This window comes from Paraburkholderia oxyphila NBRC 105797, from assembly GCF_000685075.1.
GTDB classification, from domain to species: Bacteria; Pseudomonadota; Gammaproteobacteria; order Burkholderiales; family Burkholderiaceae; genus Paraburkholderia; species Paraburkholderia oxyphila.
Genome location: NZ_BAYD01000043.1, coordinates 1 through 56972 on the forward strand (window position 1 = coordinate 1; position 56972 = coordinate 56972).

49 protein-coding genes and 3 pseudogenes (1 of these 52 running past the window's edge) are annotated in these 56972 nt (G+C 65.2%); 25 read left to right on the forward strand and 27 right to left on the reverse strand.

Translation table 11 applies throughout. The features are described 5' to 3' along the window. Positions 1-87: 87 nt before the first annotated feature. Entirely contained in the window at positions 88-1008 is a 921-nt protein-coding gene (gene gcvA / locus BO1_RS24695) for a transcriptional regulator GcvA (RefSeq protein ID WP_028219832.1), read from the reverse strand. A gap of 133 nt (positions 1009-1141) precedes the next feature. Here gcvA and BO1_RS24700 point away from each other — a divergent pair, with 133 nt between their 5' ends. After that, positions 1142-1918 carry a hypothetical protein gene (locus BO1_RS24700; RefSeq protein ID WP_028219833.1) on the forward strand — a complete coding sequence of 259 codons (777 nt, stop codon included), beginning with the start codon at positions 1142-1144 and terminating at the stop codon, positions 1916-1918. Between the two features lie 74 nt (positions 1919-1992). Here the strand turns inward: BO1_RS24700 and BO1_RS52640 are convergent, their stop codons facing one another. From BO1_RS52640 to BO1_RS24720, 4 genes are all read right to left on the reverse strand, one after another. After that, the gene (locus BO1_RS52640; RefSeq protein WP_156992389.1) at positions 1993-4062 is read right to left on the reverse strand and encodes a heavy metal translocating P-type ATPase; all 2070 of its coding nucleotides are present in this window, start codon (positions 4060-4062) and stop codon (positions 1993-1995) included. Then, a complete protein-coding gene (gene hflK / locus BO1_RS24710; RefSeq protein WP_028219834.1) occupies positions 4059-5093 on the reverse strand; it encodes a protease modulator HflK in 1035 nt (344 codons plus the stop codon). The genes BO1_RS52640 and hflK overlap by 4 nt, the downstream gene beginning before the upstream one ends. Beyond that, entirely contained in the window at positions 5090-6157 is a 1068-nt protein-coding gene (gene hflC / locus BO1_RS24715) for a protease modulator HflC (RefSeq protein ID WP_063744713.1), read from the reverse strand. The genes hflK and hflC overlap by 4 nt, the downstream gene beginning before the upstream one ends. A 97-nt stretch (positions 6158-6254) precedes the next feature. Then, the gene (locus tag BO1_RS24720; RefSeq protein ID WP_084688172.1) at positions 6255-8231 is read right to left on the reverse strand and encodes a protease modulator HflK; all 1977 of its coding nucleotides are present in this window, start codon (positions 8229-8231) and stop codon (positions 6255-6257) included. Between the two features lie 336 nt (positions 8232-8567). Here BO1_RS24720 and BO1_RS24725 point away from each other — a divergent pair, with 336 nt between their 5' ends. Then, a complete protein-coding gene (locus BO1_RS24725) occupies positions 8568-9998 on the forward strand; it encodes a sensor domain-containing diguanylate cyclase (protein WP_028219837.1) in 1431 nt (476 codons plus the stop codon). A 254-nt stretch (positions 9999-10252) separates the two neighbouring features. Here the strand turns inward: BO1_RS24725 and BO1_RS52645 are convergent, their stop codons facing one another. Next, the gene (locus BO1_RS52645; RefSeq protein WP_167338388.1) at positions 10253-10903 is read right to left on the reverse strand and encodes a peptidoglycan DD-metalloendopeptidase family protein; all 651 of its coding nucleotides are present in this window, start codon (positions 10901-10903) and stop codon (positions 10253-10255) included. 199 nt (positions 10904-11102) lie between these two features. Then, the gene (locus BO1_RS24735; protein ID WP_028219838.1) at positions 11103-11594 is read right to left on the reverse strand and encodes an NAD(P)H-dependent oxidoreductase; all 492 of its coding nucleotides are present in this window, start codon (positions 11592-11594) and stop codon (positions 11103-11105) included. 176 nt (positions 11595-11770) lie between these two features. On the opposite strand from BO1_RS24735, the gene BO1_RS24740 reads away from it, so the two are divergent. Together BO1_RS24740 and BO1_RS24745 are read left to right on the forward strand one after the other, a co-directional pair. After that, on the forward strand, positions 11771-12289 hold the full coding sequence (locus tag BO1_RS24740) for a DUF1697 domain-containing protein (RefSeq protein ID WP_028219839.1): 519 nt from the start codon (positions 11771-11773) through the stop codon (positions 12287-12289). A 121-nt stretch (positions 12290-12410) separates the two neighbouring features. Further along, positions 12411-13076, forward strand: a complete 666-nt coding sequence (locus BO1_RS24745) for a DUF2278 family protein (RefSeq protein ID WP_028219840.1) — start codon at positions 12411-12413, stop codon at positions 13074-13076. Between the two features lie 20 nt (positions 13077-13096). Here BO1_RS24745 and BO1_RS24750 read toward each other — a convergent pair whose 3' ends face one another. After that, positions 13097-13831, reverse strand: coding sequence for a copper homeostasis protein CutC (locus BO1_RS24750; RefSeq protein ID WP_028219841.1), 735 nt, complete (start codon positions 13829-13831; stop codon positions 13097-13099). 34 nt (positions 13832-13865) lie between these two features. After that, positions 13866-15017: pseudogene (locus BO1_RS52650) on the reverse strand (cysteine desulfurase family protein); the annotation flags it as partial. A gap of 623 nt (positions 15018-15640) precedes the next feature. Here BO1_RS52650 and BO1_RS52655 point away from each other — a divergent pair. Continuing rightward, complete coding sequence (locus tag BO1_RS52655; protein ID WP_084688174.1) at positions 15641-16696, forward strand: glycosyltransferase family 2 protein; 1056 nt, start codon at positions 15641-15643, stop codon at positions 16694-16696. Between the two features lie 101 nt (positions 16697-16797). Here the strand turns inward: BO1_RS52655 and BO1_RS61890 are convergent. Then, positions 16798-16890 (reverse strand): annotated as a pseudogene (locus tag BO1_RS61890) (putative quinol monooxygenase); the annotation flags it as partial. Between the two features lie 141 nt (positions 16891-17031). Between BO1_RS61890 and BO1_RS24765 the strand changes: the two are divergent. Next, a complete protein-coding gene (locus BO1_RS24765; RefSeq protein WP_028219842.1) occupies positions 17032-17469 on the forward strand; it encodes a PRC-barrel domain-containing protein in 438 nt (145 codons plus the stop codon). 78 nt (positions 17470-17547) lie between these two features. Here the strand turns inward: BO1_RS24765 and BO1_RS24770 are convergent, their stop codons facing one another. After that, positions 17548-18492 carry a LysR substrate-binding domain-containing protein gene (locus BO1_RS24770; RefSeq protein WP_028219843.1) on the reverse strand — a complete coding sequence of 315 codons (945 nt, stop codon included), beginning with the start codon at positions 18490-18492 and terminating at the stop codon, positions 17548-17550. Between the two features lie 154 nt (positions 18493-18646). On the opposite strand from BO1_RS24770, the gene BO1_RS24775 reads away from it, so the two are divergent. Genes BO1_RS24775 through BO1_RS24785 form a run of 3 tightly spaced genes read left to right on the forward strand, consistent with a single transcriptional unit; the run spans position 18647 to position 21891 of the window. Continuing rightward, on the forward strand, positions 18647-19492 hold the full coding sequence (locus BO1_RS24775) for an acyl-CoA dehydrogenase (RefSeq protein ID WP_043286347.1): 846 nt from the start codon (positions 18647-18649) through the stop codon (positions 19490-19492). Between the two features lie 40 nt (positions 19493-19532). Then, positions 19533-20693: an acyl-CoA dehydrogenase family protein gene (locus tag BO1_RS24780; RefSeq protein WP_028219845.1), complete on the forward strand. Its 1161-nt coding sequence runs from the start codon at positions 19533-19535 to the stop codon at positions 20691-20693. 19 nt (positions 20694-20712) lie between these two features. Next, complete coding sequence (locus BO1_RS24785; RefSeq protein ID WP_028219846.1) at positions 20713-21891, forward strand: CaiB/BaiF CoA transferase family protein; 1179 nt, start codon at positions 20713-20715, stop codon at positions 21889-21891. 297 nt (positions 21892-22188) lie between these two features. Here BO1_RS24785 and BO1_RS24790 read toward each other — a convergent pair whose 3' ends face one another. Both BO1_RS24790 and BO1_RS24795 read right to left on the reverse strand, forming a co-directional pair. Beyond that, entirely contained in the window at positions 22189-22830 is a 642-nt protein-coding gene (locus tag BO1_RS24790; RefSeq protein ID WP_028219847.1) for a DUF1109 domain-containing protein, read from the reverse strand. After that, on the reverse strand, positions 22827-23372 hold the full coding sequence (locus BO1_RS24795) for a sigma-70 family RNA polymerase sigma factor (protein ID WP_028219848.1): 546 nt from the start codon (positions 23370-23372) through the stop codon (positions 22827-22829). The genes BO1_RS24790 and BO1_RS24795 overlap by 4 nt, the downstream gene beginning before the upstream one ends. Before the next feature lie 489 nt (positions 23373-23861). Between BO1_RS24795 and BO1_RS24800 the strand changes: the two genes are divergently transcribed. The 5 genes and pseudogenes from BO1_RS24800 to BO1_RS24820 all read left to right on the forward strand — a co-directional run bounded on the left by BO1_RS24800 (position 23862) and on the right by BO1_RS24820 (position 27237). After that, positions 23862-24500 carry a cytochrome b/b6 domain-containing protein gene (locus BO1_RS24800; RefSeq protein WP_028219849.1) on the forward strand — a complete coding sequence of 213 codons (639 nt, stop codon included), beginning with the start codon at positions 23862-23864 and terminating at the stop codon, positions 24498-24500. A gap of 31 nt (positions 24501-24531) precedes the next feature. Next, complete coding sequence (locus BO1_RS24805; RefSeq protein ID WP_028219850.1) at positions 24532-25317, forward strand: molybdopterin-dependent oxidoreductase; 786 nt, start codon at positions 24532-24534, stop codon at positions 25315-25317. Positions 25318-25365: 48 nt separating this feature from the next. Then, complete coding sequence (locus BO1_RS24810) at positions 25366-25626, forward strand: pentapeptide MXKDX repeat protein (RefSeq protein ID WP_028219851.1); 261 nt, start codon at positions 25366-25368, stop codon at positions 25624-25626. Positions 25627-25850: 224 nt separating this feature from the next. After that, positions 25851-26564 (forward strand): annotated as a pseudogene (locus tag BO1_RS52660) (GNAT family N-acetyltransferase); the annotation flags it as partial. A 361-nt stretch (positions 26565-26925) separates the two neighbouring features. Then, entirely contained in the window at positions 26926-27237 is a 312-nt protein-coding gene (locus tag BO1_RS24820) for a high-potential iron-sulfur protein (RefSeq protein WP_028219852.1), read from the forward strand. A gap of 38 nt (positions 27238-27275) precedes the next feature. Here BO1_RS24820 and BO1_RS24825 read toward each other — a convergent pair whose 3' ends face one another. From BO1_RS24825 to BO1_RS61320, 4 genes are all read right to left on the reverse strand, one after another. Further along, complete coding sequence (locus BO1_RS24825) at positions 27276-27764, reverse strand: lytic transglycosylase domain-containing protein (protein WP_028219853.1); 489 nt, start codon at positions 27762-27764, stop codon at positions 27276-27278. A 23-nt stretch (positions 27765-27787) separates the two neighbouring features. Further along, entirely contained in the window at positions 27788-28117 is a 330-nt protein-coding gene (locus BO1_RS24830) for a hypothetical protein (protein WP_028219854.1), read from the reverse strand. A 4-nt stretch (positions 28118-28121) separates the two neighbouring features. Continuing rightward, entirely contained in the window at positions 28122-28469 is a 348-nt protein-coding gene (locus BO1_RS24835; protein ID WP_174490608.1) for a hypothetical protein, read from the reverse strand. 380 nt (positions 28470-28849) lie between these two features. Further along, positions 28850-29104: a hypothetical protein gene (locus BO1_RS61320; RefSeq protein ID WP_084688175.1), complete on the reverse strand. Its 255-nt coding sequence runs from the start codon at positions 29102-29104 to the stop codon at positions 28850-28852. 207 nt (positions 29105-29311) lie between these two features. Here BO1_RS61320 and BO1_RS24840 point away from each other — a divergent pair, with 207 nt between their 5' ends. After that, complete coding sequence (locus tag BO1_RS24840) at positions 29312-30166, forward strand: alpha/beta fold hydrolase (protein WP_028219856.1); 855 nt, start codon at positions 29312-29314, stop codon at positions 30164-30166. Between the two features lie 51 nt (positions 30167-30217). Here the strand turns inward: BO1_RS24840 and BO1_RS24845 are convergent, their stop codons facing one another. Then, entirely contained in the window at positions 30218-30643 is a 426-nt protein-coding gene (locus BO1_RS24845; protein ID WP_028219857.1) for a VOC family protein, read from the reverse strand. Positions 30644-30772: 129 nt separating this feature from the next. Here BO1_RS24845 and BO1_RS24850 point away from each other — a divergent pair, with 129 nt between their 5' ends. Beyond that, positions 30773-31648 (forward strand): LysR family transcriptional regulator, encoded by an 876-nt coding sequence (locus BO1_RS24850; protein WP_028219858.1) that lies wholly within the window; start codon positions 30773-30775, stop codon positions 31646-31648. An 18-nt stretch (positions 31649-31666) separates the two neighbouring features. Here BO1_RS24850 and BO1_RS24855 read toward each other — a convergent pair whose 3' ends face one another. Next, positions 31667-32098: a GFA family protein gene (locus tag BO1_RS24855; protein ID WP_028219859.1), complete on the reverse strand. Its 432-nt coding sequence runs from the start codon at positions 32096-32098 to the stop codon at positions 31667-31669. 285 nt (positions 32099-32383) lie between these two features. Continuing rightward, positions 32384-34495, reverse strand: coding sequence for a phosphocholine-specific phospholipase C (locus tag BO1_RS24860; RefSeq protein WP_028219860.1), 2112 nt, complete (start codon positions 34493-34495; stop codon positions 32384-32386). A gap of 451 nt (positions 34496-34946) precedes the next feature. On the opposite strand from BO1_RS24860, the gene BO1_RS59415 reads away from it, so the two are divergent. Beyond that, entirely contained in the window at positions 34947-35180 is a 234-nt protein-coding gene (locus BO1_RS59415) for a hypothetical protein (RefSeq protein WP_156992391.1), read from the forward strand. A 42-nt stretch (positions 35181-35222) separates the two neighbouring features. Here the strand turns inward: BO1_RS59415 and BO1_RS24870 are convergent, their stop codons facing one another. From BO1_RS24870 to BO1_RS24885, 4 genes are all read right to left on the reverse strand, one after another. Then, positions 35223-35558 (reverse strand): hypothetical protein, encoded by a 336-nt coding sequence (locus tag BO1_RS24870; RefSeq protein WP_043286354.1) that lies wholly within the window; start codon positions 35556-35558, stop codon positions 35223-35225. Between the two features lie 177 nt (positions 35559-35735). Then, positions 35736-39368, reverse strand: coding sequence for a hydantoinase B/oxoprolinase family protein (locus tag BO1_RS24875; protein ID WP_028219863.1), 3633 nt, complete (start codon positions 39366-39368; stop codon positions 35736-35738). 86 nt (positions 39369-39454) lie between these two features. Then, complete coding sequence (locus BO1_RS24880) at positions 39455-40789, reverse strand: MFS transporter (RefSeq protein ID WP_028219864.1); 1335 nt, start codon at positions 40787-40789, stop codon at positions 39455-39457. Positions 40790-40838: 49 nt separating this feature from the next. Next, the gene (locus tag BO1_RS24885; protein ID WP_028219865.1) at positions 40839-41612 is read right to left on the reverse strand and encodes a putative hydro-lyase; all 774 of its coding nucleotides are present in this window, start codon (positions 41610-41612) and stop codon (positions 40839-40841) included. Positions 41613-41851: 239 nt separating this feature from the next. Between BO1_RS24885 and BO1_RS24890 the strand changes: the two genes are divergently transcribed. From BO1_RS24890 to BO1_RS24900, 3 genes are all read left to right on the forward strand, one after another. Beyond that, positions 41852-42784, forward strand: coding sequence for a LysR family transcriptional regulator (locus BO1_RS24890; protein WP_028219866.1), 933 nt, complete (start codon positions 41852-41854; stop codon positions 42782-42784). A 191-nt stretch (positions 42785-42975) separates the two neighbouring features. After that, complete coding sequence (gene zapE / locus BO1_RS52665) at positions 42976-44064, forward strand: cell division protein ZapE (protein ID WP_043286357.1); 1089 nt, start codon at positions 42976-42978, stop codon at positions 44062-44064. A 99-nt stretch (positions 44065-44163) separates the two neighbouring features. After that, entirely contained in the window at positions 44164-44754 is a 591-nt protein-coding gene (locus tag BO1_RS24900; RefSeq protein ID WP_028219867.1) for a flavin reductase family protein, read from the forward strand. A gap of 3718 nt (positions 44755-48472) precedes the next feature. On the opposite strand, the gene BO1_RS24905 is transcribed toward BO1_RS24900, so the two are convergent. After that, positions 48473-49474: a ParB/RepB/Spo0J family partition protein gene (locus tag BO1_RS24905; RefSeq protein ID WP_028219868.1), complete on the reverse strand. Its 1002-nt coding sequence runs from the start codon at positions 49472-49474 to the stop codon at positions 48473-48475. Next, positions 49471-50679, reverse strand: a complete 1209-nt coding sequence (locus BO1_RS24910) for an AAA family ATPase (protein ID WP_028219869.1) — start codon at positions 50677-50679, stop codon at positions 49471-49473. The genes BO1_RS24905 and BO1_RS24910 overlap by 4 nt, the downstream gene beginning before the upstream one ends. Positions 50680-52025: 1346 nt before the next feature. Here BO1_RS24910 and BO1_RS24915 point away from each other — a divergent pair. Further along, positions 52026-53405 carry a replication initiation protein gene (locus BO1_RS24915; protein WP_028219870.1) on the forward strand — a complete coding sequence of 460 codons (1380 nt, stop codon included), beginning with the start codon at positions 52026-52028 and terminating at the stop codon, positions 53403-53405. 219 nt (positions 53406-53624) lie between these two features. On the opposite strand, the gene BO1_RS24920 is transcribed toward BO1_RS24915, so the two are convergent. Beyond that, the gene (locus tag BO1_RS24920) at positions 53625-54089 is read right to left on the reverse strand and encodes an SET domain-containing protein (protein ID WP_028219871.1); all 465 of its coding nucleotides are present in this window, start codon (positions 54087-54089) and stop codon (positions 53625-53627) included. 268 nt (positions 54090-54357) lie between these two features. On the opposite strand from BO1_RS24920, the gene BO1_RS24925 reads away from it, so the two are divergent. The 4 genes from BO1_RS24925 to BO1_RS24945 form a co-directional block, all read left to right on the forward strand. Beyond that, complete coding sequence (locus tag BO1_RS24925) at positions 54358-54543, forward strand: hypothetical protein (protein ID WP_028219872.1); 186 nt, start codon at positions 54358-54360, stop codon at positions 54541-54543. A 43-nt stretch (positions 54544-54586) separates the two neighbouring features. Beyond that, entirely contained in the window at positions 54587-55108 is a 522-nt protein-coding gene (locus tag BO1_RS24930; RefSeq protein WP_052409595.1) for a pyridoxamine 5'-phosphate oxidase family protein, read from the forward strand. 546 nt (positions 55109-55654) lie between these two features. Beyond that, a complete protein-coding gene (locus BO1_RS24940; RefSeq protein WP_028219874.1) occupies positions 55655-56443 on the forward strand; it encodes an acetoacetate decarboxylase in 789 nt (262 codons plus the stop codon). 28 nt (positions 56444-56471) lie between these two features. After that, a protein-coding gene (locus BO1_RS24945; RefSeq protein ID WP_028219875.1) for a 3-hydroxybutyrate dehydrogenase crosses the window boundary here: on the forward strand, positions 56472-56972 show its 5' portion. Its footprint extends 282 nt past the window's final position; the window shows 501 of its 783 coding nt (coding positions 1-501); it begins with the start codon at positions 56472-56474; its stop codon lies off the right edge, out of view.

Genomic DNA, 56972 nt, shown 5'->3' on the forward strand with positions numbered 1-56972 from the left:
ACAAAAAAAAATCAATTCTCAACGACGTTCAAATCACAAAAGCGCGAGCGAATCGCACACCGCTATGCCCGAAGGCGTCCTCCGCCTTCACGCCCCCTGCCCCAAAAAAATCCGAATTTCATCAGCAAGCCAATCGCGCAAGGCGCAAACCTTAGGATCATCGCGACTACCGATGCGATACACGAGATCATGCCCGCGCTCCGACTTCAAACAAATATCCGGAAAAGGCGCCACCAAACGCCCGGCCGCAATATCGTCGGCCACAATCACGCTACGCCCGAGCGCGACACCCTCACCTCGAATCGCGGCTTCGATAGCCATACTTCCATGACTGTAGGCGGAACCACGATCGCTGCGTATGCCCTTGATTCCCGCCAGCGCAAGCCATTGCTCCCAATTGGCCAGCATGCCATCTTCATGCAGCAAGGTACAACGCTTGAGACTCTCGACCGAAGGCCGGCCCGCCCTGCCCTCCCCCTTGGCCTCCCAATAGGCAGGAGTACAAACCGGCGTCACGGTCTCCTCCAGAATCCGCTCGGCAAGCACACGCGGATAACGCCCGCTCCCATACCGGATGGCCACATCGGCCTCCCCGTCATTCAAATCGACATACTTGTCGGTCACTTCGAGGTGAACATCGAGCTCCGGGTGGCGAGCCTTCAGCCGATGCAGCCGCGGCGCAAGCCATTTGTTCGCGAAGGACACGCTGGAATTGATCTTCAGCCGCGTAACGCTATCGTGAGCCCGCAGACGCTCCGCTTCCTTCGTCAACTCCCCCAGCACGCGGGTCACGGCCAGCAAAAACTCGGCCCCCGCCTCGGTCAGCACGATGCGCCGGGTCAAGCGCTGGAACAGCGCAACGCCAAGGTGGTTCTCGAGTGTCTTGATATGCCGGCTCACCGCGCCATGCGTGACATGCAACTCTTCGGCCGCCAGCGTCATGCTCAACAGCCGCCCGGTGGCCTCGAAGGCGCGCAGGGTTTGCAATGGTGGGAGCCGGTCGAACATATCTAAGCCATGCGTGAGTTTTACTCACGCATTATATGACGACAAATGGTTTGTCAGACGGGAGCGCCACCTTCAATATCGACAGCATCGTTCAAGGCTCTCTCTGCCGACTCTCTGTTTCGTTGCGCTCATCATGGATCTACTCGTTTTCAAGCTCGTCGTCACGCCGCTGTTGCTGTTGGCCGCCAGTCTTGCCGTTCGCCGCTGGGGCGAAGCGATCGGCGGTTTCATGGTCGGGCTGCCGCTCACTTCGGGGCCGATCTCGGTGTTCCTCTCGCTCGAGCATGGGCCCGCCTTCGCGGCCCAGGCCACGGCGGGCTCGCTCGTCGCGACGGTGGCGCAAGTGGCCTTTTGCCTGGTCTATTGCAGGCTCGCGAGCCTCGGATGGCGCATGGCGCTCTCGGGCGCCAGCGCGACGTTTGCGGTCGTGGCCGTGCTGCTGCAATGGAGCGATCTGCAGCAAACGGGCTTATTTCTCCTCGCCATCGCGGCCATCGCGTTCGCGCTCAACCTCATGCCCAACACGGCAGCCAGGAGCGCAAGAGTCGATCCGCCGTGGTGGGACTTGCCCGCGCGCATGGCGCTCATTGCCGGGCTCGTGGTCGGGGTGACGTTGATCGCGCCTTATGTCGGGCCTGAGGCAAGCGGCGTGCTCGCGTCGTTCCCATTCATGGCGATCATTATCGCGGTGTTCGCGCATCGCATCGCCGGCCGTGAAGCGCCGCAGCAGGTGATGCGCGGCATGACGGCAAGTCTGCTGGGGTTTGCCACGTTCTTCTTCGTGCTGAGTCTCGTGTTGACGCGCACGAACCTGGTGGCCGCGTACGGCAGCGCAATTTTCTGCACTCTCGCGATTCAGGCCGTGTCGCTGTACCGGATGCGCATGCCTGCCGCGCTGCCTGCGGAATGAGTCGAGCGCTATAGCGAAGTCGGAGGGAGCGCATGCGCTCCCTTAACTCTAACCACGCGCGTTCGTACCCGGGATCAGCCCTGCGCGCTTCCCGCGCCAGCCGCACTCGTTGACGAAGCCGCTGCATCCGCATCGCGCCGCAACAGCCGCCCGGCATTCGCGATGACCACGAGCGCGCCCACGTTGTGCAAGATCGCGCTCGCCACGGCGCCAATCACGCCAAGCGCCGCGAGCGCGATCACGGCTACAGTCCATCCGAGGCCGATTGCCGCGTTCGCGGTGGCAATGTTCCGGCAATGTCTGCCGAGGCGAATACAGTCGGGCAGGCGGCGCAGGTCGTCGGCGAGCAGCACGACGTCCGCCGAGGCCACCGCGATGTCGATGCCGCGCTCGCCCATCGCCACGCTCGTCGAGCCCGCCTTGATGGCGAGCACGTCGTTGAGGCCATCGCCAACCACGAGCGGATGATGGCCCGCATCGATCTCGCGCAGCACGTAGTCGAGCTTGTCGTGCGGCAGCGCCTGTGCGATCACCGTCTCGATGCCCACCTCGCCCGCGAGCCGTTGCGCCACGCTCTCGCGGTCACCCGTCACCAGCGCCTCGCGGGCAATGCCGAGCGCACGCAGATCGTCGAGCGCCTCGCGCGCTTCGGGGCGCAATGTGTCTGCGAAGGCGAACCACGCGAGCAGGCGGCCGTTCAGCGCGAGTCCCGCGCAAGTGCCGTCGAAGTCCGCCGGTGCAGGCGGCAAGTCATGCACGTGTTGCACGAGCAGATCGTGGCGGCCAAGCACGGCAACACCCGCGTCCGTCTGCGCACGCACGCCGAGTCCGCGCAATTCGCGCGCATCGGCAAATGGCACGGACGCAACCGCCCCCTGCTCCCCCTCACTCACCAGCGCGCGGCACACCGGATGCGCGCTGCTCAACGCCAGCCGCACCGCCAGCGCTCGCGCCTGCCCCTCGTCCACGCCCGGCTGCCACGCCACGCGCGTGACGCGCAGCTCGCCGTGCGTGAGCGTGCCGGTCTTGTCGATCACGAGCGTATCGATCTCCGCGATCTTGTCGAGAAACGCCGCATTCCTGAACAAGATGCCGCGCCGCGCGCCCGCCGCAATGCCCGCGATGGCCGTCGAGGGTGCCGCGAGCACGAGCGCGCAAGGGCACGACGCGACGATCACGGCAAGCATCGCCGAGGCGTTGGCGCTCACGAACCAGACAATGGCCGCGATCAGCAGCACGAGCGCGAGGTAGGCGTCCATGTAGCGTTCGAGCGCCTGGGTAATGGGCGGCTTGGCGGCTTCCGCGCGCTGCATCAGTTCGATGACCTTGCCGAGCGTCGAGTCCTCGCCCACCTGCGTGATCTCCACGCGCAACGGCCCGTCGAGGTTGATCGAGCCGCCGTACACGCTCGCGCCCTCGCCCGCGTCCTGCGGCAGCGATTCGCCCGTGATCGGCCCGTTGTCGATGCTCGAGCGGCCGTGACGCACGACCCCGTCGGCGGGAATGCGCGCGCCCGGCAACACGTCGACGAGGTCGCCCGGGCACAGCGCGTCGTACGGCACCTCTTCGATCGCCCCCTCACCGTTCACGCGCCGCACGTTGCCGGAGGTCAGGCGCCCGAGCGCGCGTATGGCCTCTTGCGAGCCGAGCACGCTGCGCTCCTCGAGCGCGTGGCCGAAGGTCATCACGATGGGCAGCAGCGCGGCCGTCGTCATGTCGCCCACGGCCCAGGCGCCCAGCATCGCGAGCGCGATCAGGCGATCGGTCACGCCGTGCAGGCTCGGCGACTTGAGGCTGTGCCATGCGCCCGCGAACACCGGCGGCGCGACCACCAGCGAGGCCGCCGCCGCGAGCAGTTGCGCAAGCGTCGCGCCACCGCGTGCGCTAGTGGGCCAGAGCCACGACCAGGCAAGCGACAGCAGGAGCAGGCCACCCGCGACGAGCGCGAGCAAGGTATGGCGCGTGATGGCGCGACGCTCGGCGGCGGACATCGCGAGCGCGTGGACTTCATGGCCGCCGTGCCCGTTGTGCCAATCGTGGCTATCGTGCCCGTGCTGGCCCTCGTGGCCTCGCTGCCCATCGTGCGCCGCATGCGCCGCGCGAGCGCTGGCCTGCGGCCCCGCCGGTTCATACGGTGTCGTCATGGCGCGTGCCCCGGCAAGACGAGGCTCGATGCATCGTTCGGGTCGATCGTCGTCACGTGTCTGGCCTTCGCGAGCACGGCCTGAACGCGGTCGCGATACGCGCGCGCAACGAGCCCCGGATCGTGGTCGAGCGCGAGCGCCGCTTCGAGCTGCGCGATCGTGGAGGTCTCCGACTGTGCCGTGGCGACGCGCTCGGCGGCGTTTGCGTGGGCGTCCTGCACGATGCGGTCGGCGTTCTGCTGCGCGCCCTGGCGCGTCTTCTCGGCGATGGTGCGCGCCTGGGCGATGTCGCGCTCTGCGTTCTGCATCGAGCTCAGCACGGCGTTGAACGCGTCAATGGCCGAAGCAGGAAACGATGCCTGCACGTCCATGCGCGCGACCTCGATGCCGAGGCCCGCATGCGCCGCGGTGAGCGCGTCGAGATCGCGCTGGACCGCGCGCGCAAGGTCGCCGCGCAGCGCTTCGCGGCGCGCGGCCATTTGCTGGTCGGCGGCCACCATCTCCGGGCGCGCCACGAGGATCGCGTCGAGGTCGCGCTGCGCGAGCGTCTGCGCGACCGCAGCCGAGACGATGCGTTCGAGCGCCGCGTCGAGATAGTCGAGCTGCAACGCGTAGGCATAGGGATTGGCCACACGGTAGAACAGCGTCGCGCTCACCTGCACGACGCCGTTGTCGCCGGTGAGCACGTAGCCGGACCCGGCGAGCGCGTCGGAATCCATACTCAGCTGCGTGCCCGCGCGCGGATCGCGCATCAGCGAAACAATGCGGCGCTCGAGCACGCGCTCGCGGCCGGGCACGAGGCGCACCGCTTCGAACGGACGCGGCCAGGCCACCAGCAAGCCCGCGCCCTGAGTCCTCACGTAAGCGCCAAAGCGCGTCACCACGGCGCTGCTGTCGGCTGGAATGCGGCGCACGTTCGAGGTGGCCCACACGAGCGCGGCCAGCACCGCCAGCGCCGCGACGAAGCGGAACGACAGGCGGACGGCCTGTGCGCCGGGACCGAGCGCGGGAAAGTTTTCGCGCGTGTTCATCGGCCTTGCCCGTGGGTGCGTGCGGGCGGCGCGGCCGCGCCGGCACCCGCACTGCCGTTCATCCCCGGCGGCCCCTGCACGAGCGCGCGGAACGGCGCCGCGTCGGTGCGCAGGATCAGGTTCGTGTTCTGGTTGACGACCGAGCCCAGCGTGTCGAGCGAGCGCAGCATCGTGTAGAGCTGCGGATCGGCCGCGTAGCTCTTGCCGTAGATCGCAGCCGCATCCTTGCGCGACTGCGCCTCGATCTCGGCCGCTTTCACGTTGGCGTCGGCGATCAGCACGCGTGCGTCGCGGTCGGCGTCCGAGCGGATCTGCGCCGCTTCGCGCAGGCCCTCGGCCGTGCGCTGCGCGGCCACGGTCTCGCGCTCGGCACGCATGCGGTCGACCGTCGCCGAGAGTGTCACGGCGGGCAGCGTGAGCCGCTCGAGCCCCACCTGCACGACGTGCACGCCATACGCGGCGTACGCCTGGGCGTCGACCTGGCGGCGCAACGCCTCTTCGAATTCGCCGATGCGCACCTGCGATGGATCGGTATTCACGAGCGACGCGAGATCGAAGCCCGCCGAGGTGGTCTGCAGCGCGGAGCCCACGAGCGAGCGGATCTGCCGCGCGGCTTCGTCGGGTTCGTTGCGCACCGCGCGCACGAAGCGGCCGACGTCGCCGGCATTGGCCGGCACGCGCCACGCCACATAGGCCTGCACGATGATGCGCAGGCCATCGCGCGTACCCACGTCCTGCAGCCCGCTCGAGGTCGTGTGCAGGCGCAGGTCCACCGGCAGCGCCGCTTCGATGGGCGCAGGCAAGCGCCACGCGAGGCCCGGCGCGAGCACCACGCGCACCGGGTCGCCGAAGCGCGTGATCACGTCCGCCTCGCCCTCGCGCACCTGCACGAAGCTCGCGACCACGAGCGCGACGATCACGCACGCGAGCGCAAGCGCCGCGCGCAGCGCGAAGCGCGGCCGGTTCGCGGGGGCGCCTGTGCCTTGCTCGCCGCCGTGGCCGTGTCCATGTCCATGTCCGTGATGATGAGAGTGCGCATCGCCGTGCGCGTGAAAGAGGCCCACGTTCAAATCACCCTGTTCAATGTCGATGCCAGATCCGATGCCAATGTCAATGCCAGCGCGTGCGCACTGATTGCGTCCACACGGCCCTGCGCGCGCGTCACCATGCCTGCCTCACGCCTGCCGCCGTGGCAGGGGTCAGCGTGCGCAGGTCGAGGGTCGCGCGGCTGCCGCTCGCGAGACGGTCGTCGATCACGGTCACGTTCGCGCTTTGCAATCCTTTTTGCAGGCTGTGCAGGTAGTACTCGAAGGCGAACGCGGGGCCGCCCAGGCCTTGCGCGATCACGTCGGCGTCGAAGCCGGCCTGCTGAACGCGCGCGGCGGCCAGCGTGTCGGCCGCGTTCGCGCTGCCCTGCGCAACGGTTTCGATCGCCTGCTGCTGCGCGCCGCCGATCGTCTGCGCGGCGAAGCCGCGTGCCTGCACCACGCTCGCCTGCGCGCGGATCTGCGCCGCCTGCACGCCGTGATACGCAGCCGCCGCGCCCGCCGGCGGATGCACGCTCTCGATCACGACCGCCACGACCTCGATGCCGCTCACGAGCGGGTCGAGCTGACGCTGCACGGCGGCGCGCAGCGTCGCGGCCATGGCGGTCTGCGGCGTATCGAGCAGCGACTGCAGCGTGCGCGACGCGAGATAGCGCACGACCTCGCGGTTCGCGATCGAGCGCACCGTCGCGTCCAGATCGACGGTGCGATAGAGGGCGGCGCGCGCCGCCGCGTCTGAGAGGCCGATGCGGTAATCGAGGCGCACATCGGCGCTCACGATCTGGAAGGCCTGCTGGTCGCCGCTTGTGCCCGCGATCACCTGCGTCGTCTCCCACGGATGCGTGACGTCCCAGAGCCGGTTGAGCTGGCCGGGCGGGGCGGCGTCGGCGGCAACGGGCGGCGCGGCCTGGCTCGTGTCGTTCGCGCTGCCCGAGACGATCAGCTGATGGACGGCGCCGTTGTCGATCGGGCGCGCGCGGCCGAAAGGCCAGGGCAGCCCCACATGCAGACCCGGCTGCCACACGGCGACCGGCGCGCCGAAGCGCTCATAGACGGCGCGCTGATCGGGACCGAGGATCGTCACGCCGCCCAGCAGCCAGCCCGCGAGCATCATGGCCGCGAGCGTGCCCGGCAAGAGGCGCACGAAACTCTGCAGCGCCCAGTTCTGCCGCAAGTCGATGCCGTAGCGCGCGCGCAATCGCTCATCGAGGGCGGCGAGCGGATGCGCTTGCGGGCGCAACGCGGCAGCGACGACGCTACGCAGGAACCACGCATCGTCCGCTCCCGCGGAACCCGACACGGGTGCCGCCAGCCATGCCCATGCCGAACGCATCGCCAGTTCGATCGCAACGGCGCCGCTCAGCACGGCTATCGTGCGTGGCAGCCACTCCGGCGCCGGCTCCCCATGCAAGGACCACACGCCCGCTGCCGCCGCACCCAATGCCGCGACGATCAGCACGCGCAACAGCCCCACGAGCGCAGCGGATGCGCGCGAAGCGGCGCTACGTTGTGCGTGAAAGCGTTCCGCGACGAGCGCGCCGAACGCGAGCACGAACGTGAGCGCAACGAACACGAGCAACGCGGCCTGCGTGCCGGCTGGCGCCGGTTCGGGCCGTGCCCACGCGAGCGCGGCGAGCCCGAGCGAAACGAGCGCGATAAACGGCACGGCCCAGGGCTGCCAGGGCAAGGCGCGCAACAGGGCGCGCAGGTCGGGCTGGTCGTGGCTTGGCGTCTCGCCGGTCTGGCTGGCCTCGTTGGTGTCGCCATCCTGCGCGGCACGCGCAGCGTCATCACGCCTGAACGCCAGCCGCGCGAGGCCCAGCAGCGTCTTCCACAAGGGCGCGCGAGCGGACGGTGCAGCCGCCTCGCGCGCAGCGATGAGCCGCGTGCCGGTCACGGCGATGCCAATATTGAGGCACGCGCTCGCCATGGCCGCGCAAGCGCGCGCATCGAGCGGCAGCCCCGGCACGCATGCGAGCAAGCCGAGCGCAACACCGAGCCCCAGCGCAAACGCGCCAAGCCGGCTCTCGCCCGCACGGCCGGCGAACCACCCATAGGCTTCGTGGTTGTCGCGAGCTGCGCGATGCACCATCAGGTATCCTTACATAACAATTACGAAAAGCGGGCAAGCGTCGCAACGCTTGTCTGGCGGGCCGAAACGCGCGCGCCCAATGTAGCGCGCTCGATAAGGAAACTCAACCGCAACGCTCGTGCGCGCCATGCATCAGATGCCCTTCTTGCCGGTCATTCGCTCCCCCATCGGCAAGCGAATCGGCGCAAAATAGCCTTGCAAACGGACGCTCAAACGCTTCTCCCTTCATTATCAAACGCTCGGCCTGCACGCGCACTGCCCAGGGCCCTGGGGCAAGCCATGCGCGGCCGGCATCCACAATCAATAAACGCACAACGACCAACGCAACGGGACCCCATGTACGGCTTGCTGATAGGACCGGCTACACGCAGGCAGGCGATCTTCGCCGGCCTCTGCGCGCTCGCAATCCTGCTGACGCTTGCGCTCGCCGCGCCGCGCGCACGCGATGCCCTGCCCGCCATCGGGCCATTCATGCCGATGTGCGCGCTCACCGTGTTCACCACGTCGTGCATCGCCGCATTCATGCTAGGCGCGCGCTTCGCGGCCACGCGCCTGCCCATGCTCGGCGCGCTCGGGGGCGCCTACGCGTTCACCGCCATCGCCGTCGCGCTGCAGTTACTGATGTTTCCTGGCGTGTTCACGCGCGCGGGCATGCTGGGCGCAGGCCCGCACAGCGCCGCGTGGATGTGGGTCTTCTGGCATGCGGGCTTCCCCGCGCTCGTGATCGTGGCCGAGCTGGTGCGCAGCCGCGCGCCGGACGACGCGCCCGCGGATCCGGGCCTTGCGGGCCTCAGTGCACGCGCCTGGCTCCTGCTCGCGGGCCCCGCCCTGCTCGCCGCGGCACTGGGTGTGTTCGTCGTTCATGTCGATCTCGTCGCGCCGTGGCACGCGAGCGGGACGGCCGCTGCACCCATGCCACCGGCCGGCATGACCGCCAACGCAACGGGACTCGTCGTCTGCGCGCTCAACGCCGTGGCGATCGCCGTCGTCGTGCTCAAGGGGCGGCTGCGGCTCGTGCTCGACTGGTGGATCGCGGTGGCGCTGCTCGCCTCGCTCGTCGATGCCGCGCTCAATACGCTGAGCGTCGAGCGCTTCACGCTGGGCTGGTACGTCGCGCGCCTGTTCAGCATGTTCGCGCCCGGCGTGCTGGTGTGCGTGCTGGTCTGGGAGGTCACGGCGCTCTACCGGCAGTTGTCGGAAGCGCATGCTTCGCTGATCCAGACATCGGCGCACGATGCGCTCACGCGCGTCTACAACCGCAGCTATTTCGACGAGCAGTTCCACCGGGCATTCGAGCGCGCCGCGCGCGGTGCGCAGCCGCTTTCGCTCGTGATGATCGACGTCGATCACTTCAAGCTCTACAACGACGCCTACGGCCATCTGCACGGCGATGCGTGCCTCGCCGCGGTGGCCGAGGCGCTCGCGCTCACGCTGCGGCCCGGCGACTTCGTCGCGCGCTATGGCGGCGAAGAGTTCGCGCTGGTCCTGCCCGGCACCCACGCCGACGAAGCCTGCGCCGTGGCGGAGCGCGCCCGCGCGGCGGTCGCGCAGCTCGCCATTCCCGCGCCCGTGGCGGCGGGCCGGGTCACCGTGAGCGCCGGCTGCGCCACGAGCGGCCCGGGCGGTCAAGGCACGCCAGGCGTTGCAGGCGGCCCGGCTGCGAGCGCCGCGCCCCATGCGCTGATTGCCGCCGCCGACGCGGCGCTCTACGCGGCCAAGCGCGCCGGCCGCAACCGCGTCGCGCGCGCCGGCGAGAGCGTGGCGTAAGGTCGGGGCCGCCCGCGCATCGGGCGGTGCTCGGCACGCGATCGATAAAGCGTTCGCTAACCTCCCGGACCTGCGATCAGGTTCGCTCCGGCCTGCTCCACACGGTGCCAGTCTAGCCGCCGAACTCGCGCAACACGGCGTCAGCGGCGGATCGCACTTTGATATTGCTCTGTTATTACGGATTCCCAGGCAATCTGCCCACGCCGAAGCCATGCTTCGACGTGACATCCGTATCCCCGCAGCCCTGCCTCGGCTTACTCAATGACCGGTCCGGAGTCCGCCGGCAGATGTGCCAATGGATCCACCGCCTGATTGCCTTCGCGCATCTCGAACTGAAGCAGCGCCTCGCCGTTGCTTTGCGTGCCCATTTCGGCGATGGGGGCACCGCGCTGCACGGCATCGCCCTCACGAACGAGCAGCCGCCGGTTGTTGCCGTAAGCCGTCACGAAACCGTCTTCGTGCTTGATGATGACCATGAGGCCATAGGTCTTGATGCTGTCGCCCGCGTAGACGACGCGGCCCGCGGCGGCGGCCTTGATGGGCATGCCCGCGCGCCCGGCGATCTCGATGCCGCGCGCGCCGTCCTCGCCGAACTCGCGGATGACCACGCCGCTGACCGGCCACACGAATTGCGCCGACGCAGCGGCGCGCATGGCGCTTACCGTGCCGGCAGCGTGGGGAGCAGCCGCATGCGGCTCGTTTGCCTGGTGTGACGGGGCATCGGGCGGCGCCATGCGCAACATCTGGCCCACGAGCAGCAGCGTGCCGGGCGAGACATCGTTCCAGCGCGCGACGTCTTGTGGCTTCTGTCCAAACCCCTGCGCGATGCTATCGAGCGTATCGCCCGGCCGCACGCAGTAATACCCCGCGCTCACTGTCCGGCAGTACGTCGTGAAGGCAGACAAGTCCGGGCCCCCAACGAGCGTGCAACCCGACAAAAGCCCGCCAACGCCCAGCAACACGCCCCCTATCGCGCCATGCCGACGCAATCTCAAGCTCGATCTCATTAAATTCGTCATCCTGCGTTTAATGCGTGAGCCGAGCATTATGAAAGGCAGGCGCGGGACCCCATCTCAGTTTTACGGGCGCAGCGGCATGCGCGCTTCAGAAGACCCCGAGCGCGAGCCCGGCGGCGAGTCCGGCACCCAGTTCCGCGCAGCGTTCGAGATCGTCGGCGCCAATGGTCTTGGGCGCGAGAATGCGCTCGGGCGTCTGCGCATGCGTGCAGACGATCACGCCCTGCGCCACCGCCTTCAGCCGCCAGCCCGTGGCGATACGGTCGATCTGGCGCAAGGCGTTCTGCCCGTCGCTGCCCGCGCAGATCATGACCGCGTAAGGGCGGCCGTTCACGCGGTCGAGCGCCGCGTAGTAGCTGCGGTCGAAGAAGTCTTTCATCAGGCCGGACATGGCCGCGAGATTCTCCGGCGTCGCGAACAGATAGCCGTCGGCGGCCAGCACGTCTTCGGGCTGCGTGGCGTCCGCGCGCTGCAGCTTCACCGCCACGCCGGATTGCTCGCGTGCGGCGGCAGCGGCGGCCTCAGCCATTTGCTGCGTTCCACCGGTCATCGTGTGATAGACGATCAGCAGCGTCTTCATGCGTATTCGCTCGTTGGTCCGCTGGCGCGCCGGGATGGCGCGTCCCATCGCTTCGATGATACCGCCGCGCGTCGCAGCGGCGCTGGATGCGCCCAGCGCTTCGCCCGATGCCCGATGCCCGATGCCCGATGCCCGATGCCCGATGCCCGATGCCCGATGCGCAGTATCATCCCCCCATGCCTACCTACATCGCTCTCCTGCGTGCCGTGAACGTCGGCGGCACTGGCAAACTTCCCATGACCGAACTGCGTGCGATGTGCGAAGCGCTCGGCTTTACCGGCGTGCGCACCTATATCGCGAGCGGTAACGTGGTCTTTCAGAGCCGGCTCGCGGCAGCGAGCGTCAAGACGCGGCTCGAACGCAGCCTTGAAGAATACGCGGGCAAACCGGTCGGCGTGCTGTTGCGCAGCGCGCAAGAGATGGCCGCCGTGCTCGCGGCCAATCCGTTCGCGAGCGCGCCGCCCGAGCGCACGCTCGCGCTCTTTCTGGACACCGCCCCGAGCGCCGACGCGCTCACGACAGTCGGCGGCCAGGGCACGGAGACCATTGCGCTCAGCGCGCGCGAAATCTACGTGTACTACAAGGACGGCATCGGGCGTTCGAAGCTCAAGATTCCCGCGGCGAAGGACGGCACGGCGCGCAACATGAATACCGTGGCCACGCTCGTGGAATGGGCCGCGCAAGGGGCCGCATAACGCCGACTGCGCAGGCCGCGCCCCTGCCCGTGCCAAAAGCCGCGCAGCACAACTGTCACGCAGTCGTCCTATGATGGGCGGCCCCGCTGCAAGCGACAAGCGATTCCAGGAGATGCCCGAGATGACGCTTCCCTACGGCTACGCGAAAGGCAAGATCGTAACGACGCCGCAACTCAAGCCCACGCAACGGCCCCATGAAGTGCAGTATCACCTGCACTTTGGCCTTTCGGTCGCGGGTGCGCAATGGGACATTGCGGTGAACGTCGGCACCACCGACGCCGACGACTTGCTGAAGTACAGGCTGCCGTTCGACTTCAGCCACCCCGTGCTCGCGACGCTCCAGAGCGCGGCGCCGGGCTCCCACGACCTGACCGGGCAAGCGGCGCTGCCCGCGCTCGACTTCCAGCGCAGCGACTTCCTCGCCAATACCGGCGCCTGGCGCGACAGCGACGTCATGGACGGCTCGGACGCCGTCGAGCCGGTCGCCACGCTGCAGCGCCTGCTGGTGCGCGCGAAGCAATCGAACTTCGATGTCTACGTGTTCGGCCGCTTCTATAGCGAAGGCAACGGCATCCACGACGTGCACATGAACCAGGGGTCCACGGGCGAGTTCATTCACCGTCCCGGCGACGACAGCAACGACCACAATGACATCTGGCAGGACGGTGCTTTACTCGTGGATCTGGGTACGCCGCAGTGGGCGCTCTACGTGGCTGCGTTCGATCAGCAACGGCTGCCGACCGACGATCTGGGCAATCCCACGCCAGATTCGAAGCCGATTTCGTAGCGGCGTTCAGTCGTTTGACTTCAGCCCATTGAAGCAAGCGCCTCTTTGAACGCTTGCACGAGGCGCTGCGAAGTGCGGCCCGGATGCGCCGGAAAGAAGCCGAGCTCGACGCCCTTGCCATCGTATTGCGCGAGCGCTTCGCGGCACGATGCGTGCACTTGCGTGGCGCCCGTCGCCTCGACGATGCGGGCGACGTTATCGGCGGCCACGCCACTGCCGGGCATGATGGCGATGCGCCCCGCCGAGCGGCGCGCGAGATCGGCGAGCACAGCCAGTCCATCCACCGCGCGCGCCGCGCCGCCCGAGGTGAGAATGCGCTCGAACTCGAGCGCGACCGCTTCTTCGAGCGCGCGCGCCGGGTCCGGCACGAGGTCGAACACACGATGCAGCGTGGTGCCGAGTCCATGGCCTTCGCGCGCACGCTCGCACAACGTACGCAGCAGCGCGACGTCGAGATTGCCGTCAGGCAGCGCCGCGCCGAGCGCCACGCCTGCGAGGCCCGCCGCGCGCACCGCGTCGATATCGGCGAGCATCGCCGCCGCGTCGGCGCTCGACCATTCGAACGAACGCGCATGCGGCCGGATCATTGCGTAGACCGGAACGGGCGCGCGCGCCGCCGCCGCGATCAGCCCCGGCGTGGGCGTGAGCCCGCCGAGCTCGAGCGCGGAGCACAGTTCGATGCGATCCGCGCCGCCAGCGACGGCGGCTTCGAGCCCATCCACGCTGTCGACGCAGACTTCGAGTGAGACTGGCATACGCGTTATGCGCCGCTCACGCTTCGCGCGCGCAGGCTGCAACGGGTGCGCATTGCGCGACGACCGTGCGTATGCACTCGATCGCGCGATCGACATCTTCCTGCGTCGTATAGCGGCCGATGCTGAAGCGCAGCGTGCGGCTGGCCGCCTCGGCGTCGAGCCCGAGCGCGCTCAGCACGTGCGAAGGCGCACCCGAGGCCGAATTGCACGCCGAGGTGGACGATACGGCCAGATCCGCGGCCAGCATGAACGGGAAGAAGCCGGGCAAGCCGATCGTGAGGCTCAGCGTGTGCACGATCCTGCGCGCCGTGCGCGCATTCTGGGTCACACCTTCGAGGTCGCGCACGCCATCGAGCAGACGCTCGGCGAGACGCGCGATGCGCTGCGTATCGGCCTCCATCCCGGACACGGCCAGTGCGCAGGCCGTGCCCATGCCCACGATCTGGTGCGTGGCGAGCGTGCCAGAGCGCAGCCCCCGCTCATGGCCGCCGCCGTGCATCTGCGGTGCGATGCGCGCGGCCACCTCGCGGCGCACATAGAGCGCGCCAATGCCCTTGGGCCCATAAACCTTGTGCGCCGACATCGACAGCAAGTCGATGCCCATCGCCTTCACGTCGATGGGCGTCTTGCCGAGCGCCTGTGCCGCGTCCACGTGCAGCAGTGCGCCCGCGGCATGCACGAGCGGCGCGATGGCGGCGATGTCCGTGAGCGTGCCGATCTCGTTGTTCACGAGCATGAGCGAGACGAGGCCGGTGTCGCTGCGCAAGGCCGCCTTGACGGCCTCCACGCCGATGCTGCCATCGGCCGACGGACGCACGTAAGTGACCGTCATGCCGCGCGCTTCGAGGCTCGCCATGGTGTCGAGAATCGCCTTGTGCTCGAGGCAGCTCGTGACCAGATGGCGCTTGTCCGTGGCCGCGTCGGCGTAGCCCTTCAGGGCGAGGTTGTTCGATTCGGTGGCGCCCGAGGTCCAGACGATTTCATCGGCCCCGGCGCCGATCAGCGCCGCGACCTGCGCACGCGCCTGCTCCACGAGGCCGCGTGCCTTCGTGCCCGCCGCGTGCGAGCTGGAAGCGGGATTGCCGAATGCGCCCTCGATGCCGAGGCATTCGCACATCGACGCGATCACGCGCGGGTCGGCCGGCGTCGTGGCCGCGTAGTCGAAATAGTGCAGTTTGTCGCCCATTGTCCGTCGTTCTGTTGCTGATTGAATGGGGCACCATGCTACGCGGCGGTCCGTAGAAAGGGGTTCCATAATTGCGGCCGGCACTCGGCGGCCAAAGAATTATTTTCTCTTCGCGCCGATCGACTGAAGCCATCGCCGCGGCACGGCCACTGGCCGGAACCGGCTTCGACAAAATGAGCCTGACGTGAATGGCGTGTATTTCGCCATTTCGGAAAGGGAAAAGCGCAATATATGGCGCCGCCATTCAGAAAATAATCGGGCCGCGCCGGAAAACCACGCGAGCTATCGAGATGCGACCCCTTCTGTGCGGTTTCCAGGCGCCGCGCGCCGCCGCGCCGGGCTACTCGAATTCAGGGCGAGAAGCCCACTGGACACCGCTTTCCGGGCAAGCGCCCCGTCGGCAAGCCGCAAGGTACAGCGCTTGCTGACGCAACCGCGATTTTCTTTTCGAATCTTCGTACGATTCGCGCGTAATTCCCGCCAGATACGCGTTTTCCCGCATTACCCCGGCTTGCGATTTATTTTCCATTTCTTTTGAGTTTTGATCCCTTACCGTCATGCCAGTTGATTGGCGTTCGCAATGCGAACCTCTTCATCGTCCCTCAGGAACAAGGGGTAGGCCCATGACGATAAAAACCAAAGTTTCGATTTGTCTGCCCACGTACAAGCGTCCGGATCTGCTGATCGGCTGCATCGAATCGTGTCTTGCGCAGACGCACACGAACATCGAAATCGTGATTGGCGACGATTCGCCGGACGAGCAGACCGAACGCCTGGTCGCCGCGCGGTACGGCAATGACGAGCGCATCACTTATCGGCGCAATACGCCCGCGCTCGGTCAGGCACGCAATGTCGCGAGCCTCTTTGCGCGCGCAACCGGCGACAAGATCCTGCTGATCCACGACGACGACTACCTCGCCGGGCACTGCATCGAGCGCCTGCTCGCGCAATGGGAGCGCCATCCGGAGATTCAGGCGGCGTTCGGCAATCAATACGAAGTCGACCACGACGGGAGCGTGGATTACGCGTCGAGCCAGCGCATGAACCACGCCTATCACCGCACGCCGGCGGCGGCGGGGCTGCAGGCCCTGCCTGGACGCACCGGCATCGTGCAGATGTTCCCGAACAACGGCTGGCTCGCCGATGCCGCGCTCGTCAAGCAGATCAGCTACGACGAGCAGCATGCCGTGTGCTGCGATTACGTCTTCGGCGTGCGCCTGTGCCTGGCGGCGCGGGGGGTCTGCTACATCGACGAACATGTCTCCTATTACCGGAAAACCGATGTCTCGGTATCCCAGTCGACGCGCAATACGACGAGTGCGTCGTCGCTCGCCGCCTGGAGCTTCCTCCAGGGGCTGAAGCTGCCGCCCGCGCTCGAGCCCGCGCGCAAGCTCGCGATGCGCCGCTTCGTGCCCATCGTGGTGTCGCTCTATGCGCGCAACGACAAGGCGCGCGCCGGCTTGCACCTCGCGCTCGGGAATCTGCACGCGTACCGGTTCGGCTTGAGCCCGCGGCTCTACTATCACCTGCTGATGATCTGGAAGAGCGCGCGGCGCGCGAAAAGGCGGCCGCCAGCGCTCGCATTCGATGCGGACGAAGCGGGCGGGGAGGTGGCCCCTGTCACGCCGGTCCTCGATGTCGCGCCGATGGTCGACGTCACCCGCACGCGCCTTCCCTGAGCGCCACGCCACGGTCTTGCCGCCCTCGCGCGGCGGCGGGCGCTCGGGCGCGCTCAGCGCCTCGAGGGCGGCATGATGAAAACCTGATGGCCATCGCGGCTTCAGGCTTCGCCCTCCTCCACCATATAGCGGCTCACCTCGCGCCGCTCCAGCAGCGGAACGATCGCTCCCACGCCAATGCGCTGGAAATGCGGCCTCCTGTCAGCGCATCAAACCCGCATGCAACTTACGCGCAGCCATTTCTCAATCCCGCTAGTATGGCAATTCGAGTTTTTTCGCGCGGTCCCTGCGGCCGATTGAATTTGAAGTAGAACCTTGAATCAGGAGCACAGTAAATGTCTTTCCGCATGACGATGTTGGCGGCCGCCGTTCTGGCCGCAAGCGTGGCAAGCGCAGGCGCGCAAGCCCAGGTCGCCGGCGCGCAGCCGCTGAGCGTGACGGTCGAGCAATCGCAGGCGCTGCTCGAAGGCTGGAGCGTGAAGAAGAGCGTGCTCGGCAAGGCCGTCTATAACGACGACAACGCCAAGGTGGGCACGGTGCGCGACCTGATCATCGCGCCGGACGGCACCGTCTCGGCCGCCATCGTCTCGGCGGGCGGCTTCCTCGGCGTCGCCGCGCACGACGTGGCCGTGCCGATCGCCTCGCTCGACGTGCGCAACGGCAATCTGTATCTGCCGGGTGCAACCAAGGAAGCGATCAAGGCCACGCCGGCATTCCAGTACGCGAAGGTCGTATCGCCGCCCAAGCCCAAGCAAGCCGATATCAAGCACTAAGATAGTGCGTGAGGCCAGCGCCATCCTGGACTGGCCTCATGGCAGACCCATGCGTGGCGTCTTTCTCGATGCCACGCATCACCCCGCCGCCATCCCCGCCTCCCGCAGTTCAATTCCTGTCCAGACACCGCTCGCGCAAAGCTCCTCGATCAGCTCGCACAGCGTGCGCCGCACGGCAAGCGAAGCGGAACTCACCGGCAATGCATTCGGCCAGCAGATGCTCGCCGGACGCCTGATCACCGGTTCGACGATGCGCCGCATCCTGGGCCGCTCGGCCTGTGCGCGCAACGCTAGCGCCGATGCCGGCAGGATCGTGCACGCCGCGCCCGATTGCGCGACCGAGAGCAGCATGGGCAACGAGTCCACGTCCGCGACGATGTTCAACGGCACCTGCTCGCGCGCGAAGGTTCTTTCGAGCAACAGGCGCAGCCCGTTGGCCACGCCGGGCGCCACCAGCGGCACATCGGCGAGCGCCGCCAGCGGGCAGGTACGCGCGCGCGCCGGCAGCCCCGGCTCGCCGAGCACGCAAAGCTCTTCGTCGAGCACGGGCTGCGCCGAGATGCCGGGCGTGGCCGTGTCGCGAAACAGGATCGCGAGATCGAGACGGCCGTTCGCGAGCAGTTCGTTCAGGTAGCCGCTCATGCTCTCGAAGAATTGCAGGCGGATGCCCGGATAGCGCTCGCGCACGCGCTCGAAGACCGGCATCGCCAGCACCGAGGCCATGGTCGTGGGCAAGCCGATGGCGACCGTGCCCGATTCCGCGCCCACGCCCTCGCGCACCTCCTGGCGCAATTGCTCCATCTGATGCAGCACGAGGCGCGCGTGACGGTATAGCGCCTGGCCCGCGGCGGTGGGCTTCACGCCCTGCGGGCTGCGCACGAGCAGCGGCACACCGAGGTCGTCTTCCAGCTTCGCTATCTGCTGGCTGAGCGACGGCTGCGCCACGTAGAGCTTTTCCGCGGCCTTGCCGAGACTGCCGTAATCGACGATGTTCACGAAGTAACGAAGCTGACGAACGTCCATGCGCGCGGCCCTTGCGATCCTTTCAATGCGAGGGTCATAGGATACCCTTATGACCGGTACATTCAATCCGTATTTCCGCGCTCCGGAACATTCGCATACAGTCGCCTCATTCCCCTATAGCAAAGTGTTGGCGAAACCAGCACTGGAGACGGCGATGAACACCCCCCTGGCTGAACCGCTCATACAGCCGGTCCAGACGGTCACCGACCTCATAGCCCCCGCCCCCGCCGCCGCGCTGGCCGCTACGCTCGACAGCAGCCGCACGCCGGGTCTGGGCGACGCGCTTCCCCCGATCTGGCACTGGCTCTACTTCTGGACCACCGCGCCGCAAGCCGGTCTGGGCGCCGACGGGCATCCGCAAAAGGGCGGCTTCCTTCCCGATCTGGGTCTGCCGCGGCGCATGGCGGCAGGCGGGCGCATGACGTTCAACGCGCCGCTCACGATAGGCGCGCAGGCCGCGCGTGTCTCGCGCGTGCTCTCGGTCGAGCACAAGGAGGGCCGCAGCGGACGTCTCGCGTTCGTCACCGTCGAGCACGATATTCAGGTCGGCGGCGTGACCGCGATCCGCGAAGAGCAGGACATCGTCTATCGCGAGCCCGCGCAGCCCGGTCAGCCGCGGCCCTTGCCCACACCGGCGCCGGCCGATGCCGACTGGCAGCGCGAGATCGCGCCCACCGAGGCGCTGCTGTTCCGCTATTCGGCGCTCACCTTCAACGGCCATCGCATTCATTACGACCGCGACTACGCACGCAACGTCGAAGGCTATCCGGACCTCGTCGTGCACGGGCCGCTGATCGCCACGCTGCTGCTCGACACGGTGGCGCGCTTCGCGCCCGAAGCCGTCGTGCGCGAGTACAGCTTCAAGGCGGTGCGCCCGACCTTTCTCGGCCACCCCTTCACCGTCTGCGGCCGCCGTGCCGCGGACGGCCAGGCCGTCGAACTCTGGGCGAAAGATCACGAAGGCTGGCTGACCATGTCGGCCCGCGCCGTGCTCGCCTGAACCACCGGACCATCTGGACGAATCCACCAGGAAACACGCAATGAACGACGCTACCGATCAATACCAGGACATCCGCGAAGCCGTGCGCGATCTGTGCAGCCAGTTTCCGGGCGAGTATTTCCGCAAGATCGACGAAGAGCGGGGCTACCCCGAAGCCTTCGTCGACGCGCTCACGAAAGCGGGCTGGCTGGCCGCGCTGATTCCCCAGGAATACGGCGGCTCGGGTCTCGGCCTCACCGAGGCCTCGGTCATCATGGAAGAGATCAACCGCAGCGGCGGCAACTCCGGCGCCTGCCACGGCCAGATGTACAACATGGGCACGCTGCTGCGCCACGGCTCGGCCGAGCAGAAGCGCAAATATCTGCCAAAGATCGCGAGCGGCGAGCTGCGCCTGCAGTCGATGGGCGTGACCGAGCCCACCACCGGCACCGACACCACGAAGATCAAGACCACGGCCGTGCGCAAAGGCGACCGCTACGTGATCAACGGCCAGAAGGTCTGGATCTCGCGCGTGCAGCACTCCGACCTCATGATCCTGCTCGCGCGCACCACGCCGCTCTCGGACGTGACGAAGAAGAGCGAAGGCATGTCGATCTTCATGGTCGATCTGCATGAAGCAATCGGCAAGGGTCTGACTGTGCAGCCGATCCTGAACATGGTCAATCACGAGACCAACGAGCTCTTCTTCGACAACCTCGAAATTCCGGCGGAAAATCTGATCGGCGAAGAAGGCAAGGGCTTCAAGTACATCCTCGACGGGCTGAATGCCGAGCGCACGCTGATTGCCGCGGAATGCATCGGCGATGGCTACTGGTTCGTGGACAAGGTCTCGAAATATGTCAAGGAGCGGCAGGTATTTGGCCGCCCGATCGGCCAGAACCAGGGCGTGCAGTTCCCCATCGCGCGCGCGTTCATCAACGTGGAAGCCGCGAACCTGATGCGCTTTGAAGCGGCCCGCCGCTTCGACGCCCACGAGCCCTGCGGCGCGCAGGCGAACATGGCCAAGCTGCTCGCGGCGGACGCCTCGTGGGAGGCTGCGAACGCCTGTCTGCAATTCCACGGCGGCTTTGGATTTGCCTGCGAGTACGATGTGGAGCGCAAGTTCCGCGAGACGCGCCTCTACCAGGTCGCGCCGATCTCGACGAACCTGATTCTCTCGTACGTCGCCGAGCACATTCTCGGCCTGCCGCGTTCATTCTGATTGCACCAGGGAACCTGCCATGCGTCCTCTCGAAGGCATCAAGGTCGTCACGTTCGAACATGCGATCGCGGCGCCCTTCTGCACGCGCCAGCTCGCCGATCTGGGCGCGCGCGTCATCAAGGTCGAACGCCCCGGCGCGGGCGACTTCGCGCGCGGCTATGACGAGCGCGTGCACGGTCTCGCTTCGCATTTCGTCTGGACGAACCGCTCGAAGGAGAGCCTCACGCTCGACGTGAAGCGCGCCGAAGCCCTGGAGATCGTGCACGCGCTGCTCGCCGACGCCGACGTGTTCGTGCAGAATCTCGCGCCCGGCGCCACGCAACGCCTCGGGCTCGACTACGAGACGCTGCGCGAGCGCTACCCGCGCCTGATCGTCTGCGATATCTCCGGCTATGGCAGCGACGGCCCGTATCGCGACAAGAAGGCCTATGACCTGCTGATCCAGAGCGAGTCGGGCTTTCTCAGCATCACGGGCTCGCCCGACGAACCGGCCAAGGCCGGCTGCTCGATCGCCGATATTTCTGCGGGCATGTACGCGTATTCGAGCATCCTCGCGGCGCTCATCGAGCGCGGCAAGACGGGGCGCGGGCGCCGCATCGACGTTTCGATGCTGGAGAGCATGGTCGAGTGGATGAGCTACCCGCTTTACTATGCGATCGACGGCCAGACACCCCCGCAGCGCAATGGCGCGGCGCACGCGACGATCTATCCCTACGGCCCGTTCAAGGCCGGCGACGGCAAGTCCGTCATGCTCGGCCTGCAGAACGAGCGCGAATGGAAGAGCTTCTGCGAAACCGTCATGCGCCAGCCGGCGCTGGCCGAGGACGAGCGCTTCTGCTCGAATAGCCGGCGCGTGGCGCATCGCGCGGAGCTTGGCAAGCTCATCGAAGAAGCGTTTGGTGGCCTCACCGCGGGCGATGTGATCGAGCGCCTCGAGGCCGCGAAGATCGCGAACGCGCGTATCAACGACATGCAGGCGGTGTGGGCACACGAACAGCTCGCCGCACGCGAGCGCTGGACGCGCGTGGGCACGCCCGCTGGCGAGATTCCCGCGCTGCTGCCGCCAGGCGCGACACTCGCCGATAACCCGCGCATGGACCCCGTGCCCGCGCTGGGCGAGCACACCGATGCGATTCTGCATGAGCTTGGCTATGACGAGGCAAGCGTTCGCGCGTTGCGGGAGAGCGGCGCGGTTTGAAGGCGTGTGGAGAATCGCGCCACTTCTGATTCTTCGCAAATAGTCAAAACGATATGTCATGCTGAATAAATACTGCAAGACATAAGCCGCAGAGCGTCATGCTCGCCGTCCTGTGCGCGGCCATTCTCGTGCTGCGCGTGGAGACGAGACTTTCCCGTACGTGCAAAAGCGCCGCTTCAGTCAAGCGGCGCTTTTTCTGTTTCTGATCTCGAATTCGAACGCGTTGGCCGCTTCTTTGCCATTGCAGGGCGCAGCCGCTCGCGCGCGACACGCGCCTGACGCAAACCACCCGCGCAATTACCAGCGCAACAGCCGCGGCCCGAGCCACGCGCCTATCGCGGCCGGCAACAACATGCCGAGCGCATACCAGATGCTCCAGAACGCCGGGCTCATCTCCGGGCAGTGCACGCAGTACGCGATGGTGGCCAGCGAGCTCGCAAAGAGGCCCGCGGCGGCGCCCGCCAGACGCGGGCTAGTGGGCGCGAAGCCCCGCGCGGCCCAGAACACCGCCGCGAACGTGGGCACCGAAAGCAGCAGGATGTTGAACGGGCAAGTGCGCCACGACTCGCCGAGCATGAGCGGCACGCGCTCGGCCGGCGCGGCCGCGCCCAGCGTGAGCCAGCCCGCCAGCCACACGCCCACGAACGGCAGGGCAACCAGCGCCCACGCATAGCCGCCGCGCACGCCCGGGCGCCCGAGCCTACTCACGACCCGCGCGGCGGTGAGCGCCACGGCAACCGGGAAGGCGAGCTTCGCCCAGAAGATCGGCGTCTGCGCGACGCTCATGAGATCGGGCCGCACGCCGAACACCAGCGCGACGATCACGAGCGACCCGGCGAGCCCGAGCGGCAGCGCACGCGCGAAACGGCGCAAGACCGCCTTGCGGTCCACGCGCGTGACGCCGGTGGAAAGCAGGTTGATGAGGTCGTCGGTTTTCATTGCGCCCCCCGAATACGCGCGGCGAGCGCCTTCAGGCCGCGGTGGATGCCCACCTTCACGGCCGACTCCGAAAGCCCCGTGAGTTGCGCGGCCTCCACCACCGAGCGTCCCTCAAGCTTCACATGAACAATGGGCAGGCGCTGCTTGTCCGGCAACTGGTCGAGCAGCTTGCCGATGTCGCGGCGGGCCTGGGCCGGCTCGTCGTCGGGGGTGGCGAACAGGTCGGTGTGATCGTCGAGCGGGTCGTTCAGCGATTCGCGACGGGAGCGCGAGCGAAAGAAGTCCATCAGTTTGTAGCGGGCGATGGCGTGCACCCAGGCGGTCAGCGGTTCTTCGGGGCGCCACGTGTGACGCGCGTTGTGCACCGCGAGCAGGATCTCCTGCACGAGGTCTTCCACGTCGTCGTGCAATTGCGGAATGCGCCTGCGCAGAAAACCGCGCAAATGCCGCGTCAGTTCCTGAAGGAACAGGCGGTACGCGTCGGCGTCGCCTTCCAGGCCGGCGAGGAACAGCGCTTTGAGACGGATTTCCGCGGGATGCAAAGGGCGTCCTGTGTTGTCGCGACGATCGGATGGCGCGCCTGCACCCGTGCCGGTGCCCGCGCCGACTTCCACACCCGCGCCGAAGCTTGCAACAGGCTTGCGCGCGGCATCGCCGGGTTCGGCGACGCCGCCGGCTCCGAATACGGGCGCGATCGCGTGAGCGTAGCCCATGGCGTCCCGCACCGCAATAGCGACCGCGCCGCCGCCGCGCGCGGCGCGCTCGCCCGTATCCATCCAACCCGCCGCTGTGTTCGCCCAGCCCACGCTTTTGCTCCCCATTCCTGAACTTGCCCGCGCTTGCCGTGCGCTGCACGGCGTGGGGCTCCCTGGAAGCTATTCGTCTGCATCGCGCGCGCGGTTACACACCGCATGAAATTTTTCACAGCGCGCGCAATTGAGCGCGCTTCATGCAAATTTTCGCGCTCTGCTGTAACCGCAGTTCGGCCCTCGACGAATTCACCGTTACCAGCACGTCACGAGGAGTCCGCGATGGAAACCACAACCGCCCAGCCGCCTGCGAGCCAGCCGCTCGTGCACGGGGCGCGCCCGATCCATCCGCTATGGCTGCGCGTGACACACTGGCTCAACGCATTCGCAGCGCTCATCATGATGTTCTCGGGCTGGCGCATCTATGACGCCTCGCCGGTCTTCCCCCACATCGTCATCCCGACATCGATCACGCTCGGGGGCTGGCTGGGCGGCGCGCTGCAATGGCATTTCGCGGCCATGTGGCTGCTCGTCTTCAACGGGCTCATCTATCTGGCGCTCAATATCGCGAGCGGGCGCGCCTTCGCGAAGTTCTTTCCGCTAAGCCCGCGCGCCGTGTTCGCCGACCTGCGCGCCGCGCTCACCGGCCACCTGTCACACGCCGACCTGCGCCACTACAACGCCGTGCAAAAGCTCGCCTATCTGGTCGCCATCACCGACCTGATCGTGCTCGTGCTTTCCGGTCTCGCGATCTGGAAATCCGTGCAGTTCCCGCTGCTGCGCGAGCTCATGGGCGGCTATGACAACGCTCGCGTCGTGCACTTCTGCGCGATGTCGCTGCTGGCCGCATTCGTGGTCGTGCACGTCACGATGGTGGCGCTCGTGCCACGCTCGCTCCTCACCATGCTGCGTGGCCATTGAGCTTGCCTTCGATCATCGATAAGGATTCCAGATGAATACGAACGACCGCAAAATCGTCACGCTGGACCGCGCGGCGATCCTCACCGATGCACGGCGCGAACTTGGAAAGCTCGACATGCCCTCGCGTCGCCTGTTCGGCAAGCGCCTGCTCACGCTCGGCGGCCTTTCGATGCTGACCGGCTGCTCGATCACCGACGAGGCCTCCGTCAACACGTTTCTTACCGCTGTCTCGCGGCTGAACGACCGCGTGCAGGCCTGGCTCTTCGATCCTCACCAGCTCGCGCCCACCTACACCGAGGCGCAAATCACGCGGCCGTTTCCGTTCAACGCGTTCTACAGCGTCGACGAAGCGCCTGTCGTGGATGGCGGCAGCTATCGCCTCAAGCTGAGCGGCCTCGTGACCGGCCAGCGCGTGTGGACGCTGCCCGAACTCTACGCGCTGCCGCACGCCGAGCAGATCACGCGGCATATCTGCGTGGAAGGCTGGAGCGCCATCGGGCGCTGGGGCGGCACGCCGTTCGCCGGCTTCCTGCGCCGCGTGGGCGCGGACACCAGCGCGAAGTACGTGGGCTTTCGCTGCGCAGACGACTACTACGAGAGCATCGATATGGCCACCGCACTGCATCCGCAAACGCTGCTCGCATTCGACTACGACGGCGAGCGCCTGCCCGCGAAATACGGCTACCCGATGAAGCTGCGCATGCCGACCAAGCTCGGCTACAAGAATCCGAAGCACATCGTCGAAATTTTCGTCACGAACACGTACCCCGGCGGCTATTGGGTCGACCAGGGCTACAACTGGTTCGGCGGTTCGTGACGACCTGAATTGCCGGACCGCATTTTTCACCCACCAAGGAGCACAGCCATGAAGAAGATCATTTTCGCCGCCATCGTCGTCAGCGCCGCCACGTTGGGCGCAGGCACCGGCACCGCGTTCGCGCAGGCAAGCGGCGCGATGGGCAACGACACCATGCAGAAAGACACCATGGGCAAAGACGCCATGTCTCACGACAAGATGACCAAGGACAGTGCGATGGCGCACGACAAGATGGCCAAGGATTCAACCATGAAGAAGCACGACGCGATGGGCATGGACCATCCCGCTTCAGGTGCCATGTCGCAATGAACCTGATGCTCGCGACGCAGTTCGCCCCGCCGCCCTCCACGCTGCATTCCAGGCCGAATTGCGCCGCGAGCCGTGCAGCCTGCCGCGCCACGCGGCGTGGCTCCAACGACTCGCAGCGCCGTGGACCTTTTCAAGGTGCCACGCGCAAGGTTACTGTAGCTGTCATTCCTGAGTTAACGTGTCAAGCACGCGCGCACGCGCCGTGCGAATGGAGCATGTGAAGAATGGCAGCCAGAACGAACGAATACGAGCAACCCATCGGCGACGCCCTGTCCGGCTGGACGGCGCGCGAGCGGCCCGGCCGCGTGAGCATCGAGGGCACGCGCTGCCGCATCGAGCCCATCGACGTCGAGCGGCATGCCGCCGACCTTTTCGACGCCTACAGCCAGGCCGCCAACGGCAGCGACTGGACCTATCTGACGATAGGCCCGTTCGCGGACCTCGCGGCGTATCGCGCATACCTCACGGGCGCGGCGGCGTCCGCCGACCCGCTGCACTACGCGATCATCGACCAGGCGAGCGGCAAGGCCGTGGGCACGTTCTCGCTGATGCGCATCGATCCGGCCAATGGCGTGATCGAAGTCGGCAACGTCACCTTCTCCCCGCGGCTCAAGCGCACGGCGCTCTCCACCGAGGCACAGTATCTGCTGATGCGCTACGCATTCGACGAGCTGGGCTACCGGCGCTACGAATGGAAATGTGACAGTCTCAATGCGCCCTCGCGAAAGACCGCGCTGCGGCTTGGCTTTCAATTCGAAGGCATCTTCAGGCAGGCCATCGTGTACAAGGGGCGCAGCCGCGACACCGCGTGGTTCGCGATCATCGACAAGGATTGGCCGGGCGTGAAACGCGCGTTCGAAACGTGGCTCGACGCCGGCAACTTCGACGCCGAGGGCAATCAGCGCGAGTCGCTCGCCGGCCTGCGCGACGCGCAGGCGCGCGGCTGATTCACCGCCTGCAGGGTCGTTGCCAGGCGCTGCAAGTCAGGCGCCGCCGTCAACCGCTCCGCCAAAACCGGCACGCACAGCGCCCGCGCGCGGTGTGCGCATTCACATCTCACGCCGTGATATATTGATTCCCGCACCAGTGTTATTGAAGTCGATGCCGACAAAATCGCCCGCGGGCCGATTGCGCGGCCTATCTCGCGCCAGCGATTCCGGCCCGGTGGCTGGTGGGTATGGCGCATGCTGACCGAACTTCCATGGACCGACGGGATGCACACAACGTAAGCGGACCCAGGGCGATGCATGCCATGCGTCTTGCGTTCCGCCGGCTCCCATACACACAGGAGTCCATATCATGCCAGTCTCCCGCCGGCGTTTCATGATCATTGCCGCTTCTGTCGCGTCGACGACGGTGCTGTCCACCGAGTCACGCGCCGACGCCCCCTTGCTCTCCGTGACCGACCCCACAGCACAGGCGCTCGGATACACGGAAGACGCCACGAAAGTCGACAAGTCGAAGTTCGCCCGCTACCAGGCCGGCCAGACCTGCGCCAATTGCCAGTTGTATTCAGGCAAGCCCGGCGCGGCGACAGGACCGTGCGCGACCTACGGTGGCAAGCTGGTGTACGCGAAGGGGTGGTGCAACGCTTACGTCAAGAAGGCTTGACGTCAGGGCTGCGGTCGATCACCGGGAAATCCGGGATGTCATTGCTGGGGCGGCAACAACCCCCAGCTGACGAGGATCGCCCGGATGCTCCGCGCGTACGCATCGCGTTCTCGCGGCGACTCCGAGTGATACGCACCAATGGCGCGCCACGTGTTGCCGTAGCGCACCATCTTCTGTTTGAGCAGCCAGGCAGCCACGAAGATGTTCACGCACGGATCGGTCAACGCGCGATGCGGTATGCCCTCGCGCGCGAGCTCGGAAAAATGCACCGAGTTGATTTGCAGTTGCCCCACGTCGATCGAGCCATTGGCGTTGTGGTTGATCGCTGCCGCGTCACCCTTCGATTCGCGCCATGCCACGGCGCGCAGCACGAGCGGATTGACGCCCTGGTATGCGCCCGCCTTTTCGAAACACTCGTCGCCGTTTGCGGCATGCGCCATCGGGCAACTGAGCGCGGCCGAGGCAAGCCACGCAAACACGATCCCGAATTTCGAACACCGGAGCGCGAGAGACATCTGCTGAACCATCGTTCTGGCCTCCAATGCGGGGGTTAGTGCGCCAACGCAACATCGAGTTGCCGTTCGATGTCCTTGAGGTAGACGCGCGACGCGTCGGACACCACGAGTCTGGGAGTCGGCATGGCGCAATGGCAGTCGTGCTGGCGCGCCTTCTTCTTGCGCGAGGCGGAATGCGAGGCAGGGAGTTCGTCGTCGTCGCCGTTCGATGGCGGCAGCATGGCGAGCGTGGGCAACGGCGGATAGACGCGAGACGCGTCGGTATCCGACACCACGGCGACGGCGCTGGGCTGGCCCGCCCACGCACTGCAGGAGACGAGCAGGACCAGTAACGGCGCGGCCGCGGCGAGAATAGTCGGGCGCATCGCGTCAGTCCCCCGATTGCAGCGGTTCGATCGACACGCTGTATGTCTGGTTCGCGCCGGCCGTGACATTCTCGAGCGCTGGCTTCAGTGACTGCCGTGGTGGCACCCCTTTCCAGATCGCCTCGTTCAGATAGCGCAGATCCTGGCCGAGCGCAGTCACCCGGATCACCGTCGGCTGCTTCTGCGCAGCGGCCAGCGCCCCCGCCTTCGCAAGCACCGTGGCGAGTTGTGGATCGCGTGCGCCGAGCGCGTCGGCCGGAATATCGAACCGCATCACCGCGGTCGGCGCGGCCGGCTTTTCAGCGTTTGCCGTATCGGCCGGGTGCAATTGCGCGCACCCTGCCATCGCCATCACGGCCATCAAGAACACGACGTGCTTCACGTTTGCCCCTTTTCGAAACCTCATGCCTATAGGGACGTTTTCGGCTCGCATCGGACGCAGCTTGATACCCCTGGCGCAAACGTTTTCGAAAAAGGAAAAGTTCGCTCGCGGCACGTGGCTTTGCGCAACGTCGGTGCGAAAGGCGCCAGAATTCATGCAGAGAAATGCTTCGTCGCGAGGCCGGCATAGGGCACTCGCTAGCGTGGGACGTCACCGTGCCCGATGCATGCCGCATTACCAAATGTCTGACGAATAAAGATGATCCGCTCCATGTTGTATGGATTCCTTATTAATTCATGCGCTGTGGCACGGTTTGAAGCACATGCATGCTGCGCGCTTCGAGGCTGGTATCAGTTAGCCGTTCCGCTCGCGCAGTATTGCGCGAAGTTCGCCTCTGATGAAGCAAAGCCTTGCTGCTTCGCGAGCTCCCACGGGCGTTCGCAGCGCTGCGTGTGTTCACACCACGAATAGCCCGCGGAACCGATGCATCCATGTGCGTCGCGATCGGCGCCCACCGTGGACGGGGTCGTGGAATTCGCGGCAGAGCAAGCGCCAAGCAGGCACGTGGCAGCGGCAAGACAGACGCGAAGCAGGTTTCGGCGCATGAATGAACTCCGATGGGATGTGGCTGAATGCCGGCCGGAGTCTACCAGCGTCCCACCGCGGCGGGCTCGGGCTTGGCCGCCGTATCAGCAGCACAAGCTTTCATTCTTATTTCAATCAGAAAACCTGATAGCAACGTTCAATTTATTGCGTTTCCCTTAAGCGTTGCCATGCGGCAAAGTGTCATCTCCGCGACTGGAGTGATCTCCGTGAATCAACGCATCGACCCGTCCCTACTTGCCCCACCCGATCTGTCGTTCGCGACGCTGGATTCGGGCGTCGTTCTGCCGTACCTCGAACGGGGGGCAGGTGAGCCGCTCCTGTTCGTGCACGGCTCGCTGTGCGACTACCGCTACTGGGCGCCGCAGCTGGACGGTCTCGCGGACGATTTCCGTTGTATCGCCCCGAGCCTGAGCCATTACTGGCCGGCCGCCGATGCCTGCATCCAGGGCGAATTCGGCTGGGAAAGCCATCTGCATGAACTGGCCGACTTCATCACTGCGATGGGGCTCGAGTCGGTGCATCTGGTGGGGCATTCGCGCGGCGGCTCGATCGCGTATCACCTTGCGCGCCGCTATCCGCGCCTCGTGCGCACGCTCGTGCTCGCCGATCCTGGCGGCCCGCTGCGCCGCCTCGAAGACGACGAAGACGTGCTGCCCCCCGCCACCAACGCGTTGCGCACGCGCGCGGCCGATCTCATCGAGCGCGGCGAGCTGGAAGCCGGGCTCGAGCTGTTCGTGGATTCGGTGAGCATGCCCGGCGCCTGGCGCAAGAGCCCGCACGCGTTCCGCGAGATGGCCATCGCCAACGCCACGACGCTGCCCAAGCAACTGATCGATCCGCTGCCCGCCTACGTGCGCCGCCCCGCTGCGGACATCAAGTGCCGCACGCTGCTGATCGACGGCCAGCGCAGCCCGCTGATGTTCCGCAACAACGTCGAGGCGCTCGACGAGTGGATCGACTTCGCGCAGCGCATCACGATGAAAGGCGCAACGCACGGCATGAACGCCACGCACGCCGATCTCTTCAATACGCACGTCCGCAACTTCATCACGCAGGCCTGACGCGCGCGGCGCCACGCGCGCCGTCTGCCGTTTTCGGGCCTGCTTGCAGCCTCATTTGGCGAACAGTTGCCCGATGTCCTTGAACGCCTTGAATTCGAGCGCGTTACCGCACGGGTCGAACAGGAACATGGTGGCCTGCTCGCCCACCTGCCCCTGAAAGCGGATATACGGCTCGATCACGAATTGCGTGCCGAACTCGCGCAACCGCTGCGCGAGCGCTTCCCACTGACTCCATTCCAGCACCACGCCGAAATGCGGCACCGGCACGTCGTGGCCGTCCACCGCGTTCGTATGCGCGCTTTCTTGCGAGGCGGTTTTCGGGTGCTCGTGAATCACCAGTTGATGGCCGAAAAAGTCGAAGTCGACCCAATGGTCGCTCGAACGGCCTTCTTCGAGACCGAATACGCGGCCATAGAAGTCGCGCGCGGCCGGCAGATCGTAGACGGGAATGGCCAGGTGAAAGGGGGAAAGGCTCATGGTTCGCTCCATACTCGCTATGCAATGCGGTTTGCCGTTCGTGCCGGCGTTTTGTCGGGCCATGATAGACGGCACGGTTGAAAAATAAAATCAATATATAATTTCGCGATACACAAATGGAATTTGTGAATGATCCGCGAGCTGAAGACGCTGATTGCCGTCGCCCGCGAGGGTACCTTCGCCGCCGCCGGCAAGCGGATCGGCCTCACGCAGGCCGCCGTGAGCGCGCAGATGCAGCGTCTCGAAGCCGAACTCGGCTTCGCGCTGTTCGACCGCGAGGGGCGCACCGCGCGGCTGAACGCGCGTGGCCAGCAGCTTCTCGTGCAAGCGCAAGAGGTGATCCGGCTTTACGGCAACCTGAGCGCCGTCACCGTGGATCCGGCGGTGGCCGTGCGGGTCAATATCGGCGCGATTGCATCGGTGCAGCGCGCATTGCTGCCCGACGCGCTCGCGACGTTGCGCCAACAGCGCCCCGGCGTGAGCACGCGCGTGATTCCGGGGGTATCGATGGAGCTCCTCAACCTCGTCGACGCCGGCGAAATCGAGCTGGCCGCCATCATCCGCCCTCCCTTCGCACTCCAGAGCGATATGCGCTGGACCCCGCTCGCGCAAGAGCCCTATCGGCTGATCGTGCCACGCGGCGTGAAAGGCAGCGACTGGATGGAGCTGATCGCCACACGGCCGTATATCCGTTACGACCGTGCGTCATTCGGCGGCCGGCAGGTCGAGCGCTTTTTGCGGCGCATGCAGCTGCCCGTGCAGGACGTGTGCGAGCTCGACGAGCTGGAGGCCATCGTGAAGCTGGTGGAGAACGGCGTGGGCGTCGCGCTCGTTCCGCAGACCGCGACCTGGCGGCGCTGGCCGGCCAAAGTGCGTGCGATCGACCTCGGCCACCATACGTTTCATCGCGATGTCGGCATCGTGCACCGCGACGCGAGCCAGATGAGCGAGGCGGCAGGCGTGCTGCTTGGTCTGCTGGAAAGGGAGGCGAAGGGGGAAGGCTGAGCAGGTTGCGTGTCCCGCTCAATCGCCCTCTTCGTACACAGGCCCATCCCACCCGTCGAGATACTTGGGCAGCGCATCGCTTACGTCGATCACGCGGTGCCGGTAAAAGAGATGCATCGTGGGCTGTCTATCCGCAGGCAAGGTCCCGCCGTGCGCTCGCGCGAGCAGGCTGTTAGGCACGACGCGCATGTTCAGCCGGTTCGTGCCGAACATCGTCTCGCCGCACGCCGGGCAAAAGGCCCGCGACATCTGCTTATGCGGATGCTGGAAGACTTGCAGCGCGCCGTTGGTCGCGACGCTATCGGCCGGCCATGCCGTTGCCGAAAGCATCGACGTGCCGTAGAAGTCGCGGCACGTCTGACAATGGCAATTCGCCAACGCGGCGGGCTCGCCGATCAGGTCGACCGTCACCGCGCCGCACAGGCAGGCTAGCTTGCGTGATTCGTTCATCGCTTCTCCATGGAATCTGCGTGCATGCGAACACATCGCTCCACGCGGGATCTGATCGTCGCATTAGATCATTTTCAGCCCGCACGCGGCCGAACGCTGCGTATTACCCGCGCTTCGTAATGTCGAATTGCATGGAGACGCCAAAGCGCAGAGCATGCATGGTCGCGCTCTGCGCCTCAGCGGGGAGATCGAAGACTCTTCGCGCAGTCTTTGTGGGGCAACGCGCGACGCTGATCGATCGCGCGTGCCCCCGTAAAGGCGCCCTCTCGGGTGCCCCAATGCACATCAGCCGCCGAGCGCCGGATCGCTATAGCCAGGACGCCCCGTTTCCACGTGCCCCGCAATGCGGCGCACGAAGCTCGCGTCGCTATCGACGGTGATGGTCAGGTCGTACCAGCCATAAGCGTTGCGCAGATCGAGATAAACCTGCTCCGTGTCGCCGCCGCGCACGCTGCGCACGATGGGCGTGCCGGGGTCGTAGGCGTTGACGATCGTGAACTGGCATTTCGCATTGCCCGTGTTTTGCAGGCGCAATTGCAGATTGCCGTTCGCCACGTCGTAGCCTTCGGCCACCTCGGGGCGCGCAGTGTCGCCGCCAAACCAGCTCATCTGCACCTGCTTGCCCGCGAAGCGGCGCAAGAAGCCGTTCGGCCCGTGCACGGTGAAATCGTACGCGCCGCTTGCGCCGAGCGTCAGCTTGTCTTCGAGACGCTTGCCCGCCTCCACCGTATAGCTGCGCGGCGCATCGGCGCTGCCCGCTGTGTAGACGAGGAACACCGCGCCGGCACGCCCTGTATTGATGAAGCGCATGCCCGCCTGGCCCGACGCGCCATTCGCGTCGAAGCGCACGAACAACTCATAGGGCAGCGCCCGTGCGAGGCGCACGCCGCTCTCCTGCTTCGGCACGCTGCCGGTCGCGGGCGGCAGCGGCACATAGCTCGGATGCCGATTGTGATCGAGCGGCGCGTAACCGCTCGTGGACGGCAGAGCGGGCAGCGTGGCATTGGGCGTGGCGAAGTCGAACGCCGAGGTGAGGTCGCCGCACACGGCACGGCGCCACGGCGTGATGTTCGGCTCGCGCAGGTCGTGCTGCTCGCCGAAACGCTTAGCGATGAAGCGGATCACCGAGGTGTGATCGAAAGTCTGCGAGCACACCCAGCCGCCGCGCGACCACGGCGAGACAACCAGCATCGGCACGCGCTGCCCGAGGCCGTACGGGCCCGCCGCGTATTGGCTGCTGCCCGGAAAAATCTCGTTGACGGTGTCCACCGTGGACAGCCCGTTGGCACTCGATGCGGCCGGGAACGGCGGCGCAAGATGATCGAAGAAGCCGTCGTTCTCGTCGTAATTGATCAGCAGTACTGTCTTGCTCCAGATCTCGGGGTTCGACGTGAGGATCTGCAGCACCTGGTCGACGTACCACGCGCCGTAGTTCGCGGGCCAGTTCGGATGCTCGGAATAGGCCTCGGGCGCGACGATCCACGAAACCTGCGGCAGCGCGTTGTTCTGCACGTCCTGCTTGAGCACGTCGAAGTAGCCGCCACCCGCAAGCACGTTCGTGCCCGTGCGTGCGCGGTCGTAAAGCGGGTTGCCCGGCTGCGCGTTCTGGTATTGATGGAAGTACAGCAGCGAGTTGTCGCCGTAGTTGCCGATATACGGGTTGTCGCCGGTCCAGCCCCACGAGCCCTGCGCGTCGAGCCCTTCGCCCACGTCCTGATAGATCTTCCACGAGATGCCCGCGCTTTGCAGCACTTCAGGATAGGTGGACCAGCCATAGCCCGCTTCCGCGTTGTCGATCACCGGACCGCCGCCGCTGCCGTCGTTGCCCACCCAGCCGGTCCACATGTAATAGCGGTTCGGATCGGTCGAGGTCATCGCCGAGCAGTGGTACGCGTCGCAGATCGTGAAGGCGTCGGCGAGCTGGTAGTGGAACGGAATGTCGTCGCGCGTGAGGTAGGCCATCGTGGTCGTGCCCTTGGCGGGCACCCACTGGTCGTAGCGGCCGCCATTCCACGCGGCGTGCGTCGTGGTCCAGTCGTGCGGCAGATCCTGGATGAACTGCAGCCCGAGGTTGGCCGCCGTGGGGTGGAACGGCAGCACCTCGCCCGCGCCGGCCGCGAGCGGCTGGTTCCACACCGGCTGGCCGTTGGGCAGCGTGATCGCGCGCGTGTCGCCAAAGCCGCGCACGCCGCGCAGCGTGCCGAAGTAATGATCGAACGAACGGTTCTCCTGCATGAGGATCACGATGTGCTCGACGTCGCGCAGGCTGCCCGTGCGATTGTTGGCCGGAATCGCGAGCGCGTTGCGGATGCCCAGCGGCAGCATCGTCAGAGCAGTGGCCGAACCGGCGCTCATCGCGGCGGTGCGGAGAAAGTCACGGCGGCTTCTCGAAGTCATGTTGTGGTTTCCGTCTTCAGGTTGAGAAAGCTCGCGCGACGCGGCGCCGCCTGACCAGACGGCGGGCGGCGCAGCTTCGCGCGACCAGGTGCGTCAGTCAGCGGTGTGAATTACGGGAGTGACGAGCGGTGCGTTGTCGGCATCTGTCGCGGCTTGATCGCCCGCGGCAGCGCCGGGCCGCGCGGGCGAGCGCACCGCGTGCGCGGCCAGGGCAGCCGCGCTGTTTGCGCTATCGGCGGAATTCGGTGTGGAAGCGCCGGCCGCAAATGTCGTTGCGAGTGGCGTTGCGGCTTGCGCCGAGTTTGGCTGCGGGTTTGTCGATGCAGCGGGCTGCGTTTGTGCGAGTTCGCGTGCGGCGCTCGTGGTGAGCGCGACGCGTGCGTCGCCGCTACGATCGCCGCATGCTGTAGTTGTGCACGCAACTATTATGCAAGCCAGCAGCGTGGCATACGTGCGCGGCATCGACAGGCCGCCGGGCAAGCTCAAACGTTTGCGCGGCGCGCCGCTCACGAGCGGACGCGCCGGCACGAATTCGACCGTCATCGAAGTCTCCATGCAGATAGAGGCACAACAACGGCTCGAGGAGCGGCCCGAGCATCGCCTTGCCGCGCGCGCGAACGCGGCGGCAAGGCAACGCCGAAGCATAACGAAGCTGCTTTTAAGTTTTGTGACGGCGGCCGAATGACCTGTGAAGGGAATAGGATGCGGCTTGGGTTGCGAGACAGGCTTAGCCGCTCGTGGAAGCGCTCGTGGCCGTGCCGGTTGCCGACTGGCTCGCGGTGGACGCTCCCGGCGCGCAGTCCTTCACGTATTCGGCGTTGAGCTTCGCGCGGGCGTCGGCAATATCGGGCGAGTAGTTATCGATGCTGGGCCGATAACCCACCGACGCCAGCTCGTTGAGCTCGCGCGCCACGTCGTCGCTCGAAAGCGCGCCGTGCGCCGGCTTGAACGGATAGCTGTTGCATTGCTGCGGCGTCAAATGGCCGGCGGCGCACGCCAGCGAACTGGCCGTCATCAGCACCAGTGGAATGAGCGGAACGGCGCGCTTGAGGATCGCGTTCATGATGAGCTGTCTCCATATCATGAGATTCGAAGGAGCCGTGGATCTTCGTCCTGGATTGTCGTTCTGGATCGGCTGCAGCCCAGATTAGGCGCCTTCGTCTCTCATGCCGGCCTCAAGCAGATGAACATTCGTTCATGCGACGCGGCCGGTGCCCCGTGCAGGCGGCACCACAACACACTACGCGTGCCCGAAGCCGCCGCCTCCAGGCGTCTCGACCACGAACACATCGCCCGCGCTCATCTCCACGCTGGCGATATGGCCGAGCGCCACGATCTCGCCGTCCGCGCGCTCGACGCGGTTGCTGCCCGCGCGCCCGGGCCGCCCGCCCGCCGCGCCGAACGGCGCGTGGATGCGGTTGTTCGAGAGGATCGAGGCCGTCATCGGCGCGAGGAAGCGGATGCGCCGGACGGCGCCGTTGCCGCCGTGCCAGCGCCCGGCGCCGCCCGACTCCGCACGAATCAAATGCGATTCGAGCCGCACCGGATAGCGCCATTCGAGCACCTCGGGATCGGTCAGGCGCGAGTTGGTCATGTGGGTCTGCACCGCATCGACGCCGCTGAAGCCCTCGCCCGCGCCACTGCCGCCCGCAATCGTTTCGTAGTACTGGTAACGTGCATCGCCGAAGGTGAAGTTGTTCATCGTGCCCTGGCTCGACGCCACGATGCCCAACGCCCCGTAAAGCGCATTCGTGATCGCCGACGAAGTCTCCACGTTGCCCGACACCACCGCCGCCGGATACGTGGGATTGAGCATCGAGCGCTCGGGCACCGTCACCGTGAGCGGCTTGAGACAGCCCGCGTTGAGCGGGATGTCGTCGCCCACGAGCGTGCGGAATACATAGAGCACGGCCGCCATGCACACGGCCTTAGGTGCGTTGAAGTTGTTCGGCAGTTGCGCTGACGTGCCGGTAAAGTCGATTGCGGCGCAGCGCGTTTGCGCATCCACGCGAATCGCCACTTCGATCACCGCGCCGTTGTCGAGCTCGTAGCGGTACGCGCCGTCCTTGAGCGCGCCGATCACGCGACGCACCGCTTCTTCCGCGTTGTCCTGCACGTGCTGCATGAACGCGAGCACCACCTCGCGGCCGAATTGCGCGACCATGCGGCGCAATTCGTCCACGCCCTTCTGGTTCGCGGCCACCTGTGCGCGCAGATCGGCCATGTTCTGATCGATATTGCGCGCCGGATAGCGGCCCGAGGCGAGCAGGTCGCGCGTCTCGCGCTCGCGCAGCGTGCCGGCCTTGACCAGTTGCCAGTTGTCGATGAGCACGCCCTCCTCTTCGATATGCTGCGAAGCCGCCGGCATCGAACCCGGCGTGATGCCGCCGATGTCCGCGTGATGGCCGCGCGAGCCCACGTAGAAGAGCGGCTCCGCACTGCCTTCGGCGAACACGGGCGTGATGACCGTCACGTCGGGCAGGTGCGTGCCGCCGTGATACGGGTCGTTGAGCATGAACACGTCGCCGTCGCGCATCGTGCCACGATTGCGCTCGATGACGGTCTTGATGCTCTCGCCCATCGAGCCGAGGTGCACCGGCATATGCGGCGCGTTGGCGATGAGGTTGCCCGCCGCGTCGAAGATCGCGCACGAAAAGTCGAGCCGCTCCTTGATATTCACCGAATACGCCGTGTTTTGCAGGCGCAGCCCCATTTGCTCGGCGATCGACATGAAGAGATTGTTGAAGATCTCGAGCCGCACGGGGTCGGCCTCGGTGCCGATCGAGCGGCGCGTGGGCAGCGGCAGGACACGCGTCATCACGACATTGCCCTGCGCGGTCAGCGCCGCCTGCCAGCCCGGCTCGACCACGGTCGTGCCGTTCTTCTCGGCGATGATCGCGGGGCCGTCGAGCACATCGCCGGCCATGAGCGCATCGCGCAGATAAAGCGACGCGTCGTGCCAGCGGCCGCCCGAATAGAGGCGCACGCGTGCCTGAACGGACGGGGCGCCGCCCGCCTCGCGCGGTGCGAGCGTGTCGGTCACGGGCTGCGCGTCGGAGTGACCGATGGCCTCCACCGAGGCGAGCTCCACCACGAGCGGCGTGTCCGGCATCAGGAACGCGTAGCGCTGCCGGTAGGCGGTTTCGAACGCGGCGCGCATCGCGTCCACGCTGCCGGCGTTCACCGCGAGCGCGGAATCGGTGCCCTGATAGCGCAAATGCACGCGGCGCGCCGTGGAAATGCGCGCGGCGTCCACGCCCTGTTCGAGCAGCGCGCCGCTCGCTTGTTGTGCGAGCGCTTCGAGCGCGGCGTCGATGCGCGCGAGCGACGCGTCTTCAAGGACGATTTCGAGCGCGCGCTCACGCATCGCGGTTTGATCGGCGAGCCCCATACCGAACGCCGAGAGCACGCCCGCGAGCGGATGCGCGAACACGCGGCTCATGCCGAGCGCGTCGGCCACGCCGCACGCGTGCTGGCCGCCCGCGCCGCCGAAGGTCGTGAGGACGTATTGGGAGACGTCGTGGCCGCGCTGCACCGAGATCTTCTTGATGGCGTTCGCCATGCTGCCGATCGCAATCTCCAGATAGCCCTCGGCGATGTCCTCGGGCGTGCGACGCTGGCCCGTGGCTGCGAAGATTTCGTCGGCGAGCGCGTTAAAGCGCGCAACCACGGCGTCGCGATCGAGCGCCTCATTGGCGTGCGGACCGAACACGTGCGGGAAGTACTCAGGCTGGATCTTGCCGAGCATGACGTTGCAGTCCGTCACCGTGAGCGGACCGCCGCGCCGGTAGGCGCAAGGCCCGGGATTGGCGCCCGCCGAATCGGGCCCGACGCGCAACCGCGCGCCGTCGAAGCCCAGCACCGAGCCGCCGCCCGCCGCCACGGTGTGGATGCTCATCATCGGCGCGCGCATGCGCACGCCGGCCACCTGGGTCTCGAACACGCGCTCGAACTCGCCGTTGAAATGCGAGACGTCGGTGGAGGTGCCGCCCATGTCGAAGCCGATCACGCGCTCGAAGCCCGCCGCCTGCGCGGCGCGCACCATGCCGACGATGCCGCCCGCCGGGCCCGAAAGAATCGCATCCTTGCCCTGGAAGCGGTCCGCGCGCGTGAGGCCGCCGCTGCTCTGCATGAATTGCAGATTCACGCCCGGCATCTCGCTCGCGACCTGATCGACATAGCGGCGCAGGATCGGCGAGAGATAGGCGTCGACCACGGTGGTGTCGCCGCGCGAGACCATCTTCATGAGCGGCGAGACCTCGTGCGAGGCCGAAACCTGCGTAAAGCCGATGCGCCGCGCCAGATCGGCGAGTTCGCGCTCGTGCGCGGTGTGGCGGTAGCCGTGAATCAGCACGATGGCGAGCGCGCGAATGCCCGTGGCGTAGACCTCACGCAGGGCGACTTCGGCACTGGCCAGATCGAGCGGCGCGACCAGCTCGCCCTGCGCGCTTACGCGTTCGTCGATTTCGACCACGCGCTCGTACAGCGCTTCGGGCAGCGCGATGTCGAGATCGAACAGGCGAGGACGGTTCTGATACGCGATGCGCAGCACGTCGCGAAAGCCGCGCGTGGTCACGAGCGCAACCGGCTCGCCCTTGCGTTCGAGCAGCGCATTCGTGGCGACCGTGGTGCCCATCTTGACCATCTCGACGTCGCGCGGCGTGATCGGCTGATCGGCGCGCAGCCCGAGCAGATGGCGGATGCCTGCCACGGCCGCATCGCGGTATTGCTCCGGATTCTCCGAGAGCAGCTTATGCGTGGTGAGCGTGCCGTCGGGGCGGCGCGCGACGATGTCGGTGAACGTGCCGCCGCGGTCGATCCAGAATTGCCAGCGGGACGGGGTGCAAGCGTCGGAAGCGTGATCGTGAGTCATGGTGCGATGCGTAGTCGATTAGTAGAACGATGTATGGTGAAACGAATGCGGACGTATTCGATGCGAGCCGGCAGTTCAAACCAGACTCAGGCCGATTCCAGCTCGCGGCCACGCGTCTCGGGCAGCGTGAGTGCGGCGACGATCAGCACGCCATAGGCCGCCACGGCGAACATGCCGATGCTCGGGCCAAGGCCGAATTGCTTCGAGAGCGCGCCGATCAGCACCGGGAAAAGCGCCCCGATCGCACGGCCCACGTTGTAGCAGAAGCCCTGGCCGGAGCCGCGCACACGGGTGGGAAAGAGCTCGGTGAGAAACGCGCCCATGCCCGAGAAGATGCCCGAGGCGAAGAAGCCAAGCGGGAAGCCGAGCCACAGCATCGAGCCGTTCGTGAGCGGCAGCGACGTATAGGCGAAGGCAATCGCCATCGAGCCCACCGCGAACAGGATGAAGTTGGGCTTGCGGCCGAGCCGGTCGGTGAGCCACGCGCTCGACAGGTAGCCGGCGTAGGACCCCACGATGATCATCGCGAGATAACCGCCGGTGCCCATCACGGTGAGGTGGCGTTCGGTCTTCAGAAACGTCGGCAGCCAGGTGGTGATCGCGTAGTAGCCGCCTTGTGCGCCTGTGGTCAGCAGCGCGGCGCGCAGCGTCGTGGAGAGCAGTTTCGGCGAGAAAATCTCGGTAAAACGCGGGGTATCCTGGGCGTCCTTCTGCGCGGCCTTTGCATGCTCGAATACTTCGGGTTCCTTGACATATCGACGAATCACCAGCACGAGCAGCGCGGGCACGAGGCCAATGAGAAACAGCGCACGCCACGCAATTTCGGGTGCCATCACCGAGAACAGCACGGCGTAGAGCAGCGCGGCCAGGCCCCAGCCGATGGCCCAGCCCGACTGCACGAGCCCCACGGCCTTGCCGCGGTCGCGCGCGCGAATCACTTCGCCGATCAGCACCGCGCCCGCGGTCCATTCGCCGCCGAAGCCGAAGCCCATCAGCGAGCGCGCGGCGAGCAGCTGGCCGTAGTTCTGCGCGAGCCCGCACAGGCCCGTGAAGACCGCGAACCACAGCACGGTCAGTTGCAGCGTGCGCACGCGCCCGATGCGGTCCGAGAGGATGCCGGCGATCCAGCCGCCAAGCGCCGAAGAAAGCAGCGTCATGGTGCCGATAAAGCCGGCGTCGCCGAGCGAGATGCCCCAGGTGGCAACGAGCGTCGGGATCACGAAGGAAAGCATCTGCGTGTCCATGCCGTCGAGCATGTAGCCCACCTTGCAGCTCCAGAACGCGCGGCGCGCGCGCGGACCGGCTTCGGCATACCAGGAAAGAGGCTGGGTGCCGGCCGGTTCGCCGATGTCTCCAGTGTCGCCGATCACGCCGGTGTGACCGGCCTCGCCGGCGCTCGCCGTGAGTGTCTTGCTGTCCATCTGCTGCTCCTTTGGATAGACGCGTAGGAAAAATGGGGTGCCGCGCGCTTCAGAACACCGCGAGCGATGCATTCGTGATGTCGGTCATCAGCATGTGGCCCGGCGCGTGCGCGATGGCGATCGGCAGCTTTGCGGCCATCAGCGCGGTTTGGGGCGTCACGCCGCAGGCCCAGTAGACGGGCAGCTCGCCGGGACGGATCGTCACCGCGTCGCCGAACTCGGGGCGCGCGAGGTCGGCAATGCCTAGCTCCGCAGCGTCGCCGATATGCACGGGCGCGCCATGCACACCCGGAAAACGGCTCGTGATCTGCACGGCGCGGATCGCGTCGGCGCCGCGCATGGGGCGCATCGAGACGACCAGCTCGCCGCCGAACACGCCCGCGCGGCGGTTCGCGATGTTCGTGCGGTACATCGGCACATTGCGGCCCTCTTCCACGTGGCGCAGCCCGATGCCCTCGAGCGCGAGCATGTGCTCGAACGAGAACGAGCAGCCAATGGCGAACACCACGAAATCGTCCTGCCACAAGGCCTCGATCGATTCGGCGCGCTCGCTCAGTACGCCATCGCGATAGACGTTATAAGCGGGCACGTCGGTGCGGATATCGATGTCGCGGCCGAGCATCGGCACCCGGAAGTCGCCGGGCTCGCCCACGCCGAGCAGCGGACACGGCTTCGGATTCGCCTGGCAAAAGCGCAGGAAATCGTGCGCGCAGGCAGCGGGCAGAATCGCGAGATTGGCTTGGGCGTACTCGCCGCAATGGCCGGCGGTCGGGCCACGAAAATCGCGGTGACGGACGGCCTGGCGGAATTCGAACGGGGTCATGATTTCGGGCGTTTCTAATGTGTGGCGTGAAGGGGCGTCGGGTCGAAAACTGCGTCGGATTCGGGACGCTGCCGGCGTGCGTGGCAAGTCGCACACCGGTAGAACGAAGCATAGAAAAGAAGAAAATTTGACGCCAACTAGTTTTTTTTGGCCCTGATGAATAGAATTTCTTAACGAAACTGCGGGTTTTCCCGGGTCACGTTGTCTTTTTTCAAGCGCCCCTTCACACGCCTCGCGCCATGAACACACGCTTTCTCGAGACCTTCGTCACGCTCGCCAGACTGCGCAGCTTCCGCACGACGGCCACCGCGCTACACGCCACGCCCGCGGCCATTTCGCAGCGCCTGAAGGCGCTCGAAGACGAATTGCAGACAGTGCTGGTCGAGCGCGAAAGCCGCGAGTTCCGGCTCACGCCTAACGGCGAATATCTGCTCGGCTACGCGAAGGCGGTCGTGGAGGCGACGCGCCAGTTGCAGGCTGCCGCGTCCAACGAAGGCACGATGCGCGGCAAGCTGCGCCTGGGCGTGATCGAGACCGTCGTGCACAGTTGGCTCGCCCACTACATGCGGCGGCTCGCGAGCGACTACCCGCAGCTCGAGGTCGAGCTTTGCGTGGACGTGAGCGTCGTGCTGCAGCGGCGCTTGATGGCGGGCGAACTCGACTTGATCGTGCGTGTGGAAGGCAGTGATGAGGAATCCATAGTATGTAACGCACTCGCCAACTATCCGGTGCATTGGATCGCGCGCGCGGGCCTGCTGCCGCTTTCGCGCAGCGGACTGGCCAAGCGCGTGCTGCGCCAGCCGATTCTCACCTTCGGGCGGGGAACCGCGCCGCATCGCGCGATGGAGGACATCGTCAGCAAGCTGGCGCTCGCCAACGGCGTGCCGCTCTCCGAGACGCGCATCACCGGGTCGCCGTCGATTTCGGTCATCGTCCAGCTCGTGCGCGACGGCTTCGGCGTGGCCGCTATCCCGCGCCTTTTCGTCGATGAGCTCGTTGCGCGCGGCGAACTGGTCGAGCTGCCGTTGCAGCCTTCGCCGCCGTCCATCGTGGTCTCCATGTCGCGACGCAGCGATGCGCCGCTATTCGTGCATGGCGCGGCGAACGCCGCACGCGCCGCGTGCCACGCGTACTGCGATCACGGCGATGCGCGGCTGATCGAACGGCTGTGAGCATCGCGGGGTGACGGCGTGGCTGCCTGATGCGGCGACAAATTCGAAGCGCGTGGCGGCGCGCCTGGTGATTGGGGCATGAACGGGCGCGAGCGGCGCAAGTGAGCGCCCTGTTAAACTTGCGCGACGGTGCATGTACGTTGCGTGCGCCGCTGACCCTTCCCGTCGTTCTCCCAATCAATCGTTGCCGCATGATCGCCCCGTCCTCTGTCGCCCGCGCACTCGCCACCCAAGGTATCGTCGCGGACGCGAGCCAGCAGCGGGCGATCGACGCGCTGTGCGCGTTGCTCGACAGTGAAGACACGAGCACGAGACAGCGCGCCTGGCAAGGCGTGTACTGCCACGGCCTGCCCGGGCGGGGCAAGAGCCTGATCGTCGATACGGTCTATGCGCTCGCCACGTGCGCGAAGCGGCGCATCCATTTTCATCAGTTCATTCGCGACGTGAACCGCCTGCTCGTGCAGGCGCCCAAAAGCGACGATCGCCTTGGCGACGTCGCGCGCGCGTGGCTGAAGGACGTCGATCTGCTCTACTTCGACGAATTCCACGTGCACGACATCGCCGATGCGTTCCTGATGGGCCGCTTCCTGGAAACGGCGCTCGCATGCGGCACGCGCATCGTGCTCACTTCGAACTACAGTCCGCGCAATCTGCTGCCCGACCCCGAGTTTCACGAACGCTTCGAGCCGACGATCGAACGCATCGAGCAGCATTTCGAAATCGTCGCTTTCGATGGTGAGCGCGACTACCGCGAGCACAACCATGCCGTTGGCGCGACAGCAGCCGAGCAGCGTTTTTTCGCGCCGCTCGAAGGCACGCACGATCCGCTGCGAGCGCTCTTCGGCGCATACGAGGCGCATGCGGGCGTGCAACCGGCAACGACGGAAGTGGCCGGACGAGCGCTGCCCGTCACGGCGGCAGGCACGCAACTAGTGTGGGTCGACTTCGACGCGCTGTGCGGCGCGCCGCGCTCGCACCTCGACTACCTCGCGCTCGCCGAACGCTGGCGCGGCGTAATCGTCGATCGCCTCGAAACGGAGATGCTCAAGCGCCGCGACGTGCTGCAGCGCTTCGTCTGGCTCGTCGATATTCTTTACGACCGCAAGCATGCGCTGTTCATCGCCTCCGACCAGCCGATTCGCGCGGCGCTCGTCGGCCTCGACGGCGCGCATGATGTCTCGCGCACCACGAGCCGGCTGGCCGAGATGCAGTCGCGCGGCTATGCGATCGGCCTCGTGCGCAAACATCTGCCCGCGCCCCCGGATCAGGCGATTGACTAGCGCGGCACGCGCATGCGCGGACGGCTGACGCTATCCGCAGATTTTTTCCATCTGATGTACAGTCCGTCGAACTTCGACACGACACGGACAGACCAGACGATGGAAACCCTCTCCCGCTTCAAACCCGTTGCGCTCGAACACGCGAGCCGCCTCGTCAATCATGGCCCGACGGTGCTCGTCACGAGCTCGGACGGCGCGCGTCACAATGTGATGGCCGCCGCGTGGTCGATGCCGGTGGAATTCACGCCGCCGCGCATCGCGATCGTCATCGACAAGAAAACCTTCACGCGCGAACTCATTCACGCGAGCGGGACGTTCGGCATTTGCGTGCCGGGTGCCGCGGCGATGGATCTGACCTATGCGGTCGGCAGCATCAGCGGACGCGAGGCGGACAAGTTCGAGCGCTTCGGTATCGAAGCCATCAAAGGTCCGGTGCTCGGCGTGCCGCTGCTCGAAGCGGGTTGCGCCGCGTGGATGGAATGCCGGCTCATTCCGGAACGGCACACCGAAGATGCCTATGACACGTGTTTCTGCGAAGTGGTCTCGGCGGCGGCGGATCCGCGCGTGTTCGATCGCGGGCATTGGGTCTTCGATGACAGCAACCGCGACCTGCATACGATCCATCATCTCGGCGCGGGGAATTTTGCTTTGGCCAGCGATGCGGTGAAGGCCCGGGAGCTTGCTGAATAAGATGCGCCGGCGGTGCCATGCACGGTTGGCGGAAGGGGCTTGTTTGCGGGTTGTGCGGGGGTGGACGTTCTATAAATTACAAAATACGTATTGATATATACGGACTAGGGGAAATTTCGCCTGTTTGGAGGGTAGGTGCAGCGTTTGTGCCTGTTTTAGGGTCCGAAAACGCATTTGCCCGTGGAACATTGGGGTTCCGGAGCGATTTCGATGCGGGCAAAGGCCGATGGCGTAAGGGTTCCAACGATTTCTTCGATTTTCACCGAATGTTTCACGGAACCCCGGATTTTGAGTGCCGTGGCGGGAATGCTTCGAGTCTGTGCGCTGGAATCGTAGCTCGGGTGGCTACAGTTCCAGCTACGGCTACGGCTACGGCTACGGCTACGGCTACGGCTACGGCTACGGCCATTCATTTTCCCACGGCAGCGGCGGGCTGCAGTTCTCCAACCTGAGGCGATGCGGTTTTATTGCCGTTCGTCGATGCGTCAGCGGCTGGGGGCTCGCGTCTATTCATGCTTCGTGAGGTACCTGCTCCGACCTCGGCGACTAGCCCGTGCCGCTCACACTATTGGGAATGTGTTTCCAGGCTACTTTGAGTTCTTTTGTTTGAGTTGACGGTTAGTTGCGTTATTGGATTTCATCCACGTGGACGGCATGTGCCTGGCGAGGCACAGTTCGCTTGATTCCACCTGCCTGATATTGGACTCCGCCCCGATGCGGCACCTCTGCCCTTCGCGCGCGAGCCCCCCCCCGCTGCGACTGGCATCTCAGCATCTCCCGTGGATGAGCGCCCGCATGACTCTGAAGGCGCGATGTGCCGGCGAGCGATCGACGTCGTCGCGCCAAGGGGATCAGACCAGATACCCGTGGCAATGTGGCTCTCGTGGCCATAGCCGCGGCTGAGTCACTGCGATCAAATATCGGGCGACGGCAGACGTAAGGCAGAGTGCGATCCTTCGAATCGAGGCTGTTCGATCGATGGGGTCTCGCTGTGCGCGACGTGCCAGATCTCAGCCGGGCGTCGGCTGTATTGCTTTCGGTAGCGGTCGGGACGCGGTATCGGGAAGCCCATGTGCTCCCAATCTCCTGGGCTGCGACACGCGGCTCATTGCATGGTGAGAACCAGCTCAACCTGAACTGTGTACGCGTACTGACAGAGTTGCCGATCATGACGAGCGCCCCCTCTTTCGCGTTGGCGCTAGGGTCGACTCACACGTTCGCGGTAAATCGCGACAAGGGGCTCGCTGTCTGAATTAGACAAGCGTCCTGTAGCTAGCTCAAAGACTGCGACTCCCATGGGAGCCACGCGTATTGCGCCCCGGTCCGGCTCGCATCGCGACTGACTGGAGACAATGCGTCGGGGACGAACGGCCATGCCGGCCGTGGCCGGAAGTCGATCACTGTACCGACCCGACGGCGTAACCCTACATGTCGCGCCGTCCCGCGACGTTACCCATCTGCAGCGCGCCGCCCTCCCCCAGCATCTAACGTGTTCACGTGCCGATCCGGGAACGTGTGGTCCGGGGCTCATTGCCTTCCTGCTTAACGCATTGTGTCGAGTCGACACACTTTGCGATGTGTCGGTCGAGTTGGCTCGGGCGGCACCCACTTCCCATGGCGATTCGTACTGCTGCCTTCATCCTGCGGCCTGGCCATAGAGCGTCGGCACTAGCCGTTAGGGGAAATTGGGCTGCCCGATCGGGTGGGTGCTTCATGGCCGCTCCGGAGTGTGTCGAGTCGACACACTGCGCGACGTGTCGGTCAAAATGCCCTGGCCAGCGTCCACATCCCAAGAGCATCCACGCCGCCGCCTTCCTCCCAGAGCGAAGCCATTGTGCGGAGTCACTGGCCGGCGGGAGAAATTGGGCGACCCGATCGGGCGTGCGCTCCGCGGCTGCCCCGTCGTGTGTCGAGTCGACACACTCCGCGGCGTGTCGGCTGAAGTGACTTGGCCACCATCCACGTCCCAAGGATATCCGCGATGCAGCCCTCCCCCGCTGGCCAAGCCCTAGCGGGAAGCCACTGGCCGGCGGGAGAAATTGGGCAATCCGATCGGGCGTGCGCTCCGCGGCTGCCCCACCGTGTGTGTCGAGTCGACACACGCTCACTGTGAGGAAGATTCAGATAGTCGAACTGCACGCGAGCCATGTTCCGATCTCGCTGCATGGCCCCCAATCGCTGTCCGGGACAATGAAGGCATCCGCTTGCCCGCGGGCCCGATTGCTTGATCGTCTTGTGGCGGTGTGTCGAGTCGACACAGATCTTGCATGTTCGGAGTAGCCGATTCTCCTGGTAGATATGTGGTCACATGGCATGGAGAGAGTTGGAGATCCTTGCGGGCTTCGTTTAGCCTGCCCCCGCGAGAAGAGGCAATTGTCACGGCTTGACTGCTCGCTGTGTCGAGTCGACACACACGTGCCTGCTTCAGATTGAACGGCCGACGTCAGCATCTTGTGGTCGCCTCGACGCAGCGGCTGGCTTCCCCCGAGTATCAGATGCTGGAGTAGCACGTCGGATTTGAATCTCTACTCGTGGACGCGCTACCGTCGTTGCTGTGCTCCACGTGTCGCCGACCGTACGGTGGACCGTCTGCCTCGAACTCCGTATGAACGGTGTGTCGAGTCGACACATGTCTGTGCTTACGCCGGATCGCACGCCCGCCTCGCGACTCTGGTGTGTCGACTCGACACACCGTTCATTACCCGCGTCAGGTATCCGATGGTTGAGTCACACGTCGGATTTGGTTAGACACCACCTTCTAACCCGTTGCCCTCGTTACCGAGTTCCATGGGGTCGGCAATTGTGCTGCAGTGCGGTTGCCTGAAACGCCACATCAGCAATGTGTCGACTCGACACACGTCTCAGTTCACACCACACTCAACGGCCACCCATCGAACCTGATGTGTCGAGTCGACACACCCGATACCTTCCCCGGGCGAACCGTTCGACGCTCAAGTAACACGAGAGGATTCGAACCACAAAGGGGCGAGCTATTATCTGTCCCGCCCGGCGGCGCGTCTCATCCGCTACAAGATTGAGGCGCGCTTTAACCGTCGCGCGAAAGTTGTGTCGAGTCGACACAACCAGTCCCGGGAGAACCCAACGGCACACGGTGCCCGTACACAGCCTCCGGCCCAGCCTTGCTTGAACCGCTACCAAGCCCGTGTGTCGACTCGACACATCCATACCGTGCGCCGTACGACCAACACACAGCGCTGATAAAACCTGGCCACGGCTCCGCTCGCTGACGCCGGCACCACGCGCTGCCGCGCCTGAGCCGCTACCCAATCTATGTGTCGACTCGACACACATTCCTGCAGACACCGGATTGGCGGCACAACTCCAGGGATTGCTGTGTCGACTCGACACAGCACTCAATCGCCCACCGCTCCACTCCACCAGCCCCTAACTCCCTCTCCCGTGTGTCGACTCGACACAGCACGCAATCGTCCACCGCCCCACTCCGCCAGTTCCCAACTCTCCTACCCTCCCGTGTGTCGACTCGACACACGCTCCCGTAGACACCCGATTGGCAGCGCAACTCCAGGCCACGACGTGTCGACTCGACACAGCACTCAATCGCCCACCGCCTCCACTCCACCAGCCTCCCAACCACCCCGCCCTCCCGTGTGTCGACTCGACACACGCGAAATCTCGTGACGAAAAAAAGCCCGCATACGCGGGCTCTCGACAACCACCTGACAACCTGACCTCATTCTCAACCAGGCTTCACATTGAACAACTGGCTGATGAGTTCACGAATCTGCGTCTCCTGCGCATCCGAAAGCACGCCAGTCTTCAGCTTCACGGTGAAGCTATTCGTATCCTTCGTGATGCTGCCCGCGTGGCTCTTGCCCGAGAAAATCTTCTCGATGCTGCGCTCCGAAACGCTCTGCTCGCTGTCGCCGCGGTCCGACTGCGCGCCAATCGCCGCAGCCAGTTTCCCCTGATCCAGCGTTCCGGCCACCACTGCCGGCCAAAGCTCGCGCGCCGCCTTCAGTCCTTGCGCACCATGCTTCTTGATCGCCGAAACGATCTCGTCCGCCGCCGATCCGCCCAGCAGCCGGGGATTCAGATCGAGGTCGCGACGGATAAAGTCGGGCAGTTTCTCGAACGCGAGAAAGCGATACAAGCCCTTGCGCGACATGCCCAGCGCCTCCGCCATACGCGTGCGCGTCGGAAACTCCCGCTCCGCGCGGCGCAGCGACTGGCCAATTTCGTAGTCGGTCAGATCCTCGCGCCCGACGTTCTCGACCAGCGCGAGCACGGCCATATCCTGATCGGAACAGTCGATCACCGAGGCCCGAATCTCTTCCTCATGCAGCAGGACGTGCGCACGCAGGCGTCGTTCGCCGGCAATCAACTGGTAGCCGCTGTCGGCGCGCCGCACGACGACGGGCTCCACCAGCCCCACTTCACGAATCGATTCGGCCAGCGACGCCAGACCTTCGTCGCTGAAGATCTTGCGCGGCTGCCAGGGGTTCGGTTGAATCGCGCTTACCGGAAGCATGAGCTTGTCGCTCGTGTTCTCGAGCTCCTGGATACGCTGCTGCGCCACGGCCAGCGCGCCCAGCATTCCGGGGCCGGTCTTGAACGCGCTGCTGCGGCGAGGTTCCGCCGCCACGGGCGCGGGCCGTTCAGTCCGCTCGGTCGTCTGACGCTCCGAAGCCGAACCGAGCTCGGCGGTCTTGGCCGCCATCTTGTCGCGAAATGAGCTCATTTCCCGGCCCTCCATTGCTCAACATAAAGGTCATCGATCCAGCGCACGTAATCCGTCAGCGGCTGTCGGACACGCGCCACTGTCTTGTCGGCGAGGTCGCCCTTGCTGATATCGAACACGGTGGCCATCGCCAGCGCGCCGTTGCTCATCGCGGAGCTCGCCGGCACTTCCACGGCGCTGACCCAATCCTTGTAGGTGCGCTGCACCCACGATCGAACGACCGGCGCCGACGACGTCTTGCCGTAGTCCACCTTCGACAGCAGCACTGAGACGAAGTCGTAGGTCTTTTCGTCGCCGCGTTCCATGATCGTATGGGCGAGATCGGAAAACAGACTCCAGAACGAAACCGAGCTGATGAAGTCGAGGCTCTCTGGAACCAGCGGCATGACCATCGCGTCGGCGGCCATCAGGGCGTTGATCGTGAGGTACGACAGCGACGGCGCGGTATCGAGAATGATGTAGTCGTAGTGCTGGCGCAGCGTCTGCACGCCCTGGCGCAGCAAGTCCCAGAACTTGAAGCCCGGATTCTTGATGACGGTGCCGGGAATATGAAATTCCGCCGAGAACAGCGTGGGGTGTGCCGGAATGACATCGAGCCCATCCCAATAGGTCGGTTGCACGAAATTCAGCAGCCCGCCTTCCATTTGCGGATCGTAAATGAACGGCAGGACCGTGCTGTCCTCGGTCACTTCCTTTTCCGCGTAGAGACCGCACAGCTCGGTGAGCGATGCCTGCGGGTCGAGGTCGATGAGCAGCACGCGGCGGCCGCGCAGCGTCAGACCTTGCGCGAGGCACATCGTCGTGGTGGTCTTGGTCGAGCCGCCCTTGAAGTTGGCGACGAGAATCACCTTGCCGTCGGCGTCGCGCACGCCCGTATGGAGCGGCGTCTGATAAATATCCGAAACCTGCTGGACCCAGGTGCGCGCTTCAGGCAAGGTAAACACCCGGCTACGCCCCGAACCCTGCGCCTCGCCTTGCGGCAAGCCCTCGCGGGTGGCGAGCAGATTGTTGAGCTTGATGCGGTCGATGCCGCACAGCTCGGCGACTTGCGCGGACGTGAATGTGGGCGCCATCTTCCGCGGCTTGGGCGCCAGCATCATTTCCCGAAGTTCTTCTGACAGATGACCGGCTTCTTCTGCAAACTGCGTAACCGCTGAAAGGTCCACGCGCCGGTCAATCGATGGAAATTCGATAGTTTTTGCCATTAATACGCTTTTTATCGGAATTTGGACAAAGCGTAGAATACAGGAAAAGCGTATCGAAACACACTCATTGAGGACGATTTTTTAAAAAATCGACCTTTTTATTTGCGCTATAACGGGCTCGGAGCGTTCGGTCCACCCTCAGGCCTTCACCCATGTGCCAAGCCGCCTATGAGGCGATTAAGGCCGTCTCCGTCGATCTGCTTATTTTTTAGGCAATTTGACCCTGGAATCTTCTGCCACGCCTCCATGCGTTGCCTTTCATTCCGGCTTCACGACCTCACGCGACAATCCAGGCGCGCTAGTGGGACCCGCGAAGGTCACGATTTTTGTGCACTTTCGCTAATCCACGAAATGATGCAATCGATGCCAGGTTCGGCGGTAACGGAATTTGTGCACCCGCGCGTGCTTTAACGACTCTGGCGCCGGCAATCGGCACAAAAACCGTTACCTGCTCCGGGCCGCAGTGAACGGAGAAATGCCAAACCGCGGAATTGCACAAAAAACGTGACCATCGCCGAGCGTTTCCAGGGCAGCCGCCTCTGGCGCGGCGCCTCGAAACTGTGAAAGTGATGTCCTTGAGCAGGTTCAGCACGGACAAGCACATAGAACCGCGCACAAAAACCGTTACCGTTTGCTGCTTCGAAGCCTCTCACCACGTCCGGGCGCATCCCCGACTGCCTCTGCACATAAAACGTTACCCCAGGGAATACCCGGCCGTGCTGCACAAAAAACGCTACCTTCAACTCGAAGACGTCGGCACGCACAAAAACCGTTACCAGGCAGCGCTGAAGGCACGAGAAATTTGTCCTCGTGAACGCAGGTTCGGCGCGCCACACACAAACCGTTACCTTAGTGGCGACCGTTCGCACATAAAACGTTGCTTCTGGCGACCCATGAGTGCCTGGAGAAGAGCCAATGACGACGCGAAACCCGTGCGATCGCCACGTCAATCCCCCGTCTACACGGCTTTCCATGCACTTCGCAGTGAGAACTTCACCTGCACGCCCCTAGCCGATTTGCATGATTTTTCGCGCGAAGCGTCTTTGTTGCTCGCGGTTGGTTTGTTTACTTAAACATAAAAAAACCCACAAACCCACTAACGCACGCTTCCAGATCCTTTGTGTTCAAGGACTTGGCCTCGAAAAGCACCGGTCTATGTGCAAGAGGCATCGGTTTATGTGCGAAGAGGTGCCGATTTTTGTGCTGGCAATGGAGAGGTCTATGTGCAGTTCGGCACGTTTTTTGTGCGCACCCTTCAAGGTTCGCCGTTCGAGGTAACGTTTATTGTGTTGACTTGTGTTAGCGGAGTGATAGAGTCGCGGCCAATATCGACGGAGAGCATGCGAATGTCGGAGGACAACGGACGCAGGACGACCACCCAGCAGATGTCGCTCGGGTTGTTTGAGGAGATGTCCGGCCAGCCCATCAGCGAGAGCACGAGAGAGATCGGCTTTCAGCGCAACAACGTTTTCGTGGCGATCAATGGCCTTGGCCTGTCGTCGCGGCGCTTTATCGACGCCGCCTACTTCATCGCCGCCCAGGAACCGTTGCCGCGCGAGATCTACGACGTCGACCTGAACTACTTCAAGTGGCTCATGCGCTACGAGAGCCGCAACGTGCGCCATCTGCAGAGCGTGATCAAGGAGGCGCAGCGGGTGCTCATCGAGGTGACGGACACGCCACCCGACCGCGCGCCCAGTGAAGAGGACCAGTGGATTTCCGAGCAACTGATGGGCAGCGTCAAGATCGGCAAGGGGCGCATCCAGTTTCGCATCCCGCCGCTGATGCTGCGCCACATCACCGGCCCGGACAAGCACCACTGGCTCAACCTGTGCATCACCGCCGCCTTCTCGCAGACTTTCGCGCGAGCGATCTACGACTACGTGCTGCCCTACGTGAGCGCTGGCTTCACCGGGTGGATCGAGCTCGACGTCATGCGCCGCTGGCCCGGCAAGCTCGGTTCGAGCGCCTCGGAGTTCAAGCATTTCCGGCCGAAGTATCTCGACCCGGCCGTGCGCCAGATCAACGAGCTCTCCGACATCGACTTGAGCTACGAGACGCGGGCCGATTCCGAAACCTCGCGCAAGATCAACAAGATCCGCTTTCGCCTGAAGCGCAAGGATACGGTTGCCGCCATGCTCAGCCGGCAGCCCGACGCTCACGACCTGCTGCTCACGCTCAAGGAAGAGTTCGGCCTGAGCAACAAGCAGTTCGACGTGATCGCCGAGCATCGCATGAGCTGGACCGACGAGCGGATCCAGCAGGCCATCGAGTACACGCGCTTTCGCCTTGATCAAGGCAAGGTGACCAGGAGCCCGGCCGGCTATCTCATGAAGGCGCTGAGCCACAACTGGCAGGTGTCGGAGGCCGAGCGCAAGATGGTCGCGATCCAGACCGAACTGGCCGTCGCCGCGAGCGCCGAGGAAACGGCGAAGGCCGAGGCCGGCACTGCCGTGAAGCAGAGCATTGCCGCGCGCGACGAAGAGGCGCGCACGCGCCGCAACGACGAAGTCCTGCGTGGGCGCGAGCATTTCGAATCCGCAGACGAGAAGACCCGCAAGGAGCTCGTGCGCCTGTACATCGCCTCGCAGGCCGGCAAGCTCATGCTGCGCCGCCTGAAGCTCGAGGCCGGCGCGTTGTCGGACGCCAATATCCTCAGCCACTCCGATCTGTCGTGGTATTTCGGGCAGTTCGTGTACGGCAAGCTCAAGCAAAGCGCTGCGTGACCAATGTCTGGACGTTCGCGGGACCCGCGCACGCGGAAATGTTGACGCCGGATCAATGACTTAGGTGCTTCGTCCCAGGGAGTATCCACAAGCTTGTCCACGAAAACTGTGGATAACCTGCCTGCTTGATCCGGGTACGTTTTCCAATGTCGGGGCCGCAACCCCGCAGCCGCAAAACTAAATCGGAATCCTGATCAAATCGTGCGCCTGGCGCGCGCGTCACACCGCAAGCAAGAGCGCTTGCGCGGCCAGTTTGCCCAGCATCGTGCCGCGGCACAGCGGGGCGCCGCAGCGGCAGGCATAGTCGCGCTGTGCGTCGCTTTCCGCTTCCTGATCGATCTCGAGCGCGTAGTCGATGAAGAGTTCCTCGCCCGGCGCGATGTCGCGGATCGCCTCGATGAACACGCGCGCGCCGTCCTCGATCGCCTCGCAGTTCGCGGCGCACGCATGATTGAGCCAGCGGGCGCCATTGCCGCCGCGCCCGCCGTCGATCACGCGCCCGTCGGAGAGGCCGAACAGGAACGTATGGCCCGAGTCGTTGCGCCGCGCATTCCAGCGCGCCGCCTCGCGCCAGGTGGTCACCATCCCCTTGTATTCGAAGATGCGTTCCCCGGCGCGCAACGGAAGCAGCGCGAATACGCCTTTGCCATGCACCGGCGATTGCCGGACTGTCACACGTTTCATAGTCGTTGAAATGGCGCAGTGGGGGACGGGAAGACGCCGAGTATAAGCCTGAAAAATGTCGGCGAATACCGCAACGTGAGCGCTCGACACGAAGCGCATTGCAACCCGCTTGTGTCTTTGCGGCAAGCCGCTCGCGCGTGCTTCGTTGCAGCGCTGCCCCACCCTCCTTTTGCAAGCCCGGCTGTGCGATTCCTTCGTCGCTCGCGTTGCGGTAGATTGACGTGGCGCTTGCGCGCGTCACTTCAATCGCGCCCGGGAGGGCCGGAACATGAGTACTTATTTCACCGAAGCCGCCTCCGCCGAGGCGGTCAATGCACGCGTGGGCGAGCAGAGCGATCCGCGTCTGCGGGAGGTCATGGCCGCGCTCGTGCGCCATTTGCCTGCGTTCGTGCGCGCTACGAGCGCGTGGAAGGCGGCGAGACGCAATGGCGCTCGCAATTCGATTTCGTGCTGACGCCGCAATGATGGCGTGACGGCAGGTGCCCAAGGAGAACCCGATGCATCGAAGCGATACCCGCAACCCCGCGCAAGAGGGCAAGCCCCCAGGCGAGCAACATGACGCGTGCGCATTGCCACTGGCACTCGTGAGCGCGCTAGACGGCGAGCACCTCGAGGCGCATGCCGACGAGGCCATGCGTCTCTCGACCGTGAGCGCCGATGGCTGGCCGCACGGCGCGCAATTGAGCGTGGGCGAGGTCCTGGCGGCCGACGCGCAGACGTTGCTCGTGGCGATGTGGCCGCGCTCGAACACCGCGCAGAACATGCTGCGCGACGCACGCCTCACGCTGACGCTGGTACACGACGGCGCGGTGCTGGAGATACGCGCGCGTGCGAGCCTGGTCGCCGAGCATCAGACGGCGCTCGACCTCAGCGTGTTCCGTCTGCATATCGAGCGCGTGGACGTGCATCGCGCGAAGTATGCCGAGGTGCTGAGCGGCGTGACCTTCCGCCTCCACGAGCGCGAGAAGGTGCTCGCGCGCTGGCGCGAGCAGATTGCGATGTTGCGCAAGCATGTTTAGTGCGTCGATTGGTACACGAGTCTTCATCCGCTTTCGCAAGCGAAGCTTATTGCCCTGATGACACGCCTCGCTTGCAACAGATTGTTGTGCTTTTCGATTTCCTGATTTCCCTGATTCTGGAAATAAAGCATCGCGCTGGCGCAACGATTATGAATCTGGCGCTGAATCTTTAATCCGCCGAAAATCGACTCAGCGTTCGGCTATTCAAAGGTCAGCGTCGTGCAGGAATTTCAATTTATTCTCGTGGTCGCTCCGGTTTGTGGCTGGCGCAGCGCAGGCGCGCTGCCCGGTTCACACTGATACTGGGCCAGGCAGGGCGGGCTTCCCGCGTCAACGGGAGAGCAAGCAATAAATAAAGCCGAATGACGCAATAATGCAAAATTGTGATTTTTTGTAAATGTTATTAAGGGGCATGCAAATACTTTCAATCAGCCTTTTAATTGACGAAATCGCAACGGTGTTTATACGTATCGAATACCACCTAACGATTCAATCGCCTCTATGATTGTTCGCGACGTTTTACCGCAGCTCAGTCATGAGGACAGTATGGACCTGGAAAGAATCCGCCGCGAAGCGTTCGCGATGCCCGTTCACAATCCCGCCTATCCGCGGCCGCCGTTTCGCTTCGTCAAGCGCGAATACTTCATCATCTCCTATGAGACCGACCCCGATGCGCTGCGCGCCATCGTGCCGGAGCCGCTGAAGCCGGAAAATAATCTGGTCCACTACGAGTTCATCCGCATGCCGGACTCGTCGGGCTTCGGCGACTACACGGAGAGCGGCCAGGTGGTGACGGTGCGCGACCCGCAAGGCCGCCTCGCGAACTACACGCATGCCATGTATCTCGACGATGAAGGCCCCATCGCAGGCGGCCGCGAGATCTGGGGTTTTCCGAAGAAGCTCGCGCGTCCGGTGCTCACCGTGGACGGCAACGACACGCTGCTCGGCACGCTCGACTACGGCACGCAGCGCGTGGCCACCGGCACGATGGGCTACAAGCACCACGTGCTCAATAGCGAAGACGAGCGCCGCAAGCTCGCCGACACCCCCAACTATCTGCTCAAGGTGCTGCCGCACGTGGACGGCACGGCGCGCGTATGCGAGCTGGTGCGCTTCTACCTGCGCGATGTGACGGTGCATGGCGCATGGAGCGGTCCGGCCGCGATCGAGCTGCATCCGCATGCGCTCGCGCCCGTGGCGGATCTGCCGGTGCGTCGCGTGGTGGGCGCGCGTCATGTGATCGCCGACCTCACGCTCGATATCGGCGAAGTCGCTTTCGACTATCTCGCGCAAACCCCGGCTCGTCAGAGCGAAACCGAAGCAGAACTCGTCTGATCGTTGATTGATTAAATAAGGATTACTCATGTCTTTGAAGAACAAGGTGGCTGTGATTACCGGCGCCGCAAGCGGCATTGGCGAGCATTGCGCGCGCACGTTTGCGAGCCAGGGCGCGGCGGTCGTGATCGCCGACCTGAACCTCGCGAACGCGGGCAAGGTGGCCGACAGCATCGTGGCGGCGGGCGGCAAGGCGCTGGCCGTGGCCATGGACGTCACCAATGAGGAAGCCGTGAACGCGGGCATCGAAGAAGCCGTGAAGGTGTTCGGCGGCATCGACGTGCTGGTGTCGAACGCGGGCATCCAGATCATCAGCCCCGTGGACGAGTTCGCGTTCTCCGACTGGAAGAAGATGCTCGCGATCCATCTGGACGGCGCATTTCTGACCACCAAGGCCGTGCTCAAGCATATGTACAGCAGTGGCAAGGGCGGCTCGATCGTCTATATGGGCTCGGTGCACTCGCACGAGGCCTCGAAGCTCAAGGCCGCCTATGTGACCGCGAAGCACGGCCTGCTGGGTCTCGCGCGC

Excerpts from the sequence above, each read along its gene's own strand:
- gcvA (WP_028219832.1), bottom strand. The coding sequence starts at position 1,008 with ATGTTCGACCGGCTCCCACCATTGCAAACCCTGCGCGCCTTCGAGGCC.
- BO1_RS24700 (WP_028219833.1), top strand. The coding sequence starts at position 1,142 with ATGGATCTACTCGTTTTCAAGCTCGTCGTCACGCCGCTGTTGCTGTTG.
- BO1_RS52640 (WP_156992389.1), bottom strand. The coding sequence starts at position 4,062 with ATGACGACACCGTATGAACCGGCGGGGCCGCAGGCCAGCGCTCGCGCG.
- hflK (WP_028219834.1), bottom strand. The coding sequence starts at position 5,093 with ATGAACACGCGCGAAAACTTTCCCGCGCTCGGTCCCGGCGCACAGGCC.
- BO1_RS24720 (WP_084688172.1), bottom strand. The coding sequence starts at position 8,231 with ATGGTGCATCGCGCAGCTCGCGACAACCACGAAGCCTATGGGTGGTTC.
- BO1_RS24725 (WP_028219837.1), top strand. The coding sequence starts at position 8,568 with ATGTACGGCTTGCTGATAGGACCGGCTACACGCAGGCAGGCGATCTTC.
- BO1_RS24735 (WP_028219838.1), bottom strand. The coding sequence starts at position 11,594 with ATGAAGACGCTGCTGATCGTCTATCACACGATGACCGGTGGAACGCAG.
- BO1_RS24740 (WP_028219839.1), top strand. The coding sequence starts at position 11,771 with ATGCCTACCTACATCGCTCTCCTGCGTGCCGTGAACGTCGGCGGCACT.
- BO1_RS24745 (WP_028219840.1), top strand. The coding sequence starts at position 12,411 with ATGACGCTTCCCTACGGCTACGCGAAAGGCAAGATCGTAACGACGCCG.
- BO1_RS24750 (WP_028219841.1), bottom strand. The coding sequence starts at position 13,831 with ATGCCAGTCTCACTCGAAGTCTGCGTCGACAGCGTGGATGGGCTCGAA.
- BO1_RS52655 (WP_084688174.1), top strand. The coding sequence starts at position 15,641 with ATGACGATAAAAACCAAAGTTTCGATTTGTCTGCCCACGTACAAGCGT.
- BO1_RS24765 (WP_028219842.1), top strand. The coding sequence starts at position 17,032 with ATGTCTTTCCGCATGACGATGTTGGCGGCCGCCGTTCTGGCCGCAAGC.
- BO1_RS24770 (WP_028219843.1), bottom strand. The coding sequence starts at position 18,492 with ATGGACGTTCGTCAGCTTCGTTACTTCGTGAACATCGTCGATTACGGC.
- BO1_RS24775 (WP_043286347.1), top strand. The coding sequence starts at position 18,647 with ATGAACACCCCCCTGGCTGAACCGCTCATACAGCCGGTCCAGACGGTC.
- BO1_RS24780 (WP_028219845.1), top strand. The coding sequence starts at position 19,533 with ATGAACGACGCTACCGATCAATACCAGGACATCCGCGAAGCCGTGCGC.
- BO1_RS24785 (WP_028219846.1), top strand. The coding sequence starts at position 20,713 with ATGCGTCCTCTCGAAGGCATCAAGGTCGTCACGTTCGAACATGCGATC.
- BO1_RS24790 (WP_028219847.1), bottom strand. The coding sequence starts at position 22,830 with ATGAAAACCGACGACCTCATCAACCTGCTTTCCACCGGCGTCACGCGC.
- BO1_RS24800 (WP_028219849.1), top strand. The coding sequence starts at position 23,862 with ATGGAAACCACAACCGCCCAGCCGCCTGCGAGCCAGCCGCTCGTGCAC.
- BO1_RS24805 (WP_028219850.1), top strand. The coding sequence starts at position 24,532 with ATGAATACGAACGACCGCAAAATCGTCACGCTGGACCGCGCGGCGATC.
- BO1_RS24810 (WP_028219851.1), top strand. The coding sequence starts at position 25,366 with ATGAAGAAGATCATTTTCGCCGCCATCGTCGTCAGCGCCGCCACGTTG.
- BO1_RS24820 (WP_028219852.1), top strand. The coding sequence starts at position 26,926 with ATGCCAGTCTCCCGCCGGCGTTTCATGATCATTGCCGCTTCTGTCGCG.
- BO1_RS24825 (WP_028219853.1), bottom strand. The coding sequence starts at position 27,764 with ATGGTTCAGCAGATGTCTCTCGCGCTCCGGTGTTCGAAATTCGGGATC.
- BO1_RS24830 (WP_028219854.1), bottom strand. The coding sequence starts at position 28,117 with ATGCGCCCGACTATTCTCGCCGCGGCCGCGCCGTTACTGGTCCTGCTC.
- BO1_RS24835 (WP_174490608.1), bottom strand. The coding sequence starts at position 28,469 with ATGGCGATGGCAGGGTGCGCGCAATTGCACCCGGCCGATACGGCAAAC.
- BO1_RS61320 (WP_084688175.1), bottom strand. The coding sequence starts at position 29,104 with ATGCGCCGAAACCTGCTTCGCGTCTGTCTTGCCGCTGCCACGTGCCTG.
- BO1_RS24845 (WP_028219857.1), bottom strand. The coding sequence starts at position 30,643 with ATGAGCCTTTCCCCCTTTCACCTGGCCATTCCCGTCTACGATCTGCCG.
- BO1_RS24850 (WP_028219858.1), top strand. The coding sequence starts at position 30,773 with ATGATCCGCGAGCTGAAGACGCTGATTGCCGTCGCCCGCGAGGGTACC.
- BO1_RS24855 (WP_028219859.1), bottom strand. The coding sequence starts at position 32,098 with ATGAACGAATCACGCAAGCTAGCCTGCCTGTGCGGCGCGGTGACGGTC.
- BO1_RS24860 (WP_028219860.1), bottom strand. The coding sequence starts at position 34,495 with ATGACTTCGAGAAGCCGCCGTGACTTTCTCCGCACCGCCGCGATGAGC.
- BO1_RS24870 (WP_043286354.1), bottom strand. The coding sequence starts at position 35,558 with ATGAACGCGATCCTCAAGCGCGCCGTTCCGCTCATTCCACTGGTGCTG.
- BO1_RS24875 (WP_028219863.1), bottom strand. The coding sequence starts at position 39,368 with ATGACTCACGATCACGCTTCCGACGCTTGCACCCCGTCCCGCTGGCAA.
- BO1_RS24880 (WP_028219864.1), bottom strand. The coding sequence starts at position 40,789 with ATGGACAGCAAGACACTCACGGCGAGCGCCGGCGAGGCCGGTCACACC.
- BO1_RS24885 (WP_028219865.1), bottom strand. The coding sequence starts at position 41,612 with ATGACCCCGTTCGAATTCCGCCAGGCCGTCCGTCACCGCGATTTTCGT.
- BO1_RS24890 (WP_028219866.1), top strand. The coding sequence starts at position 41,852 with ATGAACACACGCTTTCTCGAGACCTTCGTCACGCTCGCCAGACTGCGC.
- zapE (WP_043286357.1), top strand. The coding sequence starts at position 42,976 with ATGATCGCCCCGTCCTCTGTCGCCCGCGCACTCGCCACCCAAGGTATC.
- BO1_RS24900 (WP_028219867.1), top strand. The coding sequence starts at position 44,164 with ATGGAAACCCTCTCCCGCTTCAAACCCGTTGCGCTCGAACACGCGAGC.
- BO1_RS24905 (WP_028219868.1), bottom strand. The coding sequence starts at position 49,474 with ATGAGCTCATTTCGCGACAAGATGGCGGCCAAGACCGCCGAGCTCGGT.
- BO1_RS24910 (WP_028219869.1), bottom strand. The coding sequence starts at position 50,679 with ATGGCAAAAACTATCGAATTTCCATCGATTGACCGGCGCGTGGACCTT.
- BO1_RS24915 (WP_028219870.1), top strand. The coding sequence starts at position 52,026 with ATGTCGGAGGACAACGGACGCAGGACGACCACCCAGCAGATGTCGCTC.
- BO1_RS24920 (WP_028219871.1), bottom strand. The coding sequence starts at position 54,089 with ATGAAACGTGTGACAGTCCGGCAATCGCCGGTGCATGGCAAAGGCGTA.
- BO1_RS24925 (WP_028219872.1), top strand. The coding sequence starts at position 54,358 with ATGAGTACTTATTTCACCGAAGCCGCCTCCGCCGAGGCGGTCAATGCA.
- BO1_RS24930 (WP_052409595.1), top strand. The coding sequence starts at position 54,587 with ATGCATCGAAGCGATACCCGCAACCCCGCGCAAGAGGGCAAGCCCCCA.
- BO1_RS24940 (WP_028219874.1), top strand. The coding sequence starts at position 55,655 with ATGGACCTGGAAAGAATCCGCCGCGAAGCGTTCGCGATGCCCGTTCAC.